48 protein-coding genes are annotated in these 45,239 nt (G+C 66.8%); 31 read left to right on the top strand and 17 right to left on the bottom strand.

Annotated features, from left to right (window positions below; translation table 11 throughout):
* Positions 1–121 precede the first annotated feature (121 nt).
* On the top strand, positions 122–424 hold the full coding sequence (locus U1839_RS22260; RefSeq protein WP_332805768.1) for a hypothetical protein: 303 nt from the start codon (positions 122–124) through the stop codon (positions 422–424).
* Between the two features lie 119 nt (positions 425–543).
* Here the strand turns inward: U1839_RS22260 and U1839_RS22255 are convergent, their stop codons facing one another.
* Entirely contained in the window at positions 544–843 is a 300-nt protein-coding gene (locus U1839_RS22255) for a type II toxin-antitoxin system RelE/ParE family toxin (protein WP_332805767.1), read from the bottom strand.
* Positions 840–1,097, bottom strand: coding sequence for a type II toxin-antitoxin system ParD family antitoxin (locus tag U1839_RS22250; protein ID WP_332805766.1), 258 nt, complete (start codon positions 1,095–1,097; stop codon positions 840–842). The genes U1839_RS22255 and U1839_RS22250 overlap by 4 nt, the downstream gene beginning before the upstream one ends.
* A 178-nt stretch (positions 1,098–1,275) precedes the next feature.
* On the opposite strand from U1839_RS22250, the gene U1839_RS22245 reads away from it, so the two are divergent.
* On the top strand, positions 1,276–1,794 hold the full coding sequence (locus tag U1839_RS22245) for an OmpA family protein (protein ID WP_332805765.1): 519 nt from the start codon (positions 1,276–1,278) through the stop codon (positions 1,792–1,794).
* 6 nt (positions 1,795–1,800) lie between these two features.
* On the opposite strand, the gene U1839_RS22240 is transcribed toward U1839_RS22245, so the two are convergent.
* Complete coding sequence (locus U1839_RS22240; protein ID WP_332805764.1) at positions 1,801–2,277, bottom strand: DUF5681 domain-containing protein; 477 nt, start codon at positions 2,275–2,277, stop codon at positions 1,801–1,803.
* Between the two features lie 54 nt (positions 2,278–2,331).
* Here U1839_RS22240 and U1839_RS22235 point away from each other — a divergent pair, with 54 nt between their 5' ends.
* From U1839_RS22235 to U1839_RS22210, 6 genes are all read left to right on the top strand, one after another.
* Positions 2,332–2,583 carry a hypothetical protein gene (locus U1839_RS22235; protein WP_332805763.1) on the top strand — a complete coding sequence of 84 codons (252 nt, stop codon included), beginning with the start codon at positions 2,332–2,334 and terminating at the stop codon, positions 2,581–2,583.
* Entirely contained in the window at positions 2,580–5,099 is a 2,520-nt protein-coding gene (locus tag U1839_RS22230) for a penicillin-binding protein 1A (protein ID WP_332805762.1), read from the top strand. Before U1839_RS22235 ends, U1839_RS22230 begins: the two co-directional genes overlap by 4 nt.
* Positions 5,100–5,224: 125 nt before the next feature.
* Positions 5,225–6,352, top strand: coding sequence for a peptide chain release factor 2 (prfB, locus tag U1839_RS22225; protein ID WP_332805761.1), 1,128 nt, complete (start codon positions 5,225–5,227; stop codon positions 6,350–6,352).
* Positions 6,353–6,501: 149 nt separating this feature from the next.
* A complete protein-coding gene (locus U1839_RS22220; RefSeq protein ID WP_332805760.1) occupies positions 6,502–7,206 on the top strand; it encodes a class I SAM-dependent methyltransferase in 705 nt (234 codons plus the stop codon).
* A gap of 1 nt (position 7,207) precedes the next feature.
* Positions 7,208–8,002, top strand: coding sequence for a thymidylate synthase (locus tag U1839_RS22215; protein ID WP_332805759.1), 795 nt, complete (start codon positions 7,208–7,210; stop codon positions 8,000–8,002).
* A complete protein-coding gene (locus tag U1839_RS22210) occupies positions 7,999–8,478 on the top strand; it encodes a dihydrofolate reductase (RefSeq protein ID WP_332805758.1) in 480 nt (159 codons plus the stop codon). The genes U1839_RS22215 and U1839_RS22210 overlap by 4 nt, the downstream gene beginning before the upstream one ends.
* Here the strand turns inward: U1839_RS22210 and U1839_RS22205 are convergent.
* Positions 8,475–9,335 carry an MBL fold metallo-hydrolase gene (locus U1839_RS22205; RefSeq protein ID WP_332805757.1) on the bottom strand — a complete coding sequence of 287 codons (861 nt, stop codon included), beginning with the start codon at positions 9,333–9,335 and terminating at the stop codon, positions 8,475–8,477. The two genes, U1839_RS22210 and U1839_RS22205, sit on opposite strands and share 4 nt — an antisense overlap.
* A 68-nt stretch (positions 9,336–9,403) precedes the next feature.
* Here U1839_RS22205 and U1839_RS22200 point away from each other — a divergent pair, with 68 nt between their 5' ends.
* From U1839_RS22200 to U1839_RS22190, 3 genes are read left to right on the top strand one after another with little or no spacing between them, the layout of a single operon-like run.
* Positions 9,404–9,763: an ArsR/SmtB family transcription factor gene (locus U1839_RS22200; RefSeq protein ID WP_332805756.1), complete on the top strand. Its 360-nt coding sequence runs from the start codon at positions 9,404–9,406 to the stop codon at positions 9,761–9,763.
* The gene (locus tag U1839_RS22195) at positions 9,732–10,265 is read left to right on the top strand and encodes a rhodanese family protein (RefSeq protein WP_332805755.1); all 534 of its coding nucleotides are present in this window, start codon (positions 9,732–9,734) and stop codon (positions 10,263–10,265) included. The genes U1839_RS22200 and U1839_RS22195 overlap by 32 nt, the downstream gene beginning before the upstream one ends.
* Before the next feature lie 3 nt (positions 10,266–10,268).
* Positions 10,269–11,045: a sulfite exporter TauE/SafE family protein gene (locus U1839_RS22190; RefSeq protein ID WP_332805754.1), complete on the top strand. Its 777-nt coding sequence runs from the start codon at positions 10,269–10,271 to the stop codon at positions 11,043–11,045.
* A gap of 293 nt (positions 11,046–11,338) precedes the next feature.
* Here U1839_RS22190 and U1839_RS22185 read toward each other — a convergent pair whose 3' ends face one another.
* From U1839_RS22185 to U1839_RS22170, 4 genes are all read right to left on the bottom strand, one after another.
* Complete coding sequence (locus U1839_RS22185; protein WP_332805753.1) at positions 11,339–11,755, bottom strand: hypothetical protein; 417 nt, start codon at positions 11,753–11,755, stop codon at positions 11,339–11,341.
* 493 nt (positions 11,756–12,248) lie between these two features.
* Positions 12,249–13,136, bottom strand: coding sequence for a class III extradiol dioxygenase family protein (locus U1839_RS22180; RefSeq protein WP_332805752.1), 888 nt, complete (start codon positions 13,134–13,136; stop codon positions 12,249–12,251).
* A gap of 2 nt (positions 13,137–13,138) precedes the next feature.
* Positions 13,139–13,489, bottom strand: a complete 351-nt coding sequence (locus U1839_RS22175) for a protocatechuate 4,5-dioxygenase subunit alpha (RefSeq protein ID WP_332805751.1) — start codon at positions 13,487–13,489, stop codon at positions 13,139–13,141.
* A gap of 232 nt (positions 13,490–13,721) precedes the next feature.
* Positions 13,722–14,912 (bottom strand): penicillin-binding protein activator, encoded by a 1,191-nt coding sequence (locus U1839_RS22170; RefSeq protein ID WP_332805750.1) that lies wholly within the window; start codon positions 14,910–14,912, stop codon positions 13,722–13,724.
* Between the two features lie 13 nt (positions 14,913–14,925).
* Between U1839_RS22170 and rsmI the strand changes: the two genes are divergently transcribed.
* From rsmI to U1839_RS22145, 5 genes are all read left to right on the top strand, one after another.
* Positions 14,926–15,759 carry a 16S rRNA (cytidine(1402)-2'-O)-methyltransferase gene (gene rsmI, locus U1839_RS22165; protein WP_332805749.1) on the top strand — a complete coding sequence of 278 codons (834 nt, stop codon included), beginning with the start codon at positions 14,926–14,928 and terminating at the stop codon, positions 15,757–15,759.
* 130 nt (positions 15,760–15,889) lie between these two features.
* The gene (locus U1839_RS22160) at positions 15,890–16,258 is read left to right on the top strand and encodes a YraN family protein (RefSeq protein WP_332805748.1); all 369 of its coding nucleotides are present in this window, start codon (positions 15,890–15,892) and stop codon (positions 16,256–16,258) included.
* Positions 16,259–16,332: 74 nt separating this feature from the next.
* Entirely contained in the window at positions 16,333–17,295 is a 963-nt protein-coding gene (gene gshB / locus U1839_RS22155) for a glutathione synthase (RefSeq protein ID WP_332805747.1), read from the top strand.
* Between the two features lie 63 nt (positions 17,296–17,358).
* The gene (locus U1839_RS22150) at positions 17,359–17,661 is read left to right on the top strand and encodes a type II toxin-antitoxin system HigB family toxin (protein WP_332805746.1); all 303 of its coding nucleotides are present in this window, start codon (positions 17,359–17,361) and stop codon (positions 17,659–17,661) included.
* A gap of 14 nt (positions 17,662–17,675) precedes the next feature.
* Positions 17,676–18,044, top strand: a complete 369-nt coding sequence (locus tag U1839_RS22145) for a helix-turn-helix domain-containing protein (protein WP_332805745.1) — start codon at positions 17,676–17,678, stop codon at positions 18,042–18,044.
* Positions 18,045–18,057: 13 nt separating this feature from the next.
* Here U1839_RS22145 and U1839_RS22140 read toward each other — a convergent pair whose 3' ends face one another.
* Positions 18,058–18,942, bottom strand: coding sequence for a tyrosine recombinase XerC (locus U1839_RS22140; RefSeq protein WP_332805744.1), 885 nt, complete (start codon positions 18,940–18,942; stop codon positions 18,058–18,060).
* Between the two features lie 81 nt (positions 18,943–19,023).
* Between U1839_RS22140 and U1839_RS22135 the strand changes: the two genes are divergently transcribed.
* The 4 genes from U1839_RS22135 (at position 19,024) to U1839_RS22120 (ending at position 25,876) form a co-directional block, all read left to right on the top strand.
* Entirely contained in the window at positions 19,024–20,469 is a 1,446-nt protein-coding gene (locus tag U1839_RS22135; RefSeq protein ID WP_332805743.1) for a diguanylate cyclase domain-containing protein, read from the top strand.
* Positions 20,470–20,505: 36 nt separating this feature from the next.
* Positions 20,506–22,674 (top strand): primosomal protein N', encoded by a 2,169-nt coding sequence (locus U1839_RS22130; protein WP_332805742.1) that lies wholly within the window; start codon positions 20,506–20,508, stop codon positions 22,672–22,674.
* Between the two features lie 80 nt (positions 22,675–22,754).
* Positions 22,755–24,266, top strand: a complete 1,512-nt coding sequence (locus U1839_RS22125) for a S1C family serine protease (protein WP_332805771.1) — start codon at positions 22,755–22,757, stop codon at positions 24,264–24,266.
* 68 nt (positions 24,267–24,334) lie between these two features.
* Positions 24,335–25,876: a tetratricopeptide repeat protein gene (locus U1839_RS22120; protein ID WP_332805741.1), complete on the top strand. Its 1,542-nt coding sequence runs from the start codon at positions 24,335–24,337 to the stop codon at positions 25,874–25,876.
* Positions 25,877–25,883: 7 nt separating this feature from the next.
* On the opposite strand, the gene U1839_RS22115 is transcribed toward U1839_RS22120, so the two are convergent.
* The 3 genes from U1839_RS22115 to ada all read right to left on the bottom strand — a co-directional run bounded on the left by U1839_RS22115 (position 25,884) and on the right by ada (position 28,332).
* The gene (locus tag U1839_RS22115) at positions 25,884–26,759 is read right to left on the bottom strand and encodes a CPBP family intramembrane glutamic endopeptidase (protein ID WP_332805740.1); all 876 of its coding nucleotides are present in this window, start codon (positions 26,757–26,759) and stop codon (positions 25,884–25,886) included.
* A 68-nt stretch (positions 26,760–26,827) separates the two neighbouring features.
* Positions 26,828–27,298: a DUF1203 domain-containing protein gene (locus U1839_RS22110; RefSeq protein WP_332805739.1), complete on the bottom strand. Its 471-nt coding sequence runs from the start codon at positions 27,296–27,298 to the stop codon at positions 26,828–26,830.
* Positions 27,295–28,332 carry a bifunctional DNA-binding transcriptional regulator/O6-methylguanine-DNA methyltransferase Ada gene (gene ada / locus U1839_RS22105; protein WP_332805770.1) on the bottom strand — a complete coding sequence of 346 codons (1,038 nt, stop codon included), beginning with the start codon at positions 28,330–28,332 and terminating at the stop codon, positions 27,295–27,297. Before ada ends, U1839_RS22110 begins: the two co-directional genes overlap by 4 nt.
* Positions 28,333–28,484: 152 nt before the next feature.
* Between ada and U1839_RS22100 the strand changes: the two genes are divergently transcribed.
* Entirely contained in the window at positions 28,485–29,819 is a 1,335-nt protein-coding gene (locus U1839_RS22100) for a metal-dependent hydrolase family protein (protein WP_332805738.1), read from the top strand.
* Between the two features lie 77 nt (positions 29,820–29,896).
* Here the strand turns inward: U1839_RS22100 and U1839_RS22095 are convergent, their stop codons facing one another.
* Entirely contained in the window at positions 29,897–30,577 is a 681-nt protein-coding gene (locus U1839_RS22095) for a hypothetical protein (RefSeq protein WP_332805737.1), read from the bottom strand.
* Positions 30,578–30,802: 225 nt separating this feature from the next.
* On the opposite strand from U1839_RS22095, the gene U1839_RS22090 reads away from it, so the two are divergent.
* Both U1839_RS22090 and U1839_RS22085 read left to right on the top strand, forming a co-directional pair.
* Positions 30,803–31,777, top strand: coding sequence for a hypothetical protein (locus U1839_RS22090; protein ID WP_332805736.1), 975 nt, complete (start codon positions 30,803–30,805; stop codon positions 31,775–31,777).
* Positions 31,778–31,780: 3 nt separating this feature from the next.
* Positions 31,781–32,122 carry a hypothetical protein gene (locus tag U1839_RS22085; protein WP_332805735.1) on the top strand — a complete coding sequence of 114 codons (342 nt, stop codon included), beginning with the start codon at positions 31,781–31,783 and terminating at the stop codon, positions 32,120–32,122.
* Between the two features lie 125 nt (positions 32,123–32,247).
* On the opposite strand, the gene U1839_RS22080 is transcribed toward U1839_RS22085, so the two are convergent.
* The 3 genes from U1839_RS22080 to U1839_RS22070 are packed head-to-tail and all read right to left on the bottom strand — an operon-like array spanning position 32,248 to position 35,339.
* The gene (locus U1839_RS22080) at positions 32,248–33,801 is read right to left on the bottom strand and encodes a tetratricopeptide repeat protein (RefSeq protein WP_332805734.1); all 1,554 of its coding nucleotides are present in this window, start codon (positions 33,799–33,801) and stop codon (positions 32,248–32,250) included.
* A 9-nt stretch (positions 33,802–33,810) separates the two neighbouring features.
* Complete coding sequence (locus U1839_RS22075; RefSeq protein ID WP_332805733.1) at positions 33,811–34,662, bottom strand: alpha/beta hydrolase; 852 nt, start codon at positions 34,660–34,662, stop codon at positions 33,811–33,813.
* On the bottom strand, positions 34,662–35,339 hold the full coding sequence (locus U1839_RS22070) for a dienelactone hydrolase family protein (protein ID WP_332805732.1): 678 nt from the start codon (positions 35,337–35,339) through the stop codon (positions 34,662–34,664). The genes U1839_RS22075 and U1839_RS22070 overlap by 1 nt, the downstream gene beginning before the upstream one ends.
* 97 nt (positions 35,340–35,436) lie before the next feature.
* Between U1839_RS22070 and U1839_RS22065 the strand changes: the two genes are divergently transcribed.
* From U1839_RS22065 to U1839_RS22030, 8 genes are all read left to right on the top strand, one after another.
* On the top strand, positions 35,437–35,973 hold the full coding sequence (locus U1839_RS22065; RefSeq protein ID WP_332805731.1) for a hypothetical protein: 537 nt from the start codon (positions 35,437–35,439) through the stop codon (positions 35,971–35,973).
* 153 nt (positions 35,974–36,126) lie between these two features.
* Positions 36,127–36,696: a F0F1 ATP synthase subunit delta gene (locus tag U1839_RS22060; protein ID WP_332805730.1), complete on the top strand. Its 570-nt coding sequence runs from the start codon at positions 36,127–36,129 to the stop codon at positions 36,694–36,696.
* Between the two features lie 11 nt (positions 36,697–36,707).
* On the top strand, positions 36,708–38,237 hold the full coding sequence (gene atpA / locus U1839_RS22055) for a F0F1 ATP synthase subunit alpha (protein ID WP_332805729.1): 1,530 nt from the start codon (positions 36,708–36,710) through the stop codon (positions 38,235–38,237).
* A gap of 109 nt (positions 38,238–38,346) precedes the next feature.
* Positions 38,347–39,225 (top strand): F0F1 ATP synthase subunit gamma, encoded by an 879-nt coding sequence (locus U1839_RS22050; protein WP_332805728.1) that lies wholly within the window; start codon positions 38,347–38,349, stop codon positions 39,223–39,225.
* 127 nt (positions 39,226–39,352) lie between these two features.
* Positions 39,353–40,798 carry a F0F1 ATP synthase subunit beta gene (gene atpD / locus U1839_RS22045; protein ID WP_332805769.1) on the top strand — a complete coding sequence of 482 codons (1,446 nt, stop codon included), beginning with the start codon at positions 39,353–39,355 and terminating at the stop codon, positions 40,796–40,798.
* Positions 40,799–40,922: 124 nt separating this feature from the next.
* Positions 40,923–41,174: an ATP synthase F1 subunit epsilon gene (locus U1839_RS22040; protein WP_332805727.1), complete on the top strand. Its 252-nt coding sequence runs from the start codon at positions 40,923–40,925 to the stop codon at positions 41,172–41,174.
* A 201-nt stretch (positions 41,175–41,375) separates the two neighbouring features.
* Positions 41,376–42,911, top strand: coding sequence for a TadA family conjugal transfer-associated ATPase (locus U1839_RS22035; RefSeq protein ID WP_332805726.1), 1,536 nt, complete (start codon positions 41,376–41,378; stop codon positions 42,909–42,911).
* A gap of 205 nt (positions 42,912–43,116) precedes the next feature.
* Entirely contained in the window at positions 43,117–44,274 is a 1,158-nt protein-coding gene (locus tag U1839_RS22030; protein ID WP_332805725.1) for an aspartyl protease family protein, read from the top strand.
* Positions 44,275–44,347: 73 nt separating this feature from the next.
* On the opposite strand, the gene U1839_RS22025 is transcribed toward U1839_RS22030, so the two are convergent.
* Positions 44,348–45,016: a Fe2+-dependent dioxygenase gene (locus tag U1839_RS22025; RefSeq protein WP_332805724.1), complete on the bottom strand. Its 669-nt coding sequence runs from the start codon at positions 45,014–45,016 to the stop codon at positions 44,348–44,350.
* Positions 45,017–45,239 lie beyond the last annotated feature (223 nt).

The raw sequence follows: 45,239 nt of genomic DNA, 5'->3' as shown, positions 1-45,239 counted from the left end.
GCGGCATGGACATCACAGCGCCAACGCTCGTCCATGACCACGAAGACAACCATAGACCAAGGTCAGAATTACCAAGGAAAATCAAATGTATGTAAAATCAATTAGACAACACAATACAAAATTGCCTCACGGCCATCGCCAAGCCTTCGCAGCGAGCATTGGCGCCGCCCCCGTCGCCGACACGCTCGACCTTGGCGAGGCGGCGGTCGTGCTGCCCGACAATGTCATCGCCTGGCCGACGACGCTGCCCGAACAGGTCAGCGCCGTGCAGTCGGTACTCGCGAGCGCACCCGCGCCGATGGCACCCCACGACATTGCCCGCGCCTTCAAGGGCAAGCGCGCCGCCACCGTCCGCCCCGTGCTCGACGCGCTCGCCGGCATCGGCCTGGCGCGGCGGCTCGCGGACGGGCGCTACGCGGCATGAGGCAGTTTGGTCGAACATTGCCGCGCGTCAGCCGACGGCGGCACGACGATGCCTTGCCGATCGGCAGCGCATCGTCACCCTGTCGACTATAGAACCATTTGCTGCGGCATCCCCGCAACTCAGTCGTCGGGAAAAAGCAGCGCTTCATAGTCGCGGGCACCGTGCAGGACATGGATGACGGTTACGCCGGCATCCGCGACCCGGTAGAAGATCAGGTAATTGCCATGCACCCGCCGCCTTACGCCGAGATGCGCGTAACGCGGTACGACGGGGAAGGCGTGCGGCATATCGCCCAACGCGCGCGCCTTGGCGAGCAATGCGGCGACGAAGCTGCGTGCCCGCGCCGGATCGTCGCGCGCAATATAGTCGCCGATCGCTTCCAGGTCGGCCAGCGCCTCGGCGCTCAGCACGACTTTCATTGCCGCTCGGTCAGCCCGGCATATTTCGCGTCGAGCAGGGCAGCGGCGGCGTCGATGTCATGCACGCGCCCATTATCCGCATCGGCAACGCCCCGCGCGATCGACGCGTCGAGCGCCGCCAGCCGTGTCTCGCGTTCGTGGATCAGGCGAACGCCCTCGCGCAGGATCTCGCTGCGCGAATTGTAGCGCCCGGTTTTGACGAGCTGCCCGACAAAGCTTTCGAGCTGCGCCCCGAGATCGACACTGCTGGCCATGGTCCGCCTCCTGGTCGGCAATATGCTCGCCCGATAATAATTATCAAGCCGCAGGACTTGCCCACCCCCGCTTCGCCGGGGCAGGCCGAAGCCGCCGAATTTGCTTTCAACGACATGCACTTCCCGTTCTATTACCCGTCGCGGATTGTCCGGTTTGACGAAAAACGGGGTTAGCATCATGGCAGGAACAGCGCACATCGCGCGCCTACCGCTAATAGCAGCAGCATTGCTCAGCAGCGCGTGCAGCCATCAGCCCCCGGTTTCCCGCCCGTCAGCTTTACCGCCACCGGCGCAACAGCGTCCGCTACCGCCGCCATCGCTACTGCCACCCACGATAGGCGACTGTACCCCGGGGCCGTTCATCGTCTTCTTCGCATGGGACGACACCGCCATCACGCCGGAGGCGGCGGCGATCCTCGACAACGCCCTCGCGCAATATGCCAATTGCGGTCGGGCCAGCGTCAGGATCGCAGGCTTCGCCGATCGCTCGGGGCCGCCACGCTACAATGTCGTGCTGTCCTTGCGCCGGGCGGAAGTGGTGCGGGCCTATTTCGCCGGCCATGCCGTCGATCCGACCTTGATGACGATCAGGGCATTCGGCGAAGATCCCGCCCATCTCCGCGTGAAGACCCCCGACGGCGTGCAACAAGTGCAGAACCGCCGCGTCGAGGTCACCTATGGCCCGGAGCCGGACTGATACCCATCACCCCTCCCCACCCCGCACGACAATCTCCCGCGTCCGCTCGTCATAGATCAGGTCGTGATCCGGCGCCGGCGCCACCTTGGGCTTCCCATATTCGCCCCGCTCGAACACATTATACAGCGCCTGTTGCGCCACCTTTTGCTGCCGCTCCGCCTCCTGCACGATCTGCGTGAAGCGCCACTGCGCTATGCGGTTGCCCTTCACCGCATTGACCATCATCGCGCGCAGCACCGCCTGCCCCGCCGCCATCTCATAGTCCACCGCGCCTTCGGTGAAGGTCACCGTGCGATACGCCTCGGCCAGGATCATCGCGCGCATCGGCTCGTCCGCGCCGGGCAGGCGGTCGCCCGGCCCGCCGCGCGCCTCGCGGAGCCGCGGCGTCGGCCCCTTGGGGTTGCCCGATTGCCCCGGCTGCCAGCGCGTGTGCAACGGCGGGTTGCAATAGCCGACCGGCGCCGGCACCCCAGCTGCGCCCACTGGCGCCTCCCGGTCCGATTCAATTGATGGATCGCTCACGTCAAATCTCCCGTGATGATTCGTGACGACGCCTTGATGATCGATCCCGCCGCGCGGTTGAATCACGCCGTGGCGAAATTCCCTGCCGGGTCGGTCAAAAAAACGATGAATTTCCCTGCCGCAGGGAATTGCACCCGCGCCCATCGCATCCCCGACGCCGCGGAATTTTCCCGGCGGCTGCCGGCGGCACGCGCGCGATTGTCCCAGATCAGCCGCAACACCGGCTGGCAACGCCCGCGAAACTTGCTAGAGCGTCAGGCCCGATGAGCAGCCCCGAATCCTCCGTGAACTTCCGCATCCGCCGCGAGGTCGGTGGTTTGGCCGGTTTCGCGCAGCAGGCATGGGCGCGCTGGTGGGTCAAGGCGCTGGCCGTGCTCGGCGTACTGCTGGCGATCGCCTGGGCGATCTTCTGGTATATTTTCGCCAGCGATCTGCCCTCGGTCGACAAGCTGCGCACCTATGAGCCGCCGCTGCCGACCAATGTCCGCGGCGTCGATGGCCTGCCGATCCACAGCTATGCCCGCGAACGCCGCGTCGAGCTGTCGTTCGAGGAATATCCGCCGCTGCTGATCCGCGCCTTCCTCGCCGCCGAGGACAAGTCGTTCTTCGAGCATCACGGCGTCGACTATCCGGGCATGGCCGGCGCGGTGATCGACTATGTCTCCAAGATGGGCTCGGGCCGCCGCGCCAGGGGCGGATCGACCATCACCCAGCAGGTCGCCAAGAACCTGCTGATCGGCAACAGCTATTCGGCGACGCGCAAGATCAAGGAAGCGCTGCTCGCCTATCGCATCGAGGATACGCTGACCAAGCAGCAGATCCTCGAACTCTACCTCAACCAGATCGCGCTGGGCCGCAACGCGTTCGGTGTCGCGGCGGCGAGCTACGCCTATTTCGACAAGGACATCAACCAGCTCGATCTGGCGCAACTTGCCTATCTCGCCATCCTGCCCAAGGGGCCGTCCAACTATGATCCGGTGCGCCACCCGGATCGCGCGCTGGCGCGGCGCAAATATGTCCTCGACGAGATGCTCAAGAACAGCTTCATCGACCAGGCGCAGCATGACAGCGCGATGGCCGAGCCGCTGGGCACCGTGCCGCGCCAGACGCCGCACAGCGAGATCGCCGGTGGTGGCTATTTCGTCGAGGAAGTTCGCCGCCAGCTGATCGACAAGTTCGGCGAGGATGATCGCGCCGGGCCGTACAGCGTCTATTCCGGCGGGCTGTGGGTGCGCACCTCGCTCGACCCGAAGCTGCAGGAATATGCCCAGACCGCACTGCGCGACGGCCTGATCCGCTATGATCGCGGCCGCGGCTGGAACGGCCCGCTGCGCCATGTCGAGATCGGCGGCGCCAACTGGCTGCCGCCGCTGCTCAACACCAACATCTCGCTCGACTATCAGGACTGGCGCGCCGCGCTGGTCGTGGCGATCGATGGCGGCAACGCCACGCTCGGCTTCGCCAACGGGCAGACCGGCACACTGCCGCGCTACGCCGCGCAGATGCCGGTGCGCGGCGAGGGCGGCAACGCGTTCGACGCGCTCAAGGTCGGCGACGTCATCGCCGTCGCGCCCGAAGGCGGCAATTTCGCGCTCCGCGCCATCCCCAAGATTTCCGGCGCGTTCGTCGTCGAGGAACCGCAGACCGGCCGCGTGCTCGCCATGCAGGGCGGCTTCGACGCCACCATCCAGTCGTTCAACCGCGCTACCCAGGCACAGCGCCAGCCCGGCTCGACGATCAAGCCGATCGTCTATGCCGCCGCGCTCTCGCAGGGGCTGACCCCGGCGACGATCATCATGGACGCACCTTTCTGCTTCTATCAGGGCGCCAAGCTCGGCCAGAAATGCTTCCGCAACTTTGGCGGCGGCCAGGGCTCCGGCCCGCACACCATGCGCTGGGGCGTCGAGCAGTCGCGCAACCTGATGACGGTGCGCGCCGCGACCACCGTCGGCATGGACCATGTCGTCAGCCTGATGGACCGCATCGGCGTCGGCAAATACCCGCCCTACCCCGCCTTCGCGCTCGGCGCCGGCGAGACCACCGTGTCGCGCATGGTCAACGCCTATACGATCCTCGCCAACCAGGGCCGGGCGCACGCCCCGACGCTGATCGATTTCGTCCAGAACCGTCGCGGCAAGGTGATCTGGCCGGAGAATTGGCGCCCGTGCGATCGTTGCAACATGGCGCAGTGGGACCGCAAGCCGATGCCGCGCCCGGTGACGCGCGGCAAACAGGTGGTCGACGCGATGAGCGCCTATCAGATGGTGCATATCGCCGAGGGCGTCATCCAGCGCGGCACCGCGACCGTGCTGCGCGATCTCAACCGCCCGATGTTCGGCAAGACCGGCACCAACAGCGGCCCGACCGATGTGTGGTTCATCGGCGGAACGCCGCAGCTGATCGGCGGCATCTATATGGGCTATGACACGCCAACCAGCTTGGGCGGCTATGCGCAGGGCGGCACGCTCGCCGCGCCGATCTTCAAGGAGTTCGCGCTCAAGGCCTATGAGGGGATGGAGAAGATCCCGTTCCGCGCGCCCGAGGGCATGCGCATGGTGCGGATCGACCGCGCCTCGGGCAAGCCGGTGTTCGGCGCCTGGCCGTCCGACGACCCGCTGTCCTCGGTGATCTGGGAAGCGTTCAAGCCCGAGAGCGAGCCGCGCCGCGCGACCCAGCGTACCGACCTGCCCGCCAATGCCGCACCCAAGGCCGCGGCGCCGACCGCGAAGAAGGATGGGCCGCGCGACAGCGATTTCCTGCAACGCCAGGGCGGTATTTACTGACCGGCATCCCCATATACCCTGCCACCCCCGCCGTTGCGACCTGCCCGGGCCTTGCCTAGAAGCGGTCGCGATACCCGGAAACCCCGCCGCTGCGGGGACGACGAACTGACCATTGGAGTTTCCCCATGCGCGCCGAAGCGCAGGCACATGTCGACACGATCAACGCCGCGCTCGCCCTGCTGCGCCGCTTCCTCGATTGGGACCGCGCACTGCGCCGGCTCGACGAACTCAACGCGCGTGTCGAAGACCAGGCGCTGTGGAACGATCCCAAGGCCGCGCAGGAGGTGATGCGCGAGCGTCGCCGGCTCGACGAGGCGATCACCGCGACGCGCGCGATCGAGAGCGAGCTGTCCGACACGGTCGAGCTGATCGAGATGGCCGAGGCCGAGGGCGACACCGAGATGGAGACCGAGGCGGTCGCCAGTCTCGGCGAACTCGCCACGCGTGCCGAGGCCGACAAGATCAAGGCGCTGCTCGCCGGCGAGGCCGATGCGAACGACAGCTATATCGAGATCAATGCCGGCGCCGGCGGCACCGAGAGCCAGGACTGGGCCGAGATGCTCCAGCGCATGTACACGCGCTGGGCCGAGCGCCACGGCATGAAGGTCGAGCTGGTCGACTATCACGCCGGCGAGCAGGCCGGGATCAAGTCGGCGACCCTGCTGATCAAGGGCGAGAACGCCTTCGGCTATGCCAAGACCGAGAGCGGCGTCCACCGCCTCGTCCGCATCTCACCCTATGACAGCGCGGCGCGGCGCCACACCAGCTTCTCCTCGGTGTGGGTCTATCCGGTGATCGACGACAATATCGACATCGAGGTCAACGACAGCGACTTGCGCATCGACACCTATCGCGCCTCGGGCGCGGGCGGCCAGCACATCAACACGACCGATTCCGCGGTGCGCATCACGCATCTGCCGACCGGCATCGTCGTGCAGTGCCAGAACCAGCGCAGCCAGCACAAGAACAAGGCCGAGGCCTATAACCAGTTGCGCGCCCGGCTGTACGAGCGCGAGCTGGCCGAGCGCGAGGCGGTGGCCAATGCCGAGAACGCCACCAAGAGCGACATCGGCTGGGGCCACCAGATCCGCTCCTATGTGCTCCAGCCCTATCAGCTGGTGAAGGACCTGCGCACCGGCGCGACCTCGACCAGCCCGTCCGACGTGCTCGACGGCGATCTCGACAAGTTCATGGCCGCCGCCCTGTCGCAGCGCGTCACCGGCGAGACCGTCGAGGTGGAGGACGTCGATTGATCGGCGTGGGTACTCTTCTTCCCCTCTCCCCCTGTGGGAGAGGGGCAAGCCGCGAAGCGGCGCGGGGTGAGGGGGAGTCACGCGGACGCCGGCGTCAGTCCCCCTCACCCTTCCGCCGCTTCGCGGGTCTCCCTCACAAGGGAAGAGGGATGATCACGCTAGCCCTGCTCCTCGCCGCGTGCGACGGCTCGACCCCGCTGTTCAAGAGCGGCACCAACGAGCCCGGCCCCTTCCCCGCCGCCGATCGCCCGGTGGCGAAGATCGTCTCGCCACGCTGGTCGAACGAGGAAGCACGCGACCGGCTCAACGAGGCCGGCACGGTGATGGACCGCTCGGGGATCAAGCCCGGCATGACCGTCGCCGATATCGGCGCCGGTGAGGGCTATTACACCATCCGCCTCGCCGCGCGCGTCGGCAAGAACGGGCGCGTGCTGGCGGAGGACATCGTGCCCGAGGTGCGTGATGCGCTGGCGCAACGTGCAGCGCGCGAGCGGCTCGACAATGTCAGCGTGCGGCTCGGCGAACCGGACGACCCCAAGCTGCCCGACAACAGTTTCGACCGCGTGCTGATGGTGCACATGTACCATGAGATCCAGCAGCCCTATGCCTTTCTGTGGCGCATGCGCCCGTCGCTGCGGACTGGCGGGTTGATCGTCGTGGTCGATGCCAACCGCCCGACGCAATATCACGGCACGCCGCCGGCATTGCTCAAATGCGAGCTCGCTGCGGTCGGCTACACCCAGGTCGCCATGCAGGACATGCCGTCCGCCGGCGGCTACCTCGCGATGTTCCGCGCCGTCGGCCCGCGCCCGGAACCGGCGGCGATCAAGTCATGCAAGCTGGGGGCGAACTGAGATGCGCCAATATCTCGACCTGATGCAGCGCGTGCTCGACACCGGCACGCCGCAGATGGACCGCACCGGCACGGGGACGCTGTCCGTGTTCGGTCACCAGATGCGCTTCGACCTTGCAGACGGCTTTCCGATGCTGACCACCAAGAAGCTCCATCTGCGCTCGATCATCGTCGAGCTGCTGTGGTTCCTGCGCGGCGACACCAACGTGCAATGGCTGCGCGACCGCAAGGTCAGCATCTGGGACGAATGGGCCGACGACGCGGGCGATCTCGGCCCGGTCTATGGCAAGCAGTGGCGCGACTGGGAAACTGCCGACGGCAGCCATATCGACCAGATCGCCGAGCTGATCGCGCAGATCAGGACCAGTCCGGCTTCGCGCCGCCAGATCGTCTCGGCGTGGAACCCCGGCGATCTCCACGCCATGGCACTGGCGCCGTGCCACTGCCTGTTCCAGACGCATGTCGCCAATGGCCGGCTGAGCCTGCAGCTCTATCAGCGCTCGGCCGACATCTTCCTCGGCGTGCCGTTCAACATCGCCAGCTACGCGCTGCTCACCCATATCCTCGCGCAGCAATGCGGGCTCGAACCGGGCGAGTTCATCTGGACCGGCGGCGACTGCCATCTCTATTCCAACCATCTCGACCAGGCGCGCGAGCAACTGGCGCGCGTGCCGGGGCCGCTGCCCACGCTCACCATCCTGCGCCGCCCGCCGGCGATCGACGCCTATGAATATGAGGATTTCGCGCTGAGCGGCTATGTCGCCCAGCCGCACATCAAGGCGGCGGTGGCGGTGTGATCACGCTGATCTTCGCGCATGCCGAGAATGGCGTGATCGGCCGCGACGGCAAGATCCCATGGCACCTGTCCGCCGACCTCAGGCGCTTCAAGGCGCTGACCATGGGCAAGCCGATGATCATGGGCCGCAAGACCTTCGAGAGCTTCCCCGCCCCGCTGCCTGGCCGCCGCCACATCGTGCTGACGCGCGACGCAGGCTGGTCGGCACCGGGCGCGGAAACCGCCTCGACCCTCGCGGACGCGCTGGCGCTGGCAGGGCCAGGCGACGTGATGGTGATCGGCGGCGCCGAGATATTCGCGCTGTTCGAGGACATCGCCGACCGCGCCGAGGTCACGGCGATCCGGCAGCACTTTGACGGCGACACCTCGTATCGGCTCGATCAGGGCGGGTGGGAGGAAGTCGGTCGCGAGGATCATCCGGCAGACGGTGACCTCCCGGCCTACACCTTCTTCACCCTGGCCCGGCGCCCAGACTAGGCGAAAGTGACCGGCAGTTTCAGGAACACCTTGCCCGACGGCGACGCCGGCGGCAGCGCGCCGCCGCGGATGTTGACCTGGAGCGCGGGGAGGATGAGCGTCGGCGGTGCCAGCGTGCGGTCGCGTGCCTCGCGCATCGCGACGAAGGCGTCCTCCGAGGTATCGCCGCCGACATGGACGTTGTCGGCCGCTTCGGTGGCCACCGTCGTCTCCCAGCGATAGTCGGAGCGACCGGCGGGGAGATAGTCGTGACCGACGAAGATCCGCGTCGCCGGCGGCAGCGCGAGGATCTTGTGGATCGAGCGGTACAGCGTGCGGGCGTCGCCGCCGGGGAAGTCGCTGCGCGCGGTGCCATAGTCGGGCATGAACAGCGTATCGCCGACAAAAGCGGCGTCGCCAATGAGATAGCTGTTGCAGGCCGGGGTATGGCCCGGCGTGTGCAGCACGGCGATCGTGAGGTCGCCAAGCGGCAGGCTGTCGCCCTCGCCGAGCAGGATGTCGAACTGGCGGCCGTCGGTCGGCACGTCATCGGCATCGAACATCGGGGCGAAGACGCGCTGCACGTCGGTGATGTGCTTGCCGATGACGAGCCGCGCGCCGGTGCGACGGCGGATATGGTCGCCGGCCGACAGGTGATCGGCATGGGCGTGGGTCTCGAGCACATAGGCCAGCGACAGCTGCTGATCCGCCACCGCCTGTAGCACCGCATCGGCCGACACGGTGGAGAGCTTGCCGCCCTTGGGCTCGAAGTCGAGCACGGGATCGATGATCGCCGCAATGCCCGTCGCGGGATCGCTGACGAGATGCGTCGCGGTGAAGGTCGCGGGATCGAAGAATGTCTGGACGTTGGGGTTCATGGCCGTGGCTCCTCTTAGGCCAATATATAAGGTCTTGCTAATTTAGATACAATGCATATATCCGGGCCATGATTGATCCCGCGACCTTCGACGCCGACCGTTTCAAAGAGAATGCCGCCGCCGCCGCGCGCCTGCTGCGCGCGCTGGCGAGCGAGCGGCGGCTGATGATCCTGTGCCAGTTGACCGGCGGCGAACGCGCGGTGGGCGAATTGCAGACGTTGATCGGCGTGTCGCAGTCAGCCCTGTCGCAGCACCTCGCCGTGCTGCGCAGCGACGGGCTCGTCGCCACGCGGCGCGACGGTCTGTCGATCTATTATCGCATCGCCGACCCTGCCGCGGCGCAGGTGATGGCGACGCTCGCTGCGATCTTCTGCCCCGACGATGTGGAGAAACCCCATGCCCAAGTCACTGATTCCGCTGGCGCCTGAGGCGGTCGAGGCGCGGGTCCGCGAGGGTCACGCGCTGCTGATCGACATTCGCGAGGATGACGAATTCGCGCGCCGTCACATCCCCGGCGCGCTCTCCCGCCCGCTGTCGCGCTTCGAAGGCGTGGCATTGCCCGAAATGGCCGGGACGGAGGTGATCTACACCTGCCGATCGGGCATGCGCACCACGGCCAATGCCGCGCGTCTCGCCGCACCGCTGGCCGGCGAGGCCTATGTCCTGACGGGCGGGCTCGACGCGTGGGAACGCGCCGGTCTGCCGGTCGAGGCCAATCGCAAGGCGCCGCTCGAGATGATGCGCCAGGTGCAGATCGTCGCGGGGTCGCTGGTGCTGGCCGGCGTGCTGCTCGGCTGGCTAGTTTCCCCGGCCTTTTTCGGCCTGTCGGCATTCGTCGGCGCGGGGCTGACCTTTGCCGGGGTCAGCGGATTTTGCGGGATGGCGCGGCTGCTCGCGCTGCTGCCATGGAACCGGCCGGTCGCGGCCTGAGCGATGGACGTCGGCAGCATTTCCTATCCCGCCGCGATTGCCGGCGGCGCGGTCATCGGGTTGCTGTTGTCGGTGTTCGGCGGCGGGGGATCGGTGCTGGCGACGCCGCTGCTGCTCTACGTCGTCGGGGTGCGCGATCCGCACGTCGCGATCGGCACCTCCGCCGCGGCAGTCGCGGTCAATGCCGCGGTCGGCTTGCTCGTCCAGGCGCGCGCCGGGCGGGTGAAGTGGCCGTGCGCGCTGGTGTTTGGCGGCGCGGGGCTGAGCGGGTCGCTGATCGGCGCGCACATCGCCAAGCAGATCGACGGCACCCAGTTGATCATCTGGTTCGCGCTGGCGATGGCGCTGGTCGGCGGATCGATGCTGCTGCCGCGCAAGGCCGATGGCGACCCCGCCGTTCACCTGACCGGCGCGCTGACGCTGAAGCTGGCGCCGGCCGGCGCGGTCACGGGACTCGCGGCCGGCTTTTTCGGCATCGGCGGCGGCTTCCTGATCGTGCCGGGGCTGATGGCGTCGACGGGCATGACGCTGGCCAATGCCGCCGCCTCGTCGCTCGTCTCGGTGGTGCTGTTCGGCGCCGCGACGAGCGCGAGCTATGCCGCGTCGGGGCTGGTCGACTGGCCGGTGTTCGCGGCGCTGATCGGCGGCGGGGCGATCGGATCGCTGGTCGCTATTCCGATCGGCCGCCTGCTGGCGGACCGGGCAGGCACGGCACGCACGATCTTTGCGCTGATGGTGCTGGCGACGGCGGGCTATGTCGCGTGGCGGGCGCTTTCGTGACGGTGGGTCGGGTTGGCGCGGGTTCGGCGCTGGCGGTGTTTGGTGGCGGGAGGCTGTTGGTCGGGAAATAGGCTGTCAGCGGAATGTCGGCTCCCAAGTGACTAAGCGCAATAAGCGGACACCCATTCATAGAACTGAGTTTTCGACGACATTTGGGCCGAACCACTTCCGCACAATACTACATGAAGACGCAATTGAAAAAACCGCCGACAAGCCGCAAATCGAGATCGCGAGTAGCTTGTCTGTTCCGGCCTTCTTAAGCGCGTGTTGCATTGGACGCCGCGCGGGCGATCTTAGCACTCCGGCCCTTGGCGCCTCAACTTGCGATATCGGGCCGGCGTGATAGATAATCCGGCTCGAATGTGAGCCTGTGCAGCGCGGACGGCCGGAGTCGCCAACGGCTCACAGACAACGCCGTTCCACAGATCCCCTGTCCGCTTGTCGACCGCATAGCTTCCTGCAACGGCACTCCCGCCGGGGTTGTTGATAAGCGCCTGATAGAAATAGAAATCCGGATAGATCCGGTTCTCACCGCGATCGAGGCTGAAGGCGCCACGTCTGAAATGAAGGGTTTCCACGACATAGACCGAAATGATTTCCTCCGCCTGTGCACGTGAGACGCGGCTTTCGGCGCCCACACGCTGTCCGGGCGCGGCTGCGGGTGTCGCGGTGGCCGGCACGAGGGCGAACGCCGCGAGCAAGGCAAGCATCGAACCATGGCGAGCCGGACGTGGAACGCTGGGTCTCGCCATCATTCGCCCCTCCGCCCGACGACCGGCTTCGGCATCACGCGCCCCTCTGTTGCCGCAAGCTATTGCCCACCAGGTTGTTAGCGCCGCCCGTGGTATTGAGATAGGACGACAATTTCGATGCCTGAGCCCAGCCATGATCATGCGCCTTGGTAAAGAAAACCCTGGGGATCGCTTGCATTCACGCCTTGCAAAGAAGACGAGAGAAGCCGGAGCGAAGCCAGCCCTGAGAAATAATATCTTTGACTGGCGAATTCTGGAACATGCGCCGGAGGCCTCCCGGTAGTCGCATAGATACCCGTTTCGCCCGTTACCGCGCTCCTTCCCTCGTGGAGCCCGAACCAGTTGCCGTGGTTTACGGCAATATTCGAAGTTCCCCACATGGTCTCTACCCCGGACCAGGCGAGGATCTCCTACGCGGAGAACGAACGGGTCAAGGTAAAGTCATCCCGTGCTAAGCGACAACCCCAGCCATGGCGTCGTGTGCCGGGATCGAGACGACGTCCGTCCGATCCAGCAACATCACGGCAGCGGCGGTGTTCGAGATCGGGATGTGATAGGTGCGGCTGGCCTCGCGAGCGCCATCGCCGAGCGCGCCGCGCGCCGCGATCCAGTTGAGGATCTCGACACCTTGGCTGCCGGCGAGTTCGACGATGTCGAGGCTGCTATGCGCGACGAGCGCGGCGGGATCGTCGGTCAGCTTGTCCATGCAGAAGCGGTCATAGGCGACGTTGATATGCCCGGCGCGTTCGCCTTCGAGCTGGTGCGACAACCCGCCGGTGCCCATCACGACGATCCGGTCGTCACCTTCCCATGACGCGAGCGCGCGGTTGACCGCGCGGCCGAGCGCGAGCACGCGCTTCGGGCTGGGCAGCGGATGCTGCACGGTGTTGATCGCGATCGGCACGATACGCACCGGCCATGGCGCGCCGCCCGGCCAGGCCAATGCGCAGGGGATGGTGACCGCGTGATCGACCAGCATCTTCTGGCAGGTCGTCACGTCGAACTCGGCATCGACCAGCGTCTCGATGATGTGCCAGCTCAGCGCCGGCGCGCCGGCGAACGGTGCGGTCGGGGTCAGCCCCCAGCCCTCATCGGCGTTGCTGTATTCGGCGGCGGCGCCGACCGCGAAGGTCGGCATCTTGTCGAGGAAGAAGTTGAGCCCGTGATCGTTGTAGAAGACCACGGCCGTGGTCGGCCTGACCGCCGCGAGCCACGCTTGCACCGGCGCAAAGCCATCGAAGAACGGCTTCCAATAGGGATCCTGCTGGAGCCCGCGGGCGATCGCGACGCCAATGCCGGGAACGTGCGAAGAAAAGATGCCACCGAGAATCGTCGCCATGGTCAAACCTCCTCCGCATAAGCGAGCAGTTTTTCCTTGAACTGCTCGACAGTGACGCCGGTCTGCGCCGCGCCGATATCCTGCACGCCGAGGCCGAGAATGCCGGCCAGCTTGGCGAGATAATAGATGTTGCCGCCGGCCGCGATCAGCGCGGGTACGTCGCGCTGCTGCACCGCCGCCAGCTGTGGCGCGGTCAGGCCGAACTTGCGGCAATAACCGGCCTCGTCCGCCACGAAGGCGGCACGATTGGCGGCGTCGTTGAACGAGAAGCACATCTCGTTGAGCGCGTAACCGCGCATCGCCGCTGCGGCGTCGAATACCGGGGTTCCGTCGATCGTGCGTGCGCCTGCCACCTGAACTCTCCCAGAGCCGTTATGCGCTATGGGATATAGCTTTGCAGCGCTGGTGCTTTGACCGTCGTCAAAGCGGCCGACTCGAAAATGAGCGGCCTGGGGTGGGATGACATCTGTCGGAATCATGACCGGCCCGCTCGTTTCGAGCGACGTCGGGAAACCTGGCGGAGCGCCTGTTGCTGTTTCTCGACTACGCTCGAAACGAACGGGTTAGGGAAGAAATCGCGCCGTCCTAGAACCCGCTCGGCGCCGGCGAGACCACGATCGTCGTGCCGCCGCGCACTTCCTGCACCTCGAGCGCGCGTTCGGCGGTGCCGTCATGGGAGAAGCGGATCGCGCCGTCGAGGCCGGAAAAGCCGCCGCGATCGCGCAGGCGCTCTTCGGGGAAGGGCCGGCCGATCGGCCAGTCGCGCGCGATGCGGATCGTCAGCAACACGGCGTCATAGCCCATGCTCGACAGTCGGTAGGGCCCAGTGCCGAAACGCGCGCGATATTTGACGGCGTAGCGACGGTAGAGCTCGTCGGGCACGCTGGCGAACCAGGCGCCGTTGAGCGGCGCCTTGGCGGCGAGCGCCGAATCGAGGTTCCACTGATCGGTGCCGAGGATATGCGCCCCGCCCCCGCCGGCACGGCGCACGACCGCGACGACGCCCGAGGCGGCCGCGCTGTTGTCGGCGACGAGCAACGCCTGGTAAGGGCCGGCCTGGCCGAGCTTGCCGATTGCGCTGGACAGCGTGCCCGGCGCATAGACCTGCAGCGAGACGACCTTGCCGCCATCGGCCTCGACCGCGCGGAGGAATGCCGTCGAGGCGCGCTCGCCATACAGACCGTTGGGGACGAGCCCGGCAAAGGTCGTCACGCCCTGGCTCGCGGCATAATCGACCACGCGGCCGATCGACTGGGTCGGCAGATTGCCCATCAGATAGGCGCCGTTGCCGGCGACGCCGGCATCGTTGGAAAAGCTGATCACCGGAACGCCGGCGCCGCGCGCGATCGGCATCACCGCCCGCACATCGGCGGCGAGCAGCGGGCCGAGGATCAGCTTGTTACCGTCGGCGATGGCCTTTTGCGCTGCCGCCGCGGCACCGAGATTGGTGTCATAGGTGGTGACGCGCAGTTGCTCGTTGCGGGTGTCGAGCAGCGCGAGTTGGGTGGCGTTGGCGAGGCTCTGCCCGACGCCGCCATTGGGGCCGCTGAGCGGCACGAGCAGCGCGACGCGGTGGCGCTCGGTGTCGGTCGGGATGCCCTGCTCGACCACCGGCTGCTGCACCGGCACGGGGCGCGCGACCGGCGGGCGCTTGACCGGCGCGGGCCGGCCGCGCGGCACGACCGACTGGCAGCCGCCGAGAATCAGCGCGACCGCGATGATGCCGGCGCGGAATAATCTGGTGCCCCGTTGCGGGATCGCCGATGCGTCTGCCATGAACCCTGCTCCCATGAACGCTTCACTCGCGCCCGGCCTCTATATCGTCGCCACCCCGATCGGCAATCTCGGTGATCTCTCGCCGCGCGCCGCCGAGGTGCTGGCGAACGCCGCCGTCATCGCCGTCGAGGACTCGCGCGTTACCGCCAAGCTGTTGCGCCATATCGGCATCAAGCGGCCGATGACACCCTATCATGATCATAATGCCGAAGGCGTCCGCCCCGGCCTGATCGCGCGGATGGGGCATGAGGCGGTGGCGCTGGTGTCGGATGCCGGCACGCCGCTGATCTCCGACCCCGGCTACAAGCTGGTGCGCGAGGCGCGTGCGGCGGGGCATAATATCGTGACGATCCCCGGGCCGTGCGCGGCGGTGGCGGCGTTGACGCTGGCCGGCCTGCCGACCGACCGCTTCCTGTTCGTCGGCTTCCTGCCCTCCAAGGCCAAGGCGCGCGACGACGAGATCGCCGAGATCGGCGCGATTCGCGCGACCCTGGTGCTGTACGAATCGGGGCCGCGACTCGCCGCCTCGCTGACGGCGCTCGCCGCCGGGCTCGGCGACCGCGAGGCGGCGGTGACACGCGAGATCAGCAAGCGCTTCGAGGAAGCCGTGACGGGGACGCTGGCGTCGCTCGCCGCGCGCTATGCCGATGCGCCGCCCAAGGGCGAGATCGTCATCGTCATCGCCCCGCCCGGCGAACCCGATGCGCCGAGCGCGGCCGATGCCGATGCCGCGCTGGCCGAGGCGCTGACGCGGTTGCCCGCGTCCAAGGCGGCGGGCGAGGTGGCGAAACGTTTCGGGCTTGATCGCAAGGCGCTTTATGCGCGGGCGATGGAGATGAAGGGGTGAGCGGCTGCGGCTGCGCCAACGATCTCCCCTCCCTGGAAGGGAGGGGCAGGGGGTGGGTGGCTATCGTGGGAACGCCGCGCCCGCCCCATACCAACCCACCCCCAACCCCTCCCTTCCAGGGAGGGGAGTTATGAGAGAGCGCGGCACTTCCGACCGCCGCCAAGCCGAAGCCGCCGGCCGGCGCGGCGAGCGACTCGCCGGGTGGTGGCTGCGCTTGAAAGGCTGGCGGATTCTCGATCGCCGCGTGCGCACGCCGGCTGGCGAGGTCGATCTGGTGGCGAAGAAGGGTAATCTCGTCGCATTCGTCGAGGTCAAGGCGCGCGCGACCGCCGCCGAGCTCGACTTCGCGATCGACGAGCGGCGACTGGCGCGAGTCGCACGCGCGGCGGAAATCCTCATGCCGCGCTATGCCGGGCCGGGCGACGACATCCGCGTCGACGTCATCCTGATCGCGCCGGGGACGCGCCCACGGCATATCGAGAATGCGTGGATCGGGTGACAGCAAAGAGATGATTGGAACGAGATGACAGGAGGGTGGCGGCTCCCTACATGCGCGCCGACAGGGAGAATGATGTGAGCCTAACCGTCGCCGTCCAGATGGACCCGCTCGACCAGATCAACATTACCGGCGATTCGACCTTCGCGCTGATGCTGTCGGCGCAGGGGCGCGGCCATGCGTTGTTCCATTACGCCGCCGAGGACCTCAACTGGTCCGACGGGAAGCTGTGGGCCAAGGCGCATCCGGTGACGGTACAGCGCGTCGAGGGCGACCATTTCCGCTTCGGCGCCGCCGTCTCGCTCGATCTCGGCGCACAGGCCGATGTCATCCTGATGCGGCAGGATCCGCCGTTCGACCTCGGCTACATCACCGCGACACACCTGCTCGAGCGGATCGCCGAGCGGACGCTGGTGATCAACGATCCGGTCAGCGTGCGCAACGCGCCGGAAAAGGTCTTCGTGCTCGATTATGCGCGCTTCATGCCGCCGACGCTGGTGACGCGCAGCCTCGACGAGGCGCGCGCGTTTCTCGCGGTGCATGGCGAGATCGTCGTCAAGCCGCTGCACGGCAATGGCGGCAAGGCGATCTTCAAGGTCGGCAGCGACGGCGCCAATTTGTCGGCGCTGATCGAGGTGTTCAACCTGACCTGGCGCGAACCGCACATGATCCAGGCATTCCTCCCCGACGTCGCCAAGGGCGACAAGCGCATCGTGCTGGTCGATGGCGAGGTGGTCGGCGCGATCAACCGCCTGCCCGGCGCGGGCGAGATCCGCTCCAACCTCGCGGTTGGGGGCTCGGCCGAGAAGACCGACCTGACCGATGATGAGCGCGAGATCTGCGCGGCACTCGGCCCGGAATTGAAGCGGCGCGGCCTGCTGTTCGTCGGCATCGACGTGATCGGCGGCAAGTGGCTGACCGAGATCAACGTCACCTCGCCGACCGGCATCGTCGCAATCGAGCGCTTCGATGGCACCGATGTGGCGGGGCTGATCTGGGATGCGATCGAGCGGAAGGTGGACGAGCGGATGAGTCGCTGACGAATATTTCCCATTTCGGGAAATTTGCTTGCTTCCCGTTGCGGGAAATTGTAGCCTGCAACGGTGAGAGTCATCGCGCGCAACAGACTGGTGGCATTTTGGGAAGCGCATCCCGAGACCCGGGCCTCGCTTACGCACTGGTATGAAATGGCGATTGCCGCATCCTGGCAAAGCCCGTTGGACGTAGTGACCGATTTCTCGAAGGCCAAGGCGTTGAACGGCGAGCGGGTGCGGTTCGAAGTGGCCGGCGGCGATTATCGCCTGATCGTTGCATTCGATTTCCGACGCGCGATCGCGTTCGTCAAATTCATCGGTAGCCATGCCGACTATGACCGGATCGATGCCCTGACGGTAAAGCTGTTCTGATCGTGAGAGACATGATGCACATCCATCCCATCAAGACCGATGCCGATCACGAAGCCGCGCTGCGCGAAATCGAAGCGCTATGGGGCGCCGAGGAGGGCAGCGAGGCCGGCGACCGGCTCGATGTTCTCGCCACGCTGGCCGATGCCTATGAGCGCGACCGCTGGCCGATCGCGCCGCTCGACCCGGTCGAGGCGATCGAGACGGCGATGCGCATGAACGGCTATGGTCGTGCCGACCTCGCGGCGTTGATCGGCCAGCCGCGCGCAACCGAGATTCTCGGCCGCAAGCGGGCTCTGACCCTGCCGATGATCCGCAAGATTTCCCGCGCCTGGAACGTGCCCGAGCGCGTGCTGGTGCGCGAATATGAACTGGCCAAGGCCTAACTCAAGCGCGCGATTACGCCCGCGGATGCGCGTTGCGGTACACATCGAGCAGATGCGCCGCGTCGACCTGGGTATAGATCTGCGTCGAACTGAGGCTGGCATGGCCGAGCAGTTCCTGCAGCGCGCGCAGATCGGCACCGCGGCCGAGCAGGTGCGTCGCGAAGGAATGGCGCAGCGCGTGCGGCGTGGTGCGTTCGCCCAAGCCAAGACGCCCGCGCGCGCCCTGCACGGCCCGACGGATCAGCGCCGGTGACAGCGGGCCGCCCTTGGCGCCGCGGAACAGCGGTTCGTCGCGTTTCACCGGCCAGGGGTTGAGCGCGACATAGGCCTCGATCGCCTCGCGCACCTGCGGGAGCAGCGGCACGATGCGGGTCTTGTCGCGCTTGCCGGTGACGCTGATCGTTGCGCCGAGCGGCATGATCTTCGCGGCCAGCCCGACCGCCTCGCCGATGCGCAAGCCGGCACCGTACAGCAGCAGCAGCACCGCCCAGTCGCGCGCGCCGATCCACGGTTCGCGCGCATCGTCGGCAACATCCTCGGCCAGCGCGACCGCCTCGTCGGGCGAGACCGGGCGCGGCACGCCCTTCTTGACACGCGGCCCCTTGAGGCGTGGCGCGCCGCTCTCCCCAGCGAAGAAGGTCAGGAAACCGCGCACCGCCGACAATTCGCGCGCCGCCGAGGCGTTTCCCAGTCCCTCGCCGCGACGCTGCGCGAGATAGGCGCGCAGGTCAGCGGCGGTGACCTGGCCGAGCGCCGCCGCATCGACCGCGCCGCCCCAATGCCCCGACAGAAAGCGCGTCAACCGCTCCGCCGTGGCCTGATACGCCCGCACGGTATGCGGCGAACGCCGCCGGTCGCGCGCGAGATGCCGGGCCCATTCTGCAGCGAGATGATCCATGCCGTCACATAACCGGCCAATTTGGCGGTTGATACAACCAGATTTTAAGCTCGACGGGTGCAGCAAGGTGCGATGAAACCGATGCGCCCCACCGACTTCGCGCCGATGACGGGCGAGACCGCGCGTCTGGCCGTGCTTGCGCAGCTCGGGCTCGACAATGCCACGCCCGAAGCGGAGCTCGACGCGATCGTCGCGCTCGCCGCGCGCGTGACCGGTTGCCCGAATGCCGCGCTGTTCATCGTCGGCGAAGACAGCGCCTGGGCCAAGGCCCGCTTTGGCATCGACGCGCTGGTCAGCCCGCGCCAGCACACCTTTTGCGACGTGGTGATCGCCGATGGCGCGATGCTGCTGGTGCGCGATGCGCGCGCCGATTCGCGCTTTGCCGCCAATGTCAGCGTCGTCGGCGCCGCCGCGACGCGCGGCTATGGCGGCGTGCCGATCACCGTTGCCGAGCAGCGCATCGGCGTGCTGTGCGTGCTCGACCCGACGCCGCATTTGCTCGACGACCAGCAACAGGACGCGCTGCGCCAACTCGGGCTGGTAACCAACGCGCTGATCGAAAAGCGCCTGTCGATACGCCTCGCCGAGGAGGCCGCGCGCGACAGCGCCGCCGCGACGCGACGTTATCGCCGCCAGGGCCGCACCTTCCGCCAGGCCGAGCGCCTCGCCAAGGTCGGGTCGTGGCGCTATCGACTCGATGACGGCCAGCTCGAATGGTCGGACGAGATCTATCGCATCCACGGCCTCCAGCCGGGCGAACTGCCGCCGATTGGCCGGGCGCTCGATTTCTATGCCCCGCATGAGCGCGCCAGGGCCAATGAAGTGATCCTGCGGACGATCGAGCATGGCGACCCGTTCGACGTCGAGGCCGATTTCATCACCGCCAAGGGCGAGCACCGCCGCATCCGCACCGTGGGTGAGCTGGAGACCGAGCACGGCCGGCCGCTCGCGATCATCGGCGTGATGCAGGACGTGACCGAGCGCTACAAGCTCGAACAGAGCCTGCGCGTTTCGGCCAATATCGACGAGGTCACCTCGATCGCCAATCGCGCCAGCTTCAACCGCGCGCTGGAAGTGGCGATGATGCGCGCCGGGGAGCGCCGCTCGCGCCTGATGCTCGCGGTGATCGATCTCGACGATTTCAAGGTGATCAACGACACGCACGGCCATCTCGTCGGCGACGACGTGCTCCGCGTCGTAGGTGCGCGGCTGCGCCAGCCCTGGCTGTGCGGCAGCTTCGCCGCGCGACTCGGCGGCGACGAATTCGCCTTGATCGTCGAGGACGAAGCGCTCGCCGCGAATCCCGCCGCCTTCGCCCGGCGACTGTCGCGCGCGCTGGCCAGCCCGGCAATTACCATGGCGGGCGATATTCCGATTTCGGGCACGGTCGGCACCGCGCTGCTCAGCGACGATATCGAGGCGATGCGCGACCTGATGCACGCTGCCGACAGCGCGCTCTACGAAGGCAAACGCCGCCGCCGCGCGGTCGCCGACAGCATGGTTCTTCCCCGCGCCGCCAACGAATAGTTCACGCGGGCGCGATCGATCGCCATATGGGCGGCAATGTCCCGCGCGCGTGTCCTTGTCATGAACTCGGCCCTCGGCCCGCTCGATTACCGCGTGCCGCACGGCATGCAGGTCGAGCCGGGCTCGATCGTCGTCGCCCCGCTGGGCCCGCGCCAGCTGCTCGGTGTGGTGTGGGAGGCCGAGCGCATGCCGTCGGATGCCGAGGTCGGCGACAACCGGCTGCGCAACCTGCTCGGCGTCGCGCCCGTGCCACCGATAGCGGCGCCGCTGCGCCGGCTGATCGAATGGACTGCGGACTATTATCTCGCGCCGCCCGCCGCCGTCGCGCGGATGGCGATGCCGTCGAGTTCGGCGCTGGCCGGCGCGCGCACCGTCACCGAATATCGCCCGACCGGGCTCGTCCCCGAGCGCCTGACGCCGCAACGCGCACAGGCGCTCGAACGGATCGCCGGTCGTCAGGGGCTGATTCGCGAGCTCGCGCTGGCCGCCGACGTGTCGGACGGCGTAATCCGCGGACTGGTCAAGATCGGCGCGATCGAGGCGGTCGAGGTCGATATCGACAGCCCCTTCCCGCGCCCCGATCCCGATTTCCAGCAGCCCGCGCTGTCGCCCGACCAGCGTGCCGCCGCCGGCACCTTGGTCGACGATGTCGTCGCGCACCGTTTCCAGCCGACGCTGCTCGACGGCGTCACCGGCTCGGGCAAGACCGAAGTCTATTTCGAGGCGGTGGCGGCGGCGATCCGCGCCGGACGGCAGACGCTGGTCATGCTGCCCGAAATCGCGCTGACCGAACCGTTCCTCACGCGTTTCGCCGCACGTTTCGGCTGCGCGCCGGTGGCGTGGCATTCGGGGTTGCGCCAATCGCAGCGCCGCCGCGCGTGGCGTGCGATCGCCAGCGGCGAGGCGCTGGTCACGGTCGGGGCGCGGTCATCGCTGTTCCTGCCCTATGCCAATCTCGGGCTGATCGTCATCGACGAGGCGCACGAGACGAGCTTCAAACAGGAAGAGGGCGTGCATTATCACGCTCGCGACGTCGCGGTGATGCGCGGCAAGTTCGAGACCTGCCCGGTGATCCTCGCCTCGGCGACGCCGGCGATCGAGACGCGCCAGCAGGTCGAGATCGGGCGCTATGCCGAATTGAAGCTGCCGGGCCGCTGGGGCGCCGCCGAGCTGCCGTCGATCCAGGCGATCGACCTGTTGCAGGAGCCCCCCGAGCGCGGCCGCTGGATCGCGCCGCGACTGCTAAAGGCGCTCGAGGAAACGCTCGAACGCGGCGAGCAGTCGCTGCTGTTCCTCAACCGCCGCGGTTATGCCCCGCTGACTTTGTGCCGCACCTGCGGCCACCGCTTCCAATGCCCCAACTGCACCGCCTGGATGGTCGAGCATCGCCTCGTCCACCGCCTCGCCTGCCATCATTGCGGGCATGTCGAGCCGGTGCCGCGCGCCTGCCCGGAATGCGGCAACGAGGATACTTTGGTCGCGGTCGGCCCCGGCGTCGAACGCATCGCCGACGAGGTGCGCGCACTGTTCCCGCTCGCCAAGGTCGCGGTAATCACCTCCGACACGATCTGGTCGCCGGCCAGGGCGGCCGAGTTCGTCGCGCGGATGGAGGCGCACGACATCGACATCATCGTCGGCACGCAGCTCGTCACCAAGGGTTATCATTTCCCCAACCTCACGCTGGTCGGGGTGATCGACGCCGATCTCGGGCTCGGCGGCGGCGACCTGCGCGCGTCGGAGCGCACCTTCCAGCAGATCATGCAGGTCTCGGGGCGCGCCGGGCGCGCCGCCAAGCCGGGGCATGTCTATATCCAGACGCACAGCCCCGATGCGCAGGTGATGCGCGCGCTCGTCTCGGGCGATGCCGAGGCCTTCTACGTCGCCGAAACCGAGTCGCGCCGCGAGGCCGGCGCGCCACCGTTCGGGCGCTTCGCCGGGATCGTCGTGTCGAGCGAGGAACAGGGCGCTGCGCACGACATCGCCAAGCTGATCGGCCGCACCGCGCCCGAGATCGACGGCATGCAGGTCTATGGCCCGGCCCCTGCCCCACTCGCCATGCTGCGCGGGCGTCACCGCTACCGCCTGTTGATCCACGCCCGCCGCGCGCTCGACGTACAGGACGTGATCCGTGCCTGGCTCGGCGCGCTCGACTGGCCGGCCAAGGTGCGTGTCGTCGTGGATGTCGACCCGTACAGCTTCGTTTGAGGAATCGCGCGGGGAAGGCGCTTGAACGGGTCTTCGAATTGCCCGACAGCGCGCTTATGGTGCACGACATGGTCCGGACGATGATGCGGTGGCTTCTCCTGCTGGCGGCGCTGACCGGCTTTGCCGGCGTGGCGCACGCCGACGACATCTCGGCCGCCGGGCGCGGCGTGGTGCGTGTCGTCACGGTGGCGATGGTCGACGACAAGGTGGTCGGCTTCGGCCATGGCAGCGGCTTCGCCATCGCGCCCAACCGCATCATCACCAATGCGCATGTCGTCGAGCTGGCCAAGCGTTATCCCGACAATGTCGTGATCGGCATCGTCCCGTCGGAGGGCGCCAAGAGCTATGAGGGCAAGGTCATCGCGATCGATGCCGCGCGCGACCTCGCGATCATCGAGTTCACGGGCACGCACCTGCCGACGCTGGCGCTCTATTCGGGGCCGGTCGAGGAGGGCAATCCGGTCACTGCCCTGGGTTATCCCGGCAATGTCGACGTCGCGACGGCGCAATCGGCGGCGGATTACATCCACCCGCTCAGCCCGATCCGCTCCGAGGGCGTGTTCTCGGGGCGCCGCGCGCTGTCGGGCACGCAGGTGCTGCTGCACACCGCCGGCATCGCACGCGGCAATTCGGGCGGGCCGTTGCTCGATCCGTGCGGGCGCGTGATCGGGGTCAATTCGGCGATTACCCAGGCAGCGGAGGGCGACAGCAGTTTCGGCTTCGCCATCGCCGATTCGGAACTCGCCAGCTTTCTCGCCCAGGCCAGGCAGAAATATGTCGCGCTCGGCACGCCCTGCACCAGCATGACCGAGTTGATGAAGCAGGACAGCGACGTCGAGGCGCGCGCCAAGGCCGATGCCGATCTCGCGCGGCGTGAAGCGCAGGCGAAGAACGCGCTCGCACGCGAGGTCGCGCTGGCCAAGGCGCGCGACGATGCCGAGCGCAGCCGCGAGAATGTCATCGCTATTGCCGCCGTCCTGCTGGTCGCCGGGGCGCTGGCGATCGGCGGGGCCGGGTTGCTCGAGGTCAAGGACCGGCGGCGCGAGGCGATCTGGGCGCTGGCCGGGGGTGGCGTGTTGATGCTCGCATCGGGCGTGGTGTTCTTCCTGCGCCCGAGCGGCGCGATCGCCCCGGCCCCGACCCCCGTCGCGACGGCGACCGCGCCGGCCTATTCGAGCGCCGCGATCGGCAAGCTCGTCTGCACCTATGTCCCCGAGCGCAGCCGCGTCGTGTCGACCGCCGTCGCCGATCTCAATCTCGACTGGGGCACGGCAGGGTGCGTGAATGGCCGCACCCAATATGCCGAGAATGGCAGCAAATGGGACCGCGTGCTGGTACCGTCGGAAGAGCAGACCGTTTCGGTGCTGCAATTCGATCCGGCGACGCGAAGCTATGTCTCGATGCGCTATTTCCTCGCCGCCGGGCAGATGGACGCGCTGCGCAAGATCCGCGCGCAGGTGACGCTCAAGGCCTGCTCGACCGATGAGGCCGCGCGCGCCAACCTCTCGCAGCAACAGGCCGCGATGCGCACGCAGCTACCGACCTACCCCAATGAGAAGATCGTCTATGCCTGCCGGCCGGATGGCCATTGAAGCGGGCGGGAAATCGCCTAGACTGAGCCCTGCAAGGCGCTGAACCGCCGGCATATTGGGGGTTGGTTATGCGCGCAATTCTGGCCGCGATCGCGGCGTTGCTCTGTGGCGTGGCGGCCCCGGCCGCCGCCGACTGGCACGAGGCCCGGACCAGGCACTTCCTGATCTATTCGCAGGATTCCGATGCCAAGCTGCGCAAGTTCGCCGAACGGCTCGAATCGGTCCATGCGCTGATGCTGATGGCGACCGGGGTCCGTGAGGAAGCGCATCCCTATCCGGTCCGCGTCTATGTCGTCGCCGGCGTCAAGACGGTGCAGAGCTACATGGAAAAGCCCGACAGCAATGTCGCGGGTTTCTACCGTTCGCTGGCGGCGGGGCCGATTGCGATCACGCCGCAGAACACCGGCGGGGACGACAGCAGCTTTTCGCCGCAGGTCGTGCTGTTCCACGAATATGCGCATCACTTCATGCTGCAATTTTTCCCCTCCGCCTACCCCGCCTGGTATGTCGAGGGTTGGGCGGAACTGGTCTCGACGGCCTCGTTCGAAAAGCCCGGCGTGATCAGCTATGGCAAGGTCGCCGACCACCGTCGCTACGAGCTCGATCTATCCTCCTTCCACGTCAAGGCGTCGCGGCTGGTGTCGCTGCGGCAGAAGGATCTTGGCGACGAAGAGCGAGCGCGGTTCTATGGGTCGAGCTGGCTGCTGACGCATTATCTCACCTTCGATCCGGCGCGGCACGGTCAGCTCGCTGCCTATCTCACCGCCTTCAACGCCGGCGCATCACCGAGCGAGGCGGCCAAGGTCTTCGGCGACCCGCGCGGCCTCGACCGCGATCTCGACAAATATCTTGAAGCGGCGAGCTTCACCTACCGACAGCCGCCGATTCCGCCGGAGATTGCGCGCGGCGTGACGATCCGCCCGTTAGCGCCCGACGAAGCGGCAATGCTTCCCTATGCGCTCGAATTTACCAAGACGATGAAGCCCGATGCCGCCAAGGCCTTTGCGGCGCGGGTCGAGGCGGCGGCGGCGGCATTCCCCGATGGCGCGGCCGCGCAGCAACTCGCGGCGCAAGTCGACCTCGATGCCGGACTGCTCGACCCGGCGGAGCGCGAAGCGGCACGCGCGGTGGCGCTCGCCCCGCAGAGCGCGCGGGCGCATTATTATCTCGGCGCGGTGCGGCTGGAACGGGCGAAGAGCGCCGAGGGCGACAAGCGCACGGCGCTGATCGCCGCCGGCAAGAGCGAGGTACTCGCCGCCAACCAGCTCGACGCCAATGATCCGCTGCCGCTGCTTGCCTTTTACGAAAGCTTCGGCATCGCGCAGCAGCCGCCTTCCGACGCCGGCCGCGCCGCGCTCGCGCGCGCGGTCGAGATCGTACCGCAGGATGGCGGCGCGCGCATGACCTATGTCTATGACCTGATCATGCACGGCCAGAAACAGACCGCCGCACGCATGCTCAAGCCGCTTGCCTATGACCCGCATGGAGGCAGCGGATCGGCACGCGCGCTGAAGATGCTCGACATCCTCGAAGGACGCGCGACCGGCGACCCGCTCAATGTCCAGGTCACCGAAGAGAGCGACACGCCCAAACCGAAATCGGGCAACTGAAGCGCCGTCAGGCGACGCGCGGTTGTCGCCAGAACGGCACGACGAAGCCGCCACGGCGATAGGCGACGATCACCATCGCAATGCCGAACCCCGTCGCCACGACGATCGCCGGCAAGGACGCCTCGGCACCGAAGGCGCCGCCGGTCAGCAGATCGGGGCCGGTGATGCGTGGCCGAAGGATGCCGTCGGTAGCGTTGCCCGATATGGCGATGCCGTAAATCCCGCCCTGCGCGAAATTCCACGCCGCATGAACGCCGATCGCCGCCCATAGCCGCCGCGTGATGAGGTAGATCGCGGCGAGCATGATCCCGGCCTCGAGCGCGATCGCGGCGCCGGCGAGCAAGGTCGCATTCTCGTTGCCGAGGTGCAGCGCACCGAACAGCGCCGCCGACAATGCCAGCGCGATCCACGTGCCGAGCCATTCCTCGACAAGCCGGAAGAACCAGCCGCGAAAGATGATCTCTTCGGTAAAACCCGAGACGATGGCGATGGCGAGCGCCGGCAGCAGCACGGCCGGTCCGCGTGTGCCGATCACGCTATAGCCGCCGAGCAGCGCGATCACCGCGACGACCGCGGAGAACAGCAGCAGGCCGGTGAGAATTCCCCCGGCGAACTCGAGCGGTGCGCCGCGCAGCGCGAATTCGCGCACCGGCCGGCGTTCGATCACGCGGCAGAACAGCGCATAGGCACCGACGAAGATCGCCGCGACGCAGCTCGCAACGATGACCGCGCGGGCATTCCCCAGATGCGGCCCGATCAGCTTGCCCACGCCGCGCGAAATCAACAAGGCCCCGACAATGAAGGCGAAGGCAACCAGCAATCGAAACATCGGATGGCGGGCGATCTTGGCCAATATGCCCGCCCTGGCTTCGTTCGTCGTCATGCTGCCCGCTCCACTGTGTCGTAGCAGCATAACTCACCCGCAGGGGATCGCAATGTCTTTGCCGCTGATCAGCGGCGGTCGATGCGGGCCGCGAAGCACCCGGGCTTGGCGAAATGAGCATGGAGATAGGCGACCTGCGGGTCGTTCAGCATGCGCCGGATCGTGACCTCGGCCTCGCGCCCATCGGCGAGATCCGCATCGACCATCATCCCGCCATCGTCGAACGCGCGAAGCGACAGCGTGCGGGTGCGAAACTGGTCGGGGAGCGAATCGCGATATTCCGCTGGCTCGGCGGCATCGGCGCGGACATAGACGGCGTGGCGCGACCGAAATGGCGATGCTACCGGCAGATGCTCGAAATTGGCGAGGATCAGCGTCTCGCCCGGCTCGGCATCGACCAAGGACACCCGGCACGGAAAGCCGGGCTTGCTGGTTGCCACCACGCGACGGACATCGCACGCCTCGAGCGCGTCGTCATCCAGCGCGAACAGCGGCGCGAAGGGCGCGGGATCGAGCCCGCGCAACACGAAACTGCTCATGCCACGCCCTCGCGCTTGAGCAGCGTCAGCTTGCGATCGACGCCATAGGCATAGCCGCCGATGTTGCCGTCGCTTCGCTGCACGCGGTGGCAGGGGATGACGATCGGCACATGATTGGCGCCGCACGCCGACCCCGCCGCGCGCACCGCGCCGGGGCTGCCGGCAAGCGCGGCGAGCTCGGCATAGCTGCGCGTCTCGCCGAACGGGATCTGCCGCAACGCCTGCCAGATCGCTTCCTGGAAGGCGGTGCCCTGCACGTCGAGTGGCAGGTCCTGGTCGCGCTCGGGCGATTCGACCGAAGCGACGACCTTTGCCGCGAGATCGGCCAGCGCGGCGCCGCCCGGCATGATCTCGGCATGGGGAAAGCGCGCGCGCAGCGCCGCCTCGTCCTCGTCGAACGATACGCGGCACAACCCCTTGTCGGTCGCCGCGACGAGCATGGCGCCAAGGCTGGTATCGGCGATCGTCCAGCGGATCGTCACCCCCGCCCCGCCCTTGCGCCACGCGCTGGGCGTCATGCCGAGGCGCCGGGCGCCGCCTTCGTAGAAGCGGCTCGGCGCTGAATAGCCGGCTTCGTAGATTGCCTGCGTCACACTGGCCTCCTCGATCAATGCCTGCCCGACGCGCCGCGCCTTGAGACCGCGGGCATAGGCCGCCGGGGTCACCCCGGTGGCGCGCTTGAACAGGCGATGGAAATGATGGGGCGCATAGCCGACCGCAGCGGCGAGATCGTCGAGCGCGATGACGTCCTCGGCCGCCTCGATCATCGCCACAGCGCGCGCCACCGCGACGCGGTCGCGGCCGACCTCGTCGGGCTTGCAGCGCAGGCAGGCGCGATATCCCGCCGCGCGCGCCTCGGCACCGTCGCGGTAGAAACTGACATGCTCGCGCCTGGGATGGCGCGCCGGGCAGCTCGGTTTGCAATAGATGCCAGTGGTCTTGACCGCGCCAACGAAGCGGCCGTCTTGCGCGCGGTCGCGCGCTGCGAAAGCGGCCCAGGCGATATCGGGATCGATGGTGATGTCGTGCGTCATGCCACGGATATAGGCCATAGCGCCGGTCGCCACATCCCGAGGATTGCGGTCAAACCGGGGCGCCGCAATGCGTGATTGTTGCGGGGGCAACGCGTGCTTGTTGCGGGGGGCAGGTTCAGCTTCTACGCACGAGCTTTCGAAAAGGGGCGATCATGAAAGCACTGCTCTGCGCGACAGCCGCGCTGTTGACGACCGTGGCGATGCCGGCGGAGGCGAAAGACGTCGTGATTCATGCCGGCACCTTGATCGACGGCACCACCAATGCGCCGCGTCACGAGGTGACGATCGTGATCCATGACGATCGCATCGTCGCGGTCACGCCGGGCTTCAGCACCCCGGCCGGCGCTGAGGTGATCGACCTGTCGACTGCCACCGTGCTGCCGGGTCTGATCGACACCCATGTCCATATCACCAGCCAATTCGACGGCGGCGACCCGGTGCGCGAGATGGTCACGCAGACCGATCTCGACGCCGCCTACAAGACGCCAGCCTATGCCCGCGCCACGCTCGAGGCGGGCTTTACCACCGTCCGCGACGTCGGCGGGGCGACCGATCTCGTCGTCGCGATGAAACGCGCGATCGCGCGCGGCGAAATCGCCGGGCCGCGTTTATGGGTCTCGGGCGCGCCGCTCGGCCCGACCGGCGGACATGGCGACTCCCATTCCGGGCTCGATCCCGCCATCTCGCAGCCGCAATGGAACGAGGCGCTGGTCGACGGGGTCGACAGCGCGATCCGCATCGTCCGCGATCACCGCCGGCGCGGTGCCGACCTGATCAAGATCATGCCCTCGGGTGGCGTGCTGTCGGTCAATGACGATCCCGCGCTGCAGTTGATGAGCGATGCCGAGATCACCGCCGTGGTCGAGACCGCCCACGCGCTGGGGATGAAAGTCGCGGCGCACATCCACGGCCGCGAGGCGATTGCCCATGCCGTCGCACTGGGCGTCGATTCGGTCGAGCATGGCAGTTATGCCGGGCCCGAGAGCTACGCCTTGTTCAAGACCCACGGCACCTATCTCGTCCCGACGCTGCTGATCGGCCAGCGCGTCTACGAGATCGCCAAGACCAACCCCGAGCAGCTCCCACCGTCATCCGCCGCCAAGGCGCTAGCGGTTGCGCCGCATCTCAAGTCCAATCTTGCCGCCGCCTACAAGGCCGGGGTGAAGATCGCATTCGGCACCGACCAGGGCCTGGTCGCGCATGGCCGCAACGCCGGCGAGTTCGCGCTGATGGTCGAGGCCGGCATGACGCCCACCGATGCGATCCTGGCCGCCACGCGCAACGCCGCCGACCTGATCGGCGACAGCGTCGATATCGGGTCGGTCCAGGCCGGCCGCTTCGCCGATATAATCGCGGTGCCGGGTGATCCGCTCGCCGACGTGACGCGGCTCGAGCATGTCGCCTTCGTGATGAAGGGCGGCGTGGTCTATCGGCGCGACGATCGGGACACCGGCGCCGGCGGTGTTGCGAGCACGACCGGCCACTGATTGGCGAACCCCGCGTCGGTGAGGCATGGCGAGGGGGCGAGATGCTGGCGAACGGTCGGCGCCTCCCCCGGCGCCGCTTATTTTGCCCTAACCGTACGCATGCTCTGGGCAATGGCGCGAGCCCCGCGCAACAGGGTGGCGATCGCAGCCGGGGCGAGGTCCTTGCCGTAACGCGCGATCGTCACGACCTTGCCGCCGACCGATGTGATGCACACGCCGGTTGGCTGGAGGTAACTGATGCCGGCGCCCGTCACATTGACCTGCCCACCCATGTAAGCGCAGACATCGTCATGGCCGAGCGGCTTGATCATGCCCTTGATTTCGACCTTGGTGCCGAGAACCTGGCTGAGATCGGCCCCGGCATCGCCCTTTTTCATTGCCGCCGCATAGCCTGCAACGGCAACGGGATTGTCGAACTCCGCACCCAATTCCTTGATCAGCGTCGGGCGGTCCACGACCGGCATCAGCATCGAGGTCGGCGTCTTGATCAGCGTATAGTCGTTGACCCCGGCGCCAATGCTGCCATCGCATTGTTTCAGCGTGGCATGGGTGACTGCACCCTTGTCACCCGCGGCGACGAGTTGCGCGACTGCAGCGTCCCTCCCGGTCGGGATGCAATAACCGGGCGGCAAGGGCATCGTCAGCGCAACCCCGCCGATGGAGAAGTCGACCGACGGCGGCGGCGGCGGTGCCGGCGCCGGCACCGGCGCGGGTGCCACCACGGGCGATGCCAACGCCATTGCTATCAACTGCCACATCGTCCGTCCCCCCTTGCGATGCCCCGCAACGGCGCATCATCCCAAGTCACTGCTGCAACTTGCAGATCGGATGGCGGGATGTCCACGGGCCGCGACGTCGATCATCCGTACCGCCACATGCTGCCCGGATCAGGCCACGCGGCAACTCGAACCGTTTCGATAGTCATCACCATTGGCATTCGCGCCGCGCTTGCGCGATGATTGAGGCGACACGGGAGATGATCGATGCGGTCGCCAATCACGACTCTTGTTCTTGCCATCGCGACGGTGTCGCTCGCGGGGTGCGCCACCGCGCCGCGCACCGATGCCGGCCTGATCGCCGATGCCGGGATCAAGGCCACCGGGACGCTACAAAGCGACGTGGATACGCTCGCCGCGCACGTCACCTCGGCCGACGTCACTGAAGCGTTCACCCAGCGCTGGCAGATATGTGCCGTGCCGGCGAATTGCGGCGTGTCGGTCCCGATCGACCAGCATCTGTTCGACGAGCGACGCAAGCTTGCCGAGGTCATCCAGTTGCGCGCGAAAGCGCTCGGCGCGCTGGGTGAGGCCTATGGCGCGCTCAAGCAGGAGGCTGATTATGATGCGCGCGCTGACGCTACTTCGGCGACCAACGACGCGGTCAGCGCGGTCAATGATTTTGCCGGCAACGTCTTCGCCCTGGCCAGGGCGCCGATCCCGGCACCGGTCGTCGCGCTGGCCGGCGATGTGGCGGGGATCATCGCCGACAGCCGCCAGCGCCATCGCATTCTCGCCGCGAACGCGAAATTGCGCGAGATCGCCCAGCGGCTCCATGACGGCCTCAAGCAGGAAGCCTTTGTGTTCGACACGGTCGCTGCATCGACCGAGCGGCAGCGATCGGCCGCGAAGATCGCGCTGTTTCAGGCCGGGTTGATCCCCGGCACGACATTGCTCCAGCCGATGGTCAACTCGCTCGGCGTGACGCTGAACCCCGGCGCCGACGGGATGATCGCAAACTCGCCGGCCTTGCAGGCGGCAACGATCGACACTGCGCGAGCACAATCGGCGGCCGAGACGGTCGCAATACAGGGTCGCTACCAGGCGTCGCTCGCCGCGCTGGAAGCATTGATCGCCGAGCAGGATCAGCTTGGCGCCAAGGGCGGCGTATCGCTTGCCGAGGTCGATCGGTTGCTGGGGACGATCGTCGCAAGCCTGCAGGCCGGCAAAGGGGGACATTGAGCCATGACGACAAGCCCGCATGATCGCCTGATCGAGGTCTATCAGAGTTACAGCGACGCCTATGCGCGCCGCGCCGACGATCTCGCCGCGGCACAATCGCCCGATCAGATCCGTGCGATCCTCGCCAACGTCAACGCGCTCGAGGCAAGCTATCTGGAGGCCGCGCGCGCGGCGCTGGACGCGACCGGCGCTGTCGTAGAACAGGCCTATGCCGATGCCCGGGACGCGCGCGCGGCGGTCGACGCGGCCTATCAAGGCGCCAGGGACATCGTCGAAAAGATCCACTTGGTCGGTAGCCTGGCGAACAAGGCGAACGCGCTGGTCAAGGCGGCGGGCGGCGCCTGAAATCTGCCGGTTTGAGCCTGCCGGGTGAAATCCTGACCGCGAAACGCGCTTGGCGCCCTGTCTCCCACCTCCCCTCGGCGAGAGACGAGAAGTTCGGTACAAAATGTGAGCTTTTTGCTGATGCTTTAGAACTGCCCGAATTGCAGATGAATGCGCCGCGCGCCTCCTGCATGCGCTATCGCCGCCTTGACGTCGGGGCGCGCCTTGATCGCGGGAAGCTGGGCAGTGAACGGATCGTCGGGCAGCTGTACTGGCGGTGCATCATAATCGCTTAGCTGCCTGAGCGCCTCGACGCGCAATGCGGGATCGCCGAGACGGCGCGCAAAGGAGGCGGCGGCAGCATCGAGATCGCCGAGACACATCAGCATATTGGTCAGCGCAGGCGGCGCATCCTTCTCGTGCGCGCGGAGATAGGATAGCTCTGCTGCCGCATCGGCTGGCTTGCCCGACCTGGAGCGCGCGCAGCCACGGATCAGCTGGATCTGCATCATGCCAAAGCCGCTGACGTTGCGCTTCGCCTGGTCGAACAGCGCGATCGTGGCAAGCGCATCGGCGAAGTGGGAATATTGTAGCTGATTTCCGGCGAGGTTGATGACCTGACTGACATTGGCGCTGCCATTCTCCTCCGCTGCTGCACCCGATCGCAATGCCGCGTCACTGTCGTCATAACGGCCGAGCGCGCCATAATTGTCGGCCAACCTATCCCACCACCACGCGGTTTGCTCCGCGGCGTCGCTGAATGCGCCGGGCTTACCGATGCGTGAATGCAGTGCCTCCAGCGACTGAACCGCTTCCTGAGGACGGCCCAGCGCATGAAGATAGCCGGCGGCACGAACGACCGGCCCGAGCAGGTCCGGGTGCTGCGCGGCGAGCGCGCGCATCTCGGCAAGCCCCTGCTCGACCGCCCGCCGAACATCGAAATCGCGCGGCAGGGTCACGCGCAGACGCGGATCGAGATTGGCGTCGAACCACACGCGCGGGTTTCGCACGACGCTCATTTCGCGCGTCGCCCCCGCCTGGTCGCCGGCCTCGATGAGCAGCACTGCCAGACGATAACGGAAATAGTCAGGGCTCATCATCGGATCGGCCGGCGTATATTTGCCGCTGGTTACGACACCCAACAGGCGTCGGCGTTGCGCGACCGTACCTTCCTCAGTGAGATGGTTGTCGAGTTCGTAGAGGTAGCGCGTCGGCATTTTGTCGAGCATCGACGGATGATCGCGTGCCATGCTCTCGATCGTCGCGATGGCGTCGGTGAACATCCCGCCCTGCGCCGCGACGAGAAAGCGAAATTGCCAAGATTCTTCGGGTGCCCCCTCGATCGCCGTCCCGGCGACGGCATAGCGGTAAGCGTCCTCCTTCGCGCCGGTGCGCAGCGCGCAGCCTGCCATCACATCATAGGCGAACGGGCGCATCTGGACCGGCAACGGCGAGGGGTCGGTGGCGACGAGCGCTGCGGCATCCCGCATCGCCGTGACGCAATCGCCCTGACGAAAGGCTTCGAGCGCCGCCTGGAGCGCCCGTTGGGCGGCGGCGGCAGACTCCGCGACCGGCGCGGATCTCGCGCGATCGACCGCCAAGACAGGCAGCGGCAGCGCCGTCCCCAGCCCGGCCAGCAATATGGCGGCGTGACGAAGCGAGATGCGCGTCGGTCGGCGGTTCTGCGATTGCTGTTTCATCACTATAGCTTAGAGACGCTTTACCCCCGCGCTGTCCATCGATGTTCGCACCGATATGGCGGCTTTCAGCCACGCATCGATCCGCCGCATCGTATCGTCACGATAGATGATGCCGTGCCCGGTCCCGGCGACGAGCTCGAGCTTCGCATCAGGCCGCTCCTTGGCGAGCGCGATGCTGTTGTCGGCCGGGATGGTTTCGTCGTCGCGGCCATGGAGCAGCAGGATCGGGCAGGCGATGCGCGGCAGCTTGTCGATCGTGCGGAAGCGCTCGGTGACGAGCCATTCGGCCGGGATCCAGGGATAATGCTGGCCGGTGACATGCGCGATGCCGGTATAGCCGGCGACCAGCACCAGCGCGCGGGGCGGGTGTTCCAGCGCGAGCTGCGCGGCGACGCCCGAGCCGAGCGAATAGCCGAGCAGGACGATCCGGTCGGGCGCGACGCCTTTCGCGCGCAGCCAGCCCCATGCGGCGCGCGCATCACGGTACAGCCCCTGCTCGCTCGGCTTGCCCGGATTGCCGCCGAAGCCGCGATATTCCGACAGCAGCAAGCCATAGCCGTCGCCGATCAGCGGTCGCATCGCCGCTGCGCTGCCGCTGACGGCGTGGCCATTGCCATGGAACATCAGCACGGTCGGCATGCCGGCCCGGGGCGCGCGGTACAAGGCACGCAGGTGCAGGCCGTCGGCCGTGGTCAGCATGACCTCTTCGAAGTCGACCTCGGAGGCGACGAGGCCGCGATGGCCACCGGCGCCGGGATAGATCAGGTCGCGCTGCTTGACGTAGAGGCCGGCAAGCACCGCGATATATAATGCTGCGACGAACAGCGTCGCGCCCAGCAGAAAGCGCCGCAGCGCCCTCATCAGCCGTTCGCGCGGAACAGAGCGAGCGTGCGCTCGCGCGCCAGATCGGCGCTCGGCTCGTGATAATCCTTGCGACGATCCGAGTTGAAACCGTGCCCGGCCTCGTAAACATAGACTTCGGCGCGCGGCCACGCCTTGGCGATGACCTTATCGACGCCCTCCATCGGGATGCCGTGATCGTAACGCCCGAAATGCGCGATCACCGGCACCCTGGGCTCCTCGTCGGCGACGCCGGGGATCAGGCTGCCATAATAGCCCGAGGCGGCGGCAAGCCCCGTCAGCCGCGTCGCCGCCATCCATGCGATCGACCCGCCATAGCAATAGCCGACCACGAACACCGGGCCGCGCTCCTTGAGCGCATCGATACAGGTCTGCACGTCCTTCAGCGACAGATCGAACGGGTGGAGTTGCCGTGCGAGCTCGATCGCGCGCTCAAAATCCGGTCCGGTATAGCTCGCCTCGAAGCCGGGATGCTCGCGGTCGAAAAGCGCCGGCGAGAGCACCTCATAACCATCGGCGGCATATTCGTCGGCCAGCTCGCGAATATGGTCGGTGACGCCGAATATCTCCTGCACCAGCACCAGCCCGCCGCGCCGCTCGCCCTCGGGGTGGACATGATAGACGGCAACCGCCGCGCCATCGGACATCGTCATCTGCTCCATCGTGCCGGCAGCCATGAGCGCTCCTCTCTCTTGCATCGGACAACATCTTGCTTGACCATGGTTTTGCACGGGCGGTCGCGAAGCGGAAGCCGGCAATGGCGGGAGAAGGAGGATGCCGGGAACACGAAGCGTCGGGATTCTGGTCGCGCTGATCACCCTAGCCAGTGCCGGGTGCAGCAAACCCCAGCCGCCGCGCGACCCGAGGGCTGAAGCGGCCAAGGAATTTGTCGCGCTTCAGCGCGAAGCCGAACACGCGTGCAAATGCGAACGCCATAGCGGGCCGGCCGGCAAGAATAGCTGTTGGGCGAAATTTGAGGCTGCGATCGCCCCGAAAAAGCCAAGTCCGGCTGGGACGGCGTGCTTGCCGGTTTATTCGGAGTCGCGTTGCTGGCAGGAAAGTGACGATCACAGCGAATTTTCGGTGGGGACCTGCGTCGTCACACGCTACACTGCCGCGCTCAACGCTGGCAGCGAGGTGACCCTCTGCACCAAGGCCGAGGCCCAATCGGCCGAGCAAATCCTCACCGCGATAGATGCCGGCCCCAAGGCTTCGAAGGCGAAGCGCGATGCAGCGGATGCGGCGGTGCGGAACATCGCGCGCGGCGGAAACTTCGTCGCCGGCGCCTCCAGTACCCCGGGCTGCGTCTGACCACCTAATCGCTCTCACGTCGCGACCCCGCAGACACCACCGGGTTGCATCGCAGCGAACCCGATGCTAACCGCGCGGCGACCCATCCGGGGGGCCGATTCCGGCCTCCCTTTTTATATGGGCCAACCCGTTGTTGACGAGGAAAAGAATCGCGTGGAGACATCCGGCGGTCATTTGGGTGGCAGTATTCAGGCAAGCCTTGGCGGACGTTACGCCACCGCTCTGTTCGAACTGGCCCGTGACGAGAAGACCCTGCCCGCCGTCGAGGCGAGCCTCGTCGCCGTGCGCGCCGCGATCGACCAGTCGCCCGAGTTTCAGCGGCTGATCGCCAGCCCGCTGCTCGGCCGCGATGTCGCCGCTCGGGCGCTTGCCGCCGTCGCGACCTCGATGAAGCTCGATGCGACGACCGCGAAGTTCCTCGGCGTGCTCGCGCAGAACCGCCGGTTGTCGCAGCTTCCCGCTATCATTCGCGCCTTCCGCCAGCTTGCCGCCGCCCAGCGCGGCGAGACGACGGCGGAAGTGACCTCGGCGCATCCGCTCGATGCCGGCCAGGTCGAGGCGCTCAAGGCGCAGCTCAAGACGCGGCTCCGCCGCGATGTTACCGTCGGCCTCTCGGTCGACCCCGCTTTGCTTGGCGGGCTGGTCGTCAAGATCGGCTCGCAGATGATCGACTCGTCGATCCGCACCCGTCTGAACACTCTCGCGCACGCGATGAAAGGCTGAAGGCTTAGACAATGGATATCCGCGCCGCTGAAATCTCGAAGGTCATCAAGGACCAGATCGCCAGCTTCGGCACCGAGGCGGAAGTCTCGGAAACCGGCCAGGTGCTCTCGGTCGGCGACGGCATCGCGCGCATCCACGGGCTGGACAATGTCCAGGCCGGCGAGATGGTCGAATTCTCGAACGGCGTGCAGGGCATGGCGCTCAACCTCGAGGCCGACAATGTCGGCGTCGTGATCTTCGGGTCGGACTCGGAGATCAAGGAAGGTGACGTCGTCAAGCGCACCGGCACGATCGTCGACGTGCCGATCGGCAAGGCGCTGCTCGGCCGCGTGGTCGATGGCCTCGGCAACCCGATCGACGGCAAGGGCCCGATCCTCACCACAGAGCGCAGCCGCGTCGAGGTCAAGGCGCCCGGCATCATCCCACGCACCTCGGTCCATGAGCCGGTGCAGACCGGCCTCAAGGCGATCGACGCGCTCGTCCCCGTCGGCCGCGGCCAGCGCGAGCTGATCATCGGCGATCGCCAGACCGGCAAGTCCGCCGTCGCGATCGACACCTTCATCAACCAGAAGGCGGCGCATGCCGGCACTGATGAGAGCGCCAAGCTCTATTGCATCTATGTCGCGATCGGCCAGAAGCGCTCGACCGTCGCCCAGCTGGTCCGCACGCTGACCGAGAATGGCGCGATGGACTATTCTATCGTCGTCGCCGCGACCGCGTCGGACCCCGCGCCGCTGCAGTTCCTCGCGCCCTATACCGGCTGCGCGATGGGCGAATATTTCCGCGACAATGGCATGCACGCGCTGATCGTCTATGACGATCTGTCGAAGCAGGCCGTTGCCTACCGCCAGATGTCGCTGCTGCTGCGCCGCCCGCCGGGCCGCGAAGCCTATCCCGGCGACGTCTTCTATCTTCACTCGCGCCTGCTCGAGCGCGCCGCGAAGATGAACAAGGACAATGGCTCGGGCTCGCTCACCGCGCTGCCGATCATCGAGACCCAGGCCGGCGACGTGTCGGCCTATATCCCGACCAACGTGATCTCGATCACCGACGGCCAGATCTTCCTCGAAACCGACCTGTTCTTCGCCGGCATCCGCCCGGCGATCAACGTCGGCCTGTCGGTCAGCCGCGTCGGCTCGGCCGCGCAGACCAAGGCGATGAAGAAGGTGTCGGGCTCGATCAAGCTCGAGCTCGCCCAGTATCGCGAGATGGCGGCGTTCGCGCAGTTCGGCTCGGATCTCGACGCTTCGACCCAGCGCCTGCTCAACCGCGGTGCGCGCCTGACCGAGCTGCTCAAGCAGCCGCAGTTCTCGCCGCTGCCGTTCGAGGAGCAGACCGCTTCCATCTTCGCCGGCACCAACGGCTATCTCGACACCGTCCCGGTCGATGCGGTGGTGCGCTATGAGCAGGCGATGCTCGCCGATCTGCGCGCCAACCATGCCGATGTGCTCAAGACGATCCGCGACACCAAGGATCTCGGCGACGAGGCCAAGGGGAAGCTCAAGAGCGCGCTCGACGCGTTCGCCAAGACGTTTGCGTAAGACATTTTCCTCGTCATCCCAGCGAAAGCTGGGATCTCATGCGGCTCCTGCATTCCGCTCACCGCGCGAGATCCTGACTTTCGTCAGGATGACGAACTAAGGGTTTTTCATGGCTTCACTAAAGGCCCTCAAGATCCGCATCGGCTCGGTGAAGTCGACGCAGAAGATCACCAAGGCGATGAAGATGGTCGCCGCCGCCAAGCTGCGCCGCGCGCAGGAGGCGGCGGTTGCCGCGCGTCCCTATGCGCTGCGGCTCGAAAAGGTCATGGCCAGCCTCGCCGCCAAGGTGACGGTGTCCGAATCCTCGCCCAAGCTGCTCGCCGGCACCGGCCAAGACCAGACCCATCTGCTGATCATCGCGACCAGCGAGCGCGGTCTGGCGGGCGCGTTCAACTCGAACATCGTCCGCGCCGCACGCCGCAAGGCCGAGGAGCTCGAAGCTGCCGGCAAGACCGTCAAGATCTACATCGCCGGCAAGAAGGGCCGCGTGATCCGGCGCTTCTACCCCAACCAGATCGTCGCCGATCACGAGATGAGCCACATCAAGAACGTCGCCTTCGCCGATGCCAAGGCGATCACCGATGATGTCATCGCACGCTTCGAGGCCGGCGAATTCGACATTGCCCACCTGTTCTACGCCCGCTTCCAGTCGGCGCTGGTTCAGGAGCCGGTCGGCCGGCAGATCATCCCCGTCGCGCTCGACACGAGCAAGGCCGCGGCGAACGACGATGGCGGCGCGGTCGATTACGAACCCGACGAGGAGGCGATCCTCGCCGACCTGCTGCCGCGCAACATCGCGATCCAGGTGTTCGGCGCGCTGCTCGAAAACGCCGCGTCGGAACAAGGCAGCCGGATGACCGCGATGGACAATGCCACGCGCAATGCCGGCGACATGATCAACCGCCTCACCATTCAATATAACCGCACCCGCCAGGCCGCGATCACGACCGAACTGGTGGAAATCATCTCGGGCGCCGAAGCGCTCTAAGTCCGCTCGACACAAGGAAAGACCGATGGCTACCGCAGCACCCAAGACCAAGGCTCCGGCGAAGAAGGCAGCCCCGAAGGCACCGGCGGCGCCCAAGGCCGCCGCGTCGGCGGGCACCGCCGCGCCGATCGCGACCAGCAACAATGTCGGCCGCATAAGCCAGGTGATCGGCGCCGTCGTCGACGTGACGTTCGAGCAGGGCCACCTCCCGGCGATCCTGTCGGCACTCGAGACGAGCAACAACGGCAACCGCCTCGTGCTCGAGGTCGCGCAGCATCTCGGCGAGAACACCGTCCGCACCATCGCGATGGACGCGACCGAGGGCCTGACCCGCGGCCAGACCGTCACCGACACCGGTTCGCAGATCCGCGTGCCGGTCGGCCCCAAGACGCTCGGCCGCATCCTCAACGTCATCGGTGAGCCGATCGACGAGCGCGGCCCGGTCGGCCACACCGACACGATGCCGATCCACGCGCTCGCGCCGCTGTTCGTCGACCAGTCGACCGACAGCGCGATCCTCGTCACCGGCATCAAGGTCATCGATCTGCTCGCGCCCTATGCACGCGGCGGCAAGATCGGTCTGTTCGGCGGCGCCGGCGTGGGCAAGACCGTGCTCATCCAGGAACTGATCAACAACATCGCCAAGGGCCATGGCGGCACTTCGGTGTTCGCCGGCGTCGGCGAGCGTACCCGTGAGGGCAACGATCTCTATCACGAGTTCCTCGATGCGGGCGTCATCGCCAAGGATGCCGACGGCAATGCGCAGTCGGAAGGTTCCAAGGTCGCGCTGGTCTATGGCCAGATGAACGAGCCGCCGGGCGCCCGCGCCCGCGTCGCGCTGTCGGGCCTGACGATCGCGGAATATTTCCGCGACGTCGAAGGCCAGGACGTGCTGTTCTTCGTCGACAACATCTTCCGCTTCACCCAGGCGGGGTCGGAAGTGTCGGCGCTGCTCGGCCGCATCCCGTCGGCGGTGGGCTACCAGCCGACACTGTCGACCGACATGGGCGCGCTGCAGGAGCGCATCACCTCGACCAACAAGGGCTCGATCACCTCGGTGCAGGCGATCTATGTGCCGGCCGACGATCTTACCGATCCGGCGCCAGCCACCTCCTTCGCCCACTTGGACGCGACGACCGTGCTCAACCGCGCGATCTCGGAGCTCGGCATCTATCCGGCGGTCGATCCGCTCGACTCCACCAGCCGCGTGCTTGAGCCGCGCGTCGTCGGCCAGGAGCATTACGAGACCGCCCGCGCCGTCCAGTCGACGCTGCAGAAGTACAAGTCGCTGCAGGACATCATCGCCATTCTCGGCATGGACGAACTGTCCGAAGAGGATAAGCTGACGGTCAGCCGCGCGCGGAAAATCCAGAAGTTCCTGTCGCAGCCGTTTCACGTCGCCGAGGTCTTCACCGGCATCCCCGGCAAGTTCGTCGCGATCGAGGACACGGTGAAGAGCTTCAAGGCGGTGGTCGATGGCGAATATGACCATCTGCCCGAGGCAGCCTTCTACATGGTCGGCGGCATCGCCGAAGCCGTGGCCAAGGCCGAGAAGCTCGCGCAGGAAGCGTAACCACATCACTCCCCTCCCCTTCAGGGGAGGGGCTGGGGGTGGGGCCTATCCGCAGATGCTGCGTCTGAGGCACCGCCCCACCCCAACCCCTCCCCTGAAGGGGAGGGGCTAAGGAATTAAAAAGATGCTGCACTTCGAACTCGTCACGCCTGAAAAGCTGGTCCGCTCGGAGGACGTCTATATGGTCGTCGTGCCCGGCACCGAGGGCGACTTCGGCGTGCTCGAGCATCACGCGCCGTTCATGTCGACGATCCGCGACGGCGCGCTGTCGATCTACCACAGCGAAAAGGGCGAGCCCGAGATCCTCGCGATCCAGGGCGGCTTCGCCGAGGTCAGCAAGAACGGCCTGACGATTCTGGCGGAACGCGCCGCCTAAAGCACCCCACACGACATTGCCGATGTTCACGGGCGGCAGCGTCCCCGGCTCGCCGCGCGCATTTGACGCGCACGCCACACCCCGCTGCCCCCGGCCAACCGGCCATCAAACCGGCCATCACATCGCCGCCGCACATTTGGTTAGGCAATTATCAAGCCTTGGCCGCTACGCCTCGACCTCGACTATGAGGGACCAACGGGCATGAGCGCATTCGGACGCCGTAGCGGCGTGGGGCAAGGCCCTGGCGCCCGACCGGCATTCGGCGTCGCGCGCCCGATGCAGGGCGGCGGGCCCGCGCGGCCGGCTGACACCGATGGCAGCGACCAGTTCCCCTCGCTCGGCAATTTGCCGATGCCCTCGGCGCTCGATCCCGATCCGATCGGCAACATGCCCGGCACGCAGCAGGACGCGATGGCGCGGCTGCAGGAGCGCCAGAATGCCTCGGGCGAAGCCGGCGCGAGCAAGATGGAGGGCTTCGAAAGCTCGATCCACAAGATCAAGGAACAGGTGCTGCCGCGCCTGCTCGAACGCGTCGATCCGGAAGCCGCCGCTACGCTCAACAAGGACGAGCTGGCCGAGGAATTCCGCCCGATCATCGGCGAGGTGCTCGCCGAGCTCAAGCTGACGCTCAACCGCCGCGAACAGTTCGCGCTGGAAAAGGTGCTGGTCGACGAACTGCTCGGCCTCGGCCCGCTCGAGGAGCTGCTCGCCGATCCGAGCATCACCGACATCATGGTCAACGGACCCGAGCAAACCTTTGTCGAGCGCAAGGGCAAGCTCGAACTGGCCAATATCCAGTTCCGCGACGAGGAGCATCTGTTCCAGATCGCGCAGCGCATCTGCAACTCGGTCGGCCGCCGCGTCGACCAGACCACGCCGCTCGCCGACGCCCGCCTCAAGGACGGCAGCCGCGTCAACGTCATCGTGCCCCCACTCTCCCTACGCGGCACCGCGATCTCGATTCGTAAATTCTCCGCCAAGCCGATCACGCTCGACATGATGGCCGGCTTCGGCTCGATGAGCCCGAAAATGGCCACCGCATTGAAGATCGCCGGCGCGTGCCGCTTCAACTGCGTCATTTCGGGCGGTACCGGTTCGGGCAAGACGACGATGCTCAACGCGCTGTCGAAGATGATCGACCCGGGCGAGCGTGTGCTGACGATCGAGGACGCCGCCGAACTTCGCCTGCAACAGCCGCACTGGCTGCCGCTCGAAACGCGCCCTGCCAATCTCGAAGGCCAGGGCGAGATCAGCATCCGCGACCTCGTCAAGAACGCGCTGCGTATGCGCCCGGATCGCATCATCCTCGGCGAAATTCGTGGCTCCGAATGCTTCGACATGCTCGCCGCGATGAACACGGGCCATGACGGCTCGATGTGTACGCTCCACGCCAACTCCCCGCGCGAGGCACTCGCTCGCATGGAGAACATGGTGATGATGTCGGACATCAAGGTGCCCAAGGAAGCGATCAGTCGGCAGATCGCCGATTCGGTCGAGCTGATCATCCAGGTCAAGCGCCTGCGCGACGGCTCGCGTCGTGTGACCAACGTCACCGAGGTGATCGGCATGGAAGGCCCGGTGATCGTCACGCAGGAGCTGTTCAAGTTCGAATATCTCGACGAGAGCGCCGACGGCAAGATCATCGGCGAGTACCGCTCGATGGGCCTGCGCCCCTACACGCTGGAAAAGGCTCGCCAGTTCGGCTTCGACCAGGCCTATCTCGAAGCCTGTCTGTAGCGTCGGCGCCGGCGCTTTCCGTGAACCCAACCTTTCCAGGTAGGGGGGCGGAGACGATCGGTTGCCCCGGGCAAACCGCACTATTCACATCACATCGTCATGCCGGACTTGTTCCGGCATCCACCGGGCAACGAGCGATCACCTTTGGGGCACGGTGGACCCCGGAACAAGTCCGGGGTGACGGACAGGGGGATCGGCAAGACATATGAAGCTGCTCTACCCCATCCTCTTCCTCGCCGCCGCGATCCCGCTCGCCGAGCACGCGATCGAGACCTGGCTGGCGAGCGACAGCGAGGCGCGCTGGGTGCCCTTCACGCTGACCGGCGGCAACCAGATTCGCTTCATCGCCACGGTCGATGGCCGCTCGGTCGGGGCGATCCTCGATACTGGCGTCAGCGATTCCGCCATGTCGCGCCGGCTCGCGCCAAAGCTGCCCGCGCGCGCCACCGCGCCCGGCACTGCCAGCGCGATCGGCGGCGCGGTGCCAATCGCCTGGGCGACCTCACCGCGTATCGGCTTTGGTGGGCTCGACCATAAGGGTGGCCGCATCGCGGTGATCGACGCACCGGGCAGCGCGACCGCCGGCGAGAGTGTCGATCTGTTCGTCGGCCGCGACCTGCTCGCCGGTTTCGCGCTCGAGATCGATTACGACGCCGGACGCTTCCGCCTGCTGCCGTCGGGCCGCATGCCGTTTCGCGGCGTCAGCGTCCCGCTGACCGTCGCAGGCGCGGCCCCGATCTATGTCAGCCAGCTGACGATCGGCGGCCGGCGCACCCCGATGATCGTCGACACGGGCGACGGCAATGCGGTGACCTTCGCCGCCGCGACATGGCGCCATCTCGCCTCGCCGGCCCGCGTCACCACCACCCTGTCCTACGGAATTGGCGGCATGTCGGTCACCGAACTCGCGATCGACCCTGCCCTGCCGCTCGGCCCGCTGCCGGCGCAGGCGACCGAGGTGGCGATCGAGCCCGATGGCGGCTTTTCGCAGGGCGCCGGGGTCGGCGGGCGGATCGGCAACGGCCTGCTGCAACGCTATCATGTGCTGCTCGATCCCGGCGCCGGGCAGATGGTGCTCGCCCCCGGCCGGCGCGCCGGCGCACTGCCACCGCGCTCGACCTCCGGCCTGCTGCTGCGCCGCGAGGGCGACCGGCTGAGCGTCGTGCATGTCATGCGCGGCGGCCCGGCAGCGGCAACCGGCTGGCGCGCGGGCGAGGCAATCTGCAGCGTCGACGGCGCGATCATCGGGCGTGTGCCCGGCGAAGCCGCGCTCTCCTGGCCGATCGGACCGCCGGGCCGCATCGTCCGGCTCGGCCTGTGCGACGGCCCGACCCGGGCACTGACGCTGCGCAACTTTTATTGACCGGCCGCGCGATCTTCGTCGCGCGCATCGAGTTGCCGATCGTCGCTTCCCACGGACCGGTTCGGTGAAATAGCTAGTCGGCGTCACCCCAACGCCGCAGCAGATTCTGTTGAACGCGCTGGAGCCGGGTATAGGTTTTGATATCCATCTTTTCGCCCGCGATGGCGCCGATTTCCATCAACTCGTAGAGCAATTCACGCTGTTCGGCATCCGCGATCCTGCTCTCGATGAAGGTCGTCACCACCAACCGCGTGCCCGCGCGGACCGGCTCGACCTCATGGATACTGGTCGACGGGTAGACGATCGCACTGCCAGCCTTGCCCTTGATATGAACGTCGCTCGATCCCAGGCCGATCCGCAGCGAACCGCCTTCATATTCGCTCTCGTCGCTGACGAAGACAGTGCAGGAAAGATCGCTGCGAAGCACGCGCTGCCCTGTCGTCATGAAAGCGGAGTCGACATGGATGCCGTAATGCATGCCCTCGTCATATCGCGTCAGCACCGGCGGCATCATCGCTTTCGGAAAGGCGAAGGCGCGGAAACTCTCGTTCCGGTAGATGGCATCGCCGACCATCTGCGCCGACTGCCGAAGCGCTTCGGGTTCCGCCAGCCAGCGATTGTTCTTGAGCGGCGAAACGAACGCGGAACCCTTTTTCGGATCGACGAAGGTGGTCCGCGCGGCAATGGCGCGCAACTGCGCGAGTTCAGCCGCCGTCAGCACATCGGGAATACGGAGAAACATGTCGCGATCTAGCAGCAGTCCAGCGGTTTTCCATAGCGAAGACTCCTTGCGGGGTCGCCGCGGCAAGGTCGCGGGTCAATGGCGAGAATCGGCGTGGACACAAGAATTCGGGGACGTGGCGTAATTGAGGTAGCCATCCTCCTGCATGATACGGAGTCGCCTGGCAGGTGCTCCAAGGCAGGAGGATGACCGATGTCGATTTATGCTGGATTGGATGTGAGTG

Source organism: Parasphingomonas halimpatiens (assembly GCF_036663795.1).
Lineage (GTDB): Bacteria > Pseudomonadota > Alphaproteobacteria > Sphingomonadales > Sphingomonadaceae > Sphingomonas.
Note: the sequence above shows the minus strand (reverse complement) of the source record. Positions and strands in the feature narration are given on the sequence as shown.

Excerpts from the sequence above, each read along its gene's own strand:
- U1839_RS22115 (WP_332805740.1), bottom strand. The coding sequence starts at position 26,759 with ATGACGACGAACGAAGCCAGGGCGGGCATATTGGCCAAGATCGCCCGC.
- U1839_RS22035 (WP_332805726.1), top strand. The coding sequence starts at position 41,376 with ATGAGCGCATTCGGACGCCGTAGCGGCGTGGGGCAAGGCCCTGGCGCC.
- U1839_RS22220 (WP_332805760.1), top strand. The coding sequence starts at position 6,502 with ATGATCACGCTAGCCCTGCTCCTCGCCGCGTGCGACGGCTCGACCCCG.
- U1839_RS22050 (WP_332805728.1), top strand. The coding sequence starts at position 38,347 with ATGGCTTCACTAAAGGCCCTCAAGATCCGCATCGGCTCGGTGAAGTCG.
- U1839_RS22120 (WP_332805741.1), top strand. The coding sequence starts at position 24,335 with ATGCGCGCAATTCTGGCCGCGATCGCGGCGTTGCTCTGTGGCGTGGCG.
- U1839_RS22100 (WP_332805738.1), top strand. The coding sequence starts at position 28,485 with ATGAAAGCACTGCTCTGCGCGACAGCCGCGCTGTTGACGACCGTGGCG.
- atpA (WP_332805729.1), top strand. The coding sequence starts at position 36,708 with ATGGATATCCGCGCCGCTGAAATCTCGAAGGTCATCAAGGACCAGATC.
- U1839_RS22235 (WP_332805763.1), top strand. The coding sequence starts at position 2,332 with ATGATTCGTGACGACGCCTTGATGATCGATCCCGCCGCGCGGTTGAAT.
- rsmI (WP_332805749.1), top strand. The coding sequence starts at position 14,926 with ATGAACGCTTCACTCGCGCCCGGCCTCTATATCGTCGCCACCCCGATC.
- U1839_RS22140 (WP_332805744.1), bottom strand. The coding sequence starts at position 18,942 with ATGGATCATCTCGCTGCAGAATGGGCCCGGCATCTCGCGCGCGACCGG.
- U1839_RS22030 (WP_332805725.1), top strand. The coding sequence starts at position 43,117 with ATGAAGCTGCTCTACCCCATCCTCTTCCTCGCCGCCGCGATCCCGCTC.
- U1839_RS22040 (WP_332805727.1), top strand. The coding sequence starts at position 40,923 with ATGCTGCACTTCGAACTCGTCACGCCTGAAAAGCTGGTCCGCTCGGAG.
- U1839_RS22110 (WP_332805739.1), bottom strand. The coding sequence starts at position 27,298 with ATGAGCAGTTTCGTGTTGCGCGGGCTCGATCCCGCGCCCTTCGCGCCG.
- U1839_RS22135 (WP_332805743.1), top strand. The coding sequence starts at position 19,024 with ATGCGCCCCACCGACTTCGCGCCGATGACGGGCGAGACCGCGCGTCTG.
- U1839_RS22065 (WP_332805731.1), top strand. The coding sequence starts at position 35,437 with ATGCCGGGAACACGAAGCGTCGGGATTCTGGTCGCGCTGATCACCCTA.
- U1839_RS22230 (WP_332805762.1), top strand. The coding sequence starts at position 2,580 with ATGAGCAGCCCCGAATCCTCCGTGAACTTCCGCATCCGCCGCGAGGTC.
- U1839_RS22160 (WP_332805748.1), top strand. The coding sequence starts at position 15,890 with ATGAGAGAGCGCGGCACTTCCGACCGCCGCCAAGCCGAAGCCGCCGGC.
- U1839_RS22075 (WP_332805733.1), bottom strand. The coding sequence starts at position 34,662 with ATGAGGGCGCTGCGGCGCTTTCTGCTGGGCGCGACGCTGTTCGTCGCA.
- U1839_RS22080 (WP_332805734.1), bottom strand. The coding sequence starts at position 33,801 with ATGAAACAGCAATCGCAGAACCGCCGACCGACGCGCATCTCGCTTCGT.
- U1839_RS22025 (WP_332805724.1), bottom strand. The coding sequence starts at position 45,016 with ATGTTTCTCCGTATTCCCGATGTGCTGACGGCGGCTGAACTCGCGCAG.
- U1839_RS22250 (WP_332805766.1), bottom strand. The coding sequence starts at position 1,097 with ATGGCCAGCAGTGTCGATCTCGGGGCGCAGCTCGAAAGCTTTGTCGGG.
- U1839_RS22085 (WP_332805735.1), top strand. The coding sequence starts at position 31,781 with ATGACGACAAGCCCGCATGATCGCCTGATCGAGGTCTATCAGAGTTAC.
- ada (WP_332805770.1), bottom strand. The coding sequence starts at position 28,332 with ATGACGCACGACATCACCATCGATCCCGATATCGCCTGGGCCGCTTTC.
- U1839_RS22215 (WP_332805759.1), top strand. The coding sequence starts at position 7,208 with ATGCGCCAATATCTCGACCTGATGCAGCGCGTGCTCGACACCGGCACG.
- U1839_RS22245 (WP_332805765.1), top strand. The coding sequence starts at position 1,276 with ATGGCAGGAACAGCGCACATCGCGCGCCTACCGCTAATAGCAGCAGCA.
- U1839_RS22195 (WP_332805755.1), top strand. The coding sequence starts at position 9,732 with ATGCCCAAGTCACTGATTCCGCTGGCGCCTGAGGCGGTCGAGGCGCGG.
- U1839_RS22255 (WP_332805767.1), bottom strand. The coding sequence starts at position 843 with ATGAAAGTCGTGCTGAGCGCCGAGGCGCTGGCCGACCTGGAAGCGATC.
- U1839_RS22205 (WP_332805757.1), bottom strand. The coding sequence starts at position 9,335 with ATGAACCCCAACGTCCAGACATTCTTCGATCCCGCGACCTTCACCGCG.
- U1839_RS22200 (WP_332805756.1), top strand. The coding sequence starts at position 9,404 with ATGATTGATCCCGCGACCTTCGACGCCGACCGTTTCAAAGAGAATGCC.
- U1839_RS22180 (WP_332805752.1), bottom strand. The coding sequence starts at position 13,136 with ATGGCGACGATTCTCGGTGGCATCTTTTCTTCGCACGTTCCCGGCATT.
- prfB (WP_332805761.1), top strand. The coding sequence starts at position 5,225 with ATGCGCGCCGAAGCGCAGGCACATGTCGACACGATCAACGCCGCGCTC.
- U1839_RS22185 (WP_332805753.1), bottom strand. The coding sequence starts at position 11,755 with ATGCTTGCCTTGCTCGCGGCGTTCGCCCTCGTGCCGGCCACCGCGACA.
- U1839_RS22130 (WP_332805742.1), top strand. The coding sequence starts at position 20,506 with ATGTCCCGCGCGCGTGTCCTTGTCATGAACTCGGCCCTCGGCCCGCTC.
- U1839_RS22145 (WP_332805745.1), top strand. The coding sequence starts at position 17,676 with ATGCACATCCATCCCATCAAGACCGATGCCGATCACGAAGCCGCGCTG.
- U1839_RS22095 (WP_332805737.1), bottom strand. The coding sequence starts at position 30,577 with ATGTGGCAGTTGATAGCAATGGCGTTGGCATCGCCCGTGGTGGCACCC.
- U1839_RS22190 (WP_332805754.1), top strand. The coding sequence starts at position 10,269 with ATGGACGTCGGCAGCATTTCCTATCCCGCCGCGATTGCCGGCGGCGCG.
- U1839_RS22125 (WP_332805771.1), top strand. The coding sequence starts at position 22,755 with ATGATGCGGTGGCTTCTCCTGCTGGCGGCGCTGACCGGCTTTGCCGGC.
- U1839_RS22090 (WP_332805736.1), top strand. The coding sequence starts at position 30,803 with ATGCGGTCGCCAATCACGACTCTTGTTCTTGCCATCGCGACGGTGTCG.
- U1839_RS22170 (WP_332805750.1), bottom strand. The coding sequence starts at position 14,912 with ATGGCAGACGCATCGGCGATCCCGCAACGGGGCACCAGATTATTCCGC.
- U1839_RS22070 (WP_332805732.1), bottom strand. The coding sequence starts at position 35,339 with ATGGCTGCCGGCACGATGGAGCAGATGACGATGTCCGATGGCGCGGCG.